The following is a 44,638-nucleotide window of genomic DNA, read 5'->3' as shown; positions in this document are numbered from 1 at the left end:
TATCTGCTGGCTGCCGAGGAACTCCCTGCGGGAGAGAGTCGCATCTTCGAAATCGGCTGCCCGGATGTCGTAACTTACAGCGATCTCATCCGAGTGTATGCCAAGCTCAAGCATCTACGGCGTTGGCTGATCTTCGTACCGGTGCTTACGCCGTATCTCTCCGGCCTGTGGCTGGCTCTCGTAACTCCCGCAAGCTTCGAAGTCGGTCGTCACTTGATCGAGGGCTTGAAGAACCCGACCGTCGTTCGAGACGATGCCGCTCTTAAAGTTTTCAAAGTACGGCCGATGAGCGTCAGTGAGGCGATCCGAAGGGCTGTCGATCTCGATAGAGGCGGAACGACGGCAGCGATACGCTGAGGCAACCTCGATGAGATCGCCTTGAAGGGTGGGATACTCAAACGAGCATCATGGCGATTGCTATCGATGGGCAATCCGTCAGATGAAGCCGATCGGTTAGCCCTTTCGTTCCCCCGGCTTGATCGGCTCGATCGAGATCGGCACCTCTTTTCCGAGCAGGTGCTTATCGAAGAACGCTTTCATGCGAACGGGAACTTCGGGCGTGCCGAAATTGCCATGACCGCCGACACGATCCGACTCACTTTTTATGAGTAAGGCAAAAAAGGTTAACGCCAACCTCGTCCCTTGGCGGAAATAAGAGCCCAGCCAAGTTCGGTGGGAACCGTATCGTGTTTGCAAGTCGACACGACTAGGCTTGTGAAACGATCGGCGATGAAAACCGTCACTCCGAGTCGATGCAGAGCCGGAGACCGATCTTGTTCTTCCGGTTGCTCGGCTCCCGCCGAAAACGAAAAGCCGAGCGGCAGCCTTCGGGAAAGAAGATCAAGCAACCACCACGCATGATACGGTGTTCGCCCTTACTCGCCCCTTGCGGATCGGTCACTTCGGTTGGCGGATAGTCGTCGTACCAGTCCTGGCACCACTGAAAAACATTGCCGTGCATGTCGTACAAGCCGAACGCATTCGCCGAAAAGCTGCCGACAGGAGTGGTCTTCTTTCGATGGACTCCTGGCTTGCCGGTGCCGTAGACACGTTTGCCGTTGTAATTGGCTTGATCGGTGGAAATGGTTTCGCCGAAGTGAAACGGCGTCGTCGTACCGGCACGGCAGGCATATTCCCATTCGGCCTCGGTCGGGAGACGATACGGCCGCTTCTCTTTCTCACGCAACTTCTCGATGAACTTCTGGCAATCGTCCCAACTGACGCTTTCAACGGGCAAGTTCTTTTCCCCCACGTACTCGCTGGGGTTGTTCCCCATGACGGCTTGCCACTGTTCCTGCGTTACGGTGTACGCCCCCATGTAGAAGCCCTTGGTCAGCGTGACCTTGTGCTGGGACTCGTTATTTCCCCGTTCTTCTTCCGCTACCGGACTTCCCATCAGAAAACTTCCCGGCGGAATCCAGACGAACTTCATCCCGAGGTCGTTCGTGAAGTTCTTAGGCGAGTCTTTCGTCTGAGCGTGGACTGGAAGTGCAGTTGCGAGAGCCGCAACCAGACTAAGGCAAAAGAGACGGGCCATGAGGCAACTCTTTCGGAAAAAGATGGAACCGGATTCAAGGCAACCTTCCTAGGAATCTATCCCGACGACAAGACGATTGCCACAGGTTTCAATCGGTCGAAGGCGGACTGCAATCATCCGCTCGCTGTAATTCAACAAGCGCACGGAAATGGTCGAATCCACCCGGTCCGACCACTGTTCGATCCGGCCAACCGGACGGATCGGCTAGAATCGACATCGTCCCAGGTTTCGTTTCCTTGCGATGTTCCAATTACGACTTGATGGGACGCTATGCGCTTTCATCCCAGAATCGTCTTTCTCTTGATGGTCGCATGGATCGGCACGACTTCGTCCGTCATCGCCGCCGATGGCAAGCCGCCGCCTCTTAAAGTCACGACAAATCGGCCAGGGCCAGCATCTATCCTTGTCGATTGCTTCCCTGCTTGCCCGCCCAGAACGGACAGAACGGGCAATCTTCGCCTTGAGGAAAGTCTTGGCCTTCCTCGTGCGGACATCCCAAGTTGCCGTCCGAAGTGACGACGTTCTTGACGTGACGTTTATCCAAGAAGTCCTTGATCTGCCGTTTGACTTTCGGATTGTTCGTGACGTTCGTGCCGACCCAGCGTTCGAGAATCGCCTCGGCACCGACTCGGGGAAAGACGCCGACCACGATCTTCGTCGTGACCCTGTCGTCAGGACCGTAGTAGGCGACGGTGGCGAGAGGATAGCTGACGGCTGAAGCGTTTGGGCGAGCTTCGCTCATGCCTGTCGAATCGGCGAGATCGGACTCCTCGAACCCATCCTTCCCGTAGCAGCACTTCTTGTACTTCTTCCCGGAGCCGCACGGACACGGGTCGTTGCGGCCTACAGACGGACTTCGACGAACGACGGTGGTCGACTCTTCATCATCTTCATAGTCGTCGAAAATGTCCTCGCCGTCTTGAATGTCGTTCTCATCGTGATCGGCGAGTTCGACCAGCGGATGGTCCTTGTACCATTCCTGACGGAAGGCGATATCGTTCTTCCGGTCCTCCTGCCAAGCGTCGAATTCGGGAAACGTGGTCTCCATCACTTTGCAGACGACGAGCAAGGCATCTCGAACCTCCAACACGTCAGGCGTCTTCGGCGTATGGAGCACGTATTGCCGGGCTGGTTCGACGGCGGCGGGTGCGAAGTTCATCAGAGCCGCTTGCAGCAACCGCCCCCGGATCTCTTCGTCCTGCTCCTCCTGAAACAGCTTCAGGCAAGTCTCGACGCTGAGGTCGGTGCGAATTTCTTCCAACGTCGAGGCGTACGCAGAACGAAGCCCGGCATCGACTTCGTGATAGCGGGCGGCGATCTCCTTGACCACGGCATCACTGCCGATTGTCGCCAACGCCCAGTAGATCTCTTCGTTCAGCCAATCGTCGTCTCCTTCAACCAGATCCAGCAACTCCGGCACGGCGGCATCGAGACGCATTCGTCCTGCCAGTCGAACGGCCAGCACGGTTCGGACTTCCTCCGAATCTTCGGCGAGGATCGTCAGCGTCTGTTCACGGAAGTGATCCGGAAAACGGCTCATCACTTCGACGATCGAGCAACCTCGCTCGTAATCTTCGTTCGAGGTTTCTTCCTTCGCCTCTTGCTCGTCGCAGAAGTCGTTGAACGCTCGCCAAAGAGCGACGGGATCGAGAGTGCTGAGATTGATGCGAAACTTGACGGCCTCCCGAACGGCGTCGTCGATTTCTTTCGTCACTTGGATCTCGGACTTGTGCTCCTTCAGCAGTGTCGGATCAGCATGGGCAAGGCCCTGAAGAAGGGACTGAAGATATGATGCTTCTCGACCTTCGTCCGCTCGGCCGATTCGCTCGATCTCCTGAAGCATCCACTTGAGAGACTGTTCGGTCTGCACGAGGTGGTCGAGGAAGGAATATGAGATGAAGGCTTCGAGGCCGAACCGAGCGATGGCCTCGATCACCAACGGCATGATCGTCGGATCGGGCGAGCGGGAGCGGGCGAAATAATAGACGGTGTCGTTACGAACCTCTCGCTCCGGATGCAGTATCGCCGCTCGGATTTTCTCAACCGGTACTCGCATCGAAATTCCCTCGCAGATCTTTCGGACGGTCCGCTCAGTTTATTCGATCGAGCATGGTTGGAAAGCATGCCGAAGCCCGGCCGATTGAACACGGTCGATGCAGTGGTCCTGATCCTGATGGAACAGAAGGTTGAATACGTCAAAGTGGCGCAGGAACGGACCAATCGGAAGGCTTAGAACCGGCTGGTTTTTCCGTTGGTGGTTGTGTGTTAAAATGTGGCTAACCACCATAGAGCAGGCGCAAAATGGACGATCCAAATAAGAAATCGATCCGGCGAAAGTCGTTTCTTCCGCATCCGACCTCCGTCATCGAAATGACGGTGGATCTGGACATCGCAGGCTTGAACGAGTTTATTCGCAGCACCGGCACCGGCGTCAACAGGCCGGGTGCTCCGATCGTCGCAGCCGTTAAGGGCTACGAGCAAGATCCCCGTTCTTTTGACGCCATTCCCGAAGTCGTCGCCCTCTGCGAGCGTGTCATCGAAAGTGGGCTGCTGTCGGTGTTCCTGGTCAACGTCCTGCCGGAGCATGAAGTTCCCGGTTCTCTTTGTGCCATCAAGATCTGGGCCATTGCTAAGGGCTGGATGAAGAACGGCGAAGTTCTGATACCTGAGAGTCGCTTCGAAGACTTCGTCAACGATTTGAAGATCGCCAATCGAACCTACGACCGTGTCTTGGCGGGAGGTCGGTGACGATCGATGCGGCATCGGGGTTGAGTTGTGCCAGTTGAGTCTATTCGACCGCCTCAAACCATGGATCTAGTTTGGCTTCGACCTCTTTTTGAGCCATGAACAGTCGTCCCCACGGATGATTCGAATAGACCGAAAGCAAGTCATCGCTCGCCAACGGGGTCTTATGCATCGTCATCGTCTTGGCGACTTCTCCGGCTCCGTTAATCTTCGCTTGGCGAATGAGATCGGTGGCGACATCTCGAAGGCCGCCGTAGGGAATTCTCGGCAAAGATCGCTTCGTCTTCGCCGCAACTCGATCAAGCAGTTCGGTCCACTTCTTGGCGAAAATCTGCGAATTGTTCTTGTTGCCGGTGGTTCGGCGGAAAAGCAACTCGCCATCTTTGGTGAGAAGTACCTCCGGGTGCTTGACGCCGGTTTTTCTGACTATGCGGGTGCGTTCTTCCAGCCACCATTGCAGATACTTTTGAGTCCGTTTCCAAACGTAGAACTCTCCTAGATGACCGTTCTTTCCCCGGCAGTAGATCACCCATTTGTCCTCGGGATCGACCTCAAACTCGCAGTATTGGGAAAGGTACTTGGCGTGAGGATGGCGATCGAGGAGATGCTGAAGTTGTAGGGTTCCGGCTTCCGCACCTCGAAATGCGAAGTTGATCCCGAGGAGCAGAAGCAAGCGGTCGAACTTCGAGGCGTGCTTGTAGAGAAGTTGCAGGTCTTCGAATTCGAACGTCTTCACGACGAGTGCGGAGATGTCCGTCCTTTCCGAAGCGATATCCAAGATGTTCGTCTTCAGCATGTCGAAGTCCTCGGGCTTCCGCCATGCGAACTGCTTCGAGGAATGCAACCACCGAAAGAACGCAATCAACTCGTCCTTATGATGCTTTGCATACGATTTCGAGATCTGCTTGTTCTCTTTGGACTTCTTCGAGATCGGCCGATTTCGCCAGTAGTTGAGTAGTTGCTGACATCCTTCCTGGTCGAGGTCGGTGAGAGGCATGTCCGGATGATGCTCTAGCAAGTGATCGACGTACTCGCAGCGAACGACGCCATTTGCGGTCAGCTTCTTGGTGGTCGGATCGACGTAGGTCTCTTCGTGCGATTTTCGATACTGGCTGAGGGCCTGATGCAAAAAGCCCGTCTGATGCGGAAGAATTTTTCCTGCGGCCATCCCGATACTTTGAAGCTGCGAAACGGCAGCTTTTTCCCAAAATATCTGCCCCGAGGCATAAGTGGCCGCATCGGCCGGTGCGAAGTACGCTTGCGGGTAGGTTTGTGCCAGGAGATTCAGGCGGATGGAATAAGAATGGCCGTCTTGTCCAGCCGACCGTTCGACCACAATTTGATATCGGCCCTTCGCCAAGTTGTCGGCGACCCACAGGTCGTCCGGTCGCCAGACGGGCTTAGAGGGCTCTAATAAGCCGTAGAGATCTTGAGCGTCATGGCGGGCTTCAACCCCGGCCCATACGTCTTTGATGCGCTGGAGGCGATTCTGGTATTGCTTGGTATCGATCTCGTTATCGATCCGACCAAAATAGAAGGGGTGCTGCGTTCGCTTCCCAGATGCAGAGATGTGGTAGCCGACATAGCAGCGAATTCGACCACGATCATCTGTCGGAATGTCGACGGTTGAAGTTGCCATGGAGGCTCGCTGGGGTTCAAGGACATGGGTGCTAAAAAGACCCAATATACCCGACCCGAGAGCGGTGCCTAGCACCCATTTATAGCACCCAAGCACCCGCCTTATTGAGACTCAACAACATGGAAATGCCGTAAATTCAACAAAAAAGACCACTTAGGAATGCCCTAAGTGGTCTCATTAGTGGAGGATAACGGACTTGAACCGATGACCTCTTGCATGCCATGCAAGCGCTCTCCCAACTGAGCTAATCCCCCGGCGAATTCTTCTGCCGTCGGCGTGGCTGGGTGCCGGCGGAACGTCGGCAAACCATTTCCTTCAGCGACCTTACGGTCGTTTTGGGGTTGCCCTGCGTAGATCGAAACTTTATCACTAGCCCGCGAGGCTGTCAAGCCGACGCTCGGTGTTACCCGGCAACGACTTACGCTCGCAGTCGGTCGCTGGCGGAAGCCGGCCGACCGCTCGCCGCAGTCCCTCAGCCATTCGGTTTCGGATTTCAATCGCTGCCGTTTCGACATCTGCATCGACGAGCGCTTTGGGTCGCCCGCGAACATACATCCGCTTATCGTACCGTCGAGGTCATAAGATCGCGTGAAAAACGTCTTTAAGAATAAGATTTTTACCGGCCTGCTGAAGTTCGGACTCGCCGCCGGCATTCTCGGCTACCTGATTTACGACGCTTCGCGCAAGGAAGAGTTCTTGCAGATGCTCGATCAGCCGAAGAACTTCGGGCTGATCGCCGCCGGCTTTGCGCTCTTCTTTTGTTCGGTCATCGTGTCGATCATGCGCTGGCGATTGCTCGTGCGAGCGCTCGAGTTTCCGTTTACCGTGAAGGAAGCGTTGCGGCTCGGGTTTCTCGGCTACTTGTTGAACTTCGTCGCTCCGGGCGGCGTCGGCGGCGACTTGTTCAAAGCGGTCGCCATCGCACGCAACTTCCCAGGCCGGCGCGCTCAGGCTGCGGCGACCGTCGTGCTCGATCGCATCATCGGGCTCTATGCCTTGTTCCTCGTCGCTTCGACGGCAGTGGTCGTCGATGGGCTTTGGTTTTCCGATTCGTATCCGGTACGCGTGGCGGCGAAGTCGACACTTATCAGCACCATCGTCGGCGCGATCGGGATCGTCATGCTCCTCATTCCCGGCTTTACGAGCGGCAAGGTCTCGCAATTCCTCGCGCGGTTGCCGAAGGTCGGTCCCGTGTTTCATCAACTGCTCGAGGCGGTGCGCATGTACCGCGAGCGCCTCGGCACGATCTTCGCCACGCTCTGCCTCAGCATTTCGTTGCATATCCTCACTGTGTTCGGCTACTTTTTGCTCGGCAAAGCGATCGTCGGCGAAAGCCCGACCCTGAGCGAGCAGTTCGTCATCGTGCCGTTGGCGGCGTTCGCCGGCGCGTTGCCGATCACCCCGAACGGGCTCGGCACCTTCGAAGCGGCGATCGAATATCTCTATCCGACGATTTCCAAGGCGCATATTCCGGCGGCCCGCGGGCTGCTGGTCTCGCTGATGTATCGCTTGGTGACGATCGGAATCGCGCTGATCGGTGTGGTGATTTATTTCTTTTCTCGTCGCGAAGTGGGTGATACGTTGCATGTGGCCGAAGAACCGGGGGGCGATCTGCTGTCGTCCGATGCCCCCTCGAACAACCTGCTCGCCACCGAAGCCTCGCTCCGCTCATGACCAGCACCGACTCTCGCTTCGTGCTCGCGCTCGATCAAGGGACGACCTCGAGTCGCGCGATCGTGTTCGATCGAACGGGCCGAGCCGTCGCCCAAGCGCAGCAAGAGTTCGAGCAAGTCTTGCCGCAGCCCGGTTGGGTCGAGCATGATCCGGAAGCGATTTGGAATTCACAGCTCGCGACCGCCCGCGAGGCGCTGCGCAAGGCACAGCTCGAAGCACGCGACATCGCCGCGATCGGAATCGCGAACCAACGCGAGACGACGATTCTTTGGGATCGCTCCAGCGGCAAGCCGGTAGCGAACGCGATCGTGTGGCAGAGTCGTGTGAGCGCGCCGATTTGCGAACGATTGAAGGCCGAGGGCCTGGAGCCGCTGATCCGCGAGCGAACGGGGCTCGTCGTCGATGCGTATTTTTCCGGAACCAAGATCAAGCACCTTTTGGATACGCTGCCGGGCTTGCGAGCCCGAGCCGAGCGCGGCGAGATTCTGTTCGGCACCGTCGACACGTTCCTCGCGTGGCGGCTTACCGGCGGCCGGCGGCATGTGACCGACGTCGGCAACGCAAGCCGCACGATGCTGTTGAACATTCACACGCTTGCTTGGGACGACGAGCTCTTGCGCATCCTCGATATCCCGCGTGCGATGCTGCCCGAGGTGCGGTCGTCGAGCGAGGTCTATGGCGCGACCGTGCCCGAGTGGTTCGGCGAGTCGATTCCGATTGCGGGCATGGCCGGCGATCAGCAGGCTGCGACGTTCGGCCAAGCCTGTTTTCAAGTCGGCGATGCGAAGAACACCTACGGCACAGGTTGCTTCCTGCTGATGAACATCGGCGAGCGGCCGGTCGCTTCGAAGCACAACCTGCTGACGACCGTCGGCTGGACCGTCGCCGGGCGGACGACATATTGCCTAGAAGGTTCCGTGTTCATCGGCGGTGCGGTGGTGCAATGGTTGCGCGATGGGCTCGGCATCATCGAGCGGTCGGCCGATGTCGAGCGGCTGGCTGCTTCGGTCGACGATAACGGCGGCGTTTATTTCGTCCCCGCTTTCACGGGCCTCGGCGCTCCTTATTGGGATCCGGATGCGCGTGGCGCGATCTACGGGCTGACCCGCGGCACCACGGCCGGACATCTGGCGCGAGCGGCGCTGGAATCGATGGCGTATCAGTCGCTCGACCTGGCGACGGCGATGCAGCAAGATGCCGGCGCGGCGCTAAAGCAATTGAAAGTCGACGGCGGGGCTTCGGTCAACGACGGCCTCATGCAGTTTCAAGCCGATGTGCTGAACGTGCCGCTGGTTCGGCCGGCGACGACTGAAACGACGGCCCTCGGGGCTGCCTATCTAGCGGGGCTCGCCGTCGGCTATTGGCAAGGGCTCGACGACGTCGCCGCACATTGGCGCGCCGCCCGGCACTTCACGCCGGAAATAGACGCTCGCCGGCGCCAAGCGATCGTCGAGGGGTGGCAGCAGGCCGTGGTTCGAACTCGGACACGGTAGCAAGAATCACTCGAGAGGAAGAGCCGCGATGCGTTTGTTCGCCGGAACTCCGTGGGACCGACCGCCGACTTGCGAACGCTGCGGGAAGGTCCTCGCTGAATGTCGCTGCCCTCCCGCGCCGAGCCCACCGCGCGAGTATCTTGCACCGCAAAAACAAACGGCCCGACTGGCGCTGGAAAAGCGCGGCGGGGGCCGCTTCGTCACCGTGATTCACGGACTCTCGGCTGCCGACAACGACCTTGCCGCGTTGCTGGCGAAGCTCAAGGCGGAGCAGGGAGCCGGCGGCACCGTGAAAGACGACACGATCGAGATCCAAGGCAAGCACCTCGAACGGGTGCGCGAAGCCCTGCTGGCGATCGGCTACAAGGTGAAAGGGTAGTGCCTCGCGCGGCGTCCGGCCTTAGTGAGAGCCGCTAAAAAACAATCGGGCCGAGGAAGCGAGTTGCTGCCTCGGCCCGTGATTGTTGAGTTCGTGATGCGGACGAAACTACTTGGCCTTCTTCCATTCGGCCTTCTTTTCAGCGCGGGCAAATTCTTTTTCCGTCGCGCACGACAACAGAACTTCGTGGAGCATTTGGCGGTCGTCGGCCGTGAGGTGGTCGCAGTCGACGGTGAGGTCGTGCTTCGACTTCTGGCTGCGGAAGCGGAACGCGAAGCCGTCCATGTTCCAACCGCGAAGCTCGGACCACGGGATGAAGTAGCCGAGGTAGCCGGGAGATAAGCGAATCCCTTGCGCATCGACGCGGAGTCGTCCGAAGAGATTGCGAACGGCGAGATGGGCGAGGGCCGCGCCGATCGCGATGCAGACGAGCGAGACCGTGATGATCGGCGTTCGCAACAGCGGCGTATTCGCCATTTCGACTAAGAGAAACGCCGCGGCTGCGATAAAGAGTACCGAGAAGATCAGGAACTTGATTCCGGAAGCCGAGCTTTGTTTCGCAAAGCGAAAGGTCGTCGGCTGCGAGGGAATGCGCATCGTGTAGGCACTGCTGTGGGTCGCGCCGGCCGTTTCCTGAGCGGAGGCCGGGCGAAACGTCAGCGGTTTGCGAATCTCAGGCCGGACTACCGTCAGCGTGATCGAACGGCCCTTCTGCGGAGGATCGAGTTCGGAAATCGACATGGTAGGGAATTCCTGTTGGAGTCGTGAGAAGAGATCGGTATCGGCAGTGCTCGCGCCCCTTCGGCTCGCGCTGCGTGCGAGCCGAAGGGAGCCGAAGGGAGCCGAGAGCGGAATGTCGGCCTAAGCCGGCACGTGCGAATAGTTGTTGTCGGCTACGCGAACGCTGGAATCGTGGTGCGAAAGGGCCGTCATCCGTTCGAGTCCGATGACTTGAACCGGCACGCGCGAATGCTTCGATTCCCGCACGGCATGCATCAAAGTGTCGCACGACGAATGATCGATGAGCGTTACCCGTTCGTCGATATGGATGTGCACCTTGGTCGCTTCTTCGGGAATCTCTTCCAACTCTTTGCTGAGCTGCATCGTGTTGAAGCAGACGAGCGGCTTCGTCACATGCATGTGGTACTCACCGTCGATGAGCACCTTGTGGCTGATCGGATTTTGGAAGAAGCCGATCAAGCTTTCCGACATCGAAACCGACTCGCTCATGTGCAAGACGACATCGTGTGCGTTCGGAGGAAGGTTGTTCATTTCGTTCTGAAGCTTACCGGCATTGAACCAAGCGACCGGCTTATCGAGATACAAGTGATAGGTATTGCCGACCCATTCCTTGCGACCGACCGGGTTGGCGAACAGATCCATGAACACCGAGGTGCGAGCATCTTTCGGGAACGTCAGGACCGCTTTGCGACAGAGGTAGGCGTTGAGGACGAGCTTCGCCACGACGCCGGCGACGATGCCGATCAGCAAGTCGGTCGCAAGGGTCGCGACGATCGTGAACATGAAGATGCCGAGTTGTTCCTTGCCGATGTGTGCGACATGGCGCCACACGAGCGGTTCGCACATCTTCCAACCGGTGTAGATCAGTACCGCGGCCAAGACGCAGAGCGGAATCAAGTTGATCAACTGATAGCCGACGAGGAGATACAAGATCAAGCAGATGGAGTTCGTGAAGTTGGCCCACAGCGTGCGACCGCCGGCCGCGATGTTGGCTTTGCTCTTCACGCCGCCGGGAATGATCGTGAGACCGCCGACCAAGCTGGAAGCGATGTTCGAGATCGCCATGGCGAGCAACACGCGGTTGGGAGATGAACGCCGATGGAACGGATCGATCCGGTCGATCGCCATCGCCGTGGCGAGCGATTCGACGCCGTCGATAAGCGTGAGCATGATCACGCCCATGATTGCGGCATACCAGAGGTCTTGCCGTGCGAAGAGCTCCGCGAAGTGGGGCGTATGGATGCCGTGGAACGGGTTTTCCGGGATCTTGATCAAGAACTTGCCGTCGTTCAAAGCACCGAGGCCGAGCGCTTGCGCGAGAAGCACCCCGACGACGACCGCGATGAGTTGCGGCGGGAGGATTTGGAAGAACCGCACCTTCTTTTGCAGCGCACCCATGACGAAGAGTGCGACGAGCGTCGTGGCGGCGACGGCGAACACCAGCGGCGTCATGCCTGAAACAAGCTGAGGGAAGGCCAGCACGTATTCGTAGAACTCCTTGGCGTGGAGCTTCGTCGTGTAGCCGAAGAACGGAGCGAATTGTTTCACGATGATGATCAACCCGATCGAGGCCAGCATTCCTTCGACCACGGCGACCGGAATCATCGCGGCGTAGCGAGCGAGGCCGAATAAGGCCATGACCAGCTGACAGCAGCCGACCATGAAGATCACGACGAGCAAGAACGGATAACCTTCGCCGACATGCGTGGCGTCGCCGGCGCCGCCGAGCGAGATCATCACGGCGAGGATCGCCGGAGCGAGCCCTGCGGCCGGCCCGGAGATGGTCATGTAGGCTCCGCCGATAAACGGGAACAGCAAGCCGGCGATGATCGCCGAGATGAGTCCGTAAACGGGAGGCACTCCCGAGGCGATGGCGATGCCCGAGGAAAGTGGGAGAGAAACGAGCGAGACCACGATACCGGAAAGGATGTCGTGCCGAATGTGTTTCAACCCGGCGATGCCGTTTTGCGGCTTCTCAACTTGAGCGAGACTCTCGTCGGACATAGGTTCGCCTCTCGTATTTAGGGAGTGAGGTGGGCGAAGCCCCCTCAAGCGAACTGCGTGCCATTGACGCGTCAATATGTCGTAGCGCTTTCGCGAGCCGTCGCGGCCGGCTCCTCTTGCAAGGGCCGAAAATACGATGCTTTAAGAAAATGAATCGAAGTTGAAGCTCGCGGAAAAAATTGTTCAACGACTGAATCGATTCTAAGGATTCCGCAAGGAACTCCTTGACTTGGAAAACTTGTTGCCACGCAAACGTGGTAAGAAATTTTTCTTTTGCCGGCTGTTTCTTTCAAATCGGAAAGGCTCCGGGAGCAAAGCCGCGTGAGCAAAGAAACTTGCCTGGCTAGGTTTTCTCCTGATGCAAAAGCCAAGGGTTTTGATTCGGATTTTATTGACGCCGAACGTGCCAACCGGTAACGTATCGGAATGCTCCTATGATTGTCCCCGCGCGGTTCTATCCCACCGACAACCGCCCAAATCCCGCCTGGTTGCTTGCTTCGCCTCCCCGCCGTTCGATCGTCATCCGTTCGGTAGTCACTTGTGGAAGGACGCTCCCGTGTCCCACACGATCGTTTGCTGCGCTCGGCGCTGCCGACTATATCGCGCGTTCTTATCGAGCGTCGTTTCGTTTTGCGCGCCGTGGTTGTTCGTATCCGCCGCCTCGGCCGCTGCTCCCGACGTCAAGCCGGATGCGCCTAGCAAGGTCTCGTTGCACGAGCGTATCGACCGCTTGATCGAAGCGGAACGTCTTGCGCCCGCAGGTCTTTCGGCCGACGATGCCGAGTTTCTGCGCCGCGTGTCGCTCGATCTCCACGGCATCATTCCGACGGCGGAAGAGGCCCAAGCATTTCTGGACGACAAAGCCGCGGATAAGCGGACGCAACTCATCGACCGGCTGCTGGCGAGCCCGCGCTTCGTGCGCCACATGGCGACCACGTTCGACGTGATGTGGGCCGAGCGGCTCAGCGATAAGGTGACCAAGTCGAGCGACTGGTACGACTATCTCTACCGTTCGTTCGCCGATCGGAAGCCGTACGATGCGATGGTGCGCGAAATTCTTACGGCCGACGAACTCGACCCACTGCACAAGCCGGCGGCGAAGTTCTTTCACGATCGGGACTGCGAGCCGAATACGATGACGCGCGACATCGGCCGGATCTTCTTCGGCATGGATATGCAATGCAACCAATGTCACGACCATCCGGTCGTCGACGACTATAAAATCGGCGACTACTACGGCCTCTACGCGTTCGTGAGTCGGACATATGTCGCCGGTGGTCGCAAAGGGCAACCGCCGGCGAAGTCGATCGCCGAGAAGGCTGAAGGAGAAGCGAGCTTCAAATCGGTTTTCACGGGCGAAGCGGCCGATCGGGTTGCGCCGCGCATCCCGCGCGGGGCGACGATCGTCGAGCCGACGTTTGCCAAGGGCGAAGAATACGTCGGGAAGCCGGTTAAGGACGTCACGCCGGTTCCGAAATTCAGCCGACGTCGCAAGCTGGCCGAAGCGGCGACCGACGGCACGAACGAACTGTTCGATCGCAATGCCGTGAATCGGCTCTGGGCTCATCTCTTCGGGCGGGGCCTCGTGCATCCGGTCGACTTCATCCATCCCGACAATCCGCCGACGCATCCCGCCGTGCTCGATTTACTGGCCCAAGAGTTTCGGGCCGGCAAATACGACGTTCGCCAATTACTTCGCGAACTCGTGCAAACCCGGGCCTATCAGCGTTCGTTTTTACTGCCGCAGCCGAGCGAGTTGCCGACGGGCTTAGCCGCGAAGTATGCGGCGCGTTGGCAGGCTGAACGACAAAAACTCGCCCCGGATTTGAAACAGGCTGAAGAAGCAGCGGCCCGTGCGAACGAGATCCTGGGCACAGCAAGAGGGAAGGGGACGAAGAAGCCGCCCGCGGCCGTAGCAACTGCAGCAAAGGCATCTCCGCCGAAAGAGACATCGCCGAAGGCGACGCCCGTGAAAGACGCACCCGCCAAAGAAACGGCAGCTAAGGACAAGAAGGACAAAGATAAGACGCCGACGAAAGATGTGGCACCGATCGCTGCTCCTGCGGCACCGAAGGTCGATTTCGCAGCTCTGGAAAACAACTTCGAGACGGCAAGCGTGCGGTTGCGCAAGCTCCGCACCCTTTCGCAATCTCTCAAGGCCAAGATCGCGGAAGCGGAAAAGATCGCGGCTTACGAGAAGCTCGCGAAGTCGGACTCCCGCGAAGCGAAGCGTGCTTGGGAATCGGTCGTGCAAACGTGGACCGAGCGCGGTGAGGTGACGTTGCTTAAGCCGCTCCCGCCCGAGGTGTTTGCCGCGAGCTTGATGCAAGCGACGGGGGTCGTCAGCTCGGCGGAAACGAGAGCGAAAGCATCGCTGAAAAAGACCGTGCCGAAGGAGTTGGCCGCGGTCGCCGTGGCCGAACGTCCGCGCATGGAAGCGATGTGGATCGATAAGCAAACTTTCGATCCGTTGCGCGGCAACTACAATCGCTTCATCGAGCTCTACGGCGAATCGCCCGGCGGCGGCTTCGCGGCGACGTTGAACCAAGCGTTGTTCTTCGGCAACGGCGGCGTCATCGACGGTTGGGTTCGGCCGAGCGGCGATAACCTTGCCGGACGACTCGAAAAACTAAGCGACCCGAGCGCGCTCGCCGAGGCGATGTACATGGCCGTATATACGCGCCCGCCGACCGACCTCGAACGGCGCGACACAGCAGCTTTCCTTAAAGGACGCGATAAAGATCGCGGCCTCGCGATTCAAGAAATGCTTTGGGCTTTGCTTTCGAGCAACGAATTTCGCTTCAATCACTAACCGTTCGTACCACACACCGGTTGAACGACGCTTACTTTCGGAGTCTGGCTATGCGATGCGACTATGCTTGCGGAACCGCCGAACATGCCGTCTCGCGCCGCGCCTTCATGGGCTCCGTCGCTGCGGTCGGCGTGGGAGCGGCGGCCGTCGGCGGAGGCTCTCCTTGGCTGCTACCGGCCGTGGCCGAGCAATTGAAGTCGAAGCAGAAACGCGTGCTCACGATCTTCTTGCATGGCGGCGTGAGTCAACTTGAGACATGGGACCCGAAACCGAATACCGACACGGGAGGCCCTTTTCGGCCGATCTCGACGAGCGTGCCCGGCTTGCAGATCAGCGAGTTGCTCCCTTATACGGCGAAGCAGATGCACCGGCTCAGCGTGGTGCGGAGCATCAACACGAAGAACGGCAACCACAATGTCGGCGAATACCAAATGACACGGGGGCACAACCAGCAAGGCTCTGCGCAGTTGCCGCATCTCGGTGCGGTCGTGTCGAAGGCACTCACGCCGAACACATTCTCTCTCCCCGGTCATATCTTGATTCGCGGAGGGGGCTCCGGGCAATCGCCGGCCGCGTATCTCGGGCCGCGCTACGGAAGCGTCGTGCTGGAAGATGCGAAGGCGCCGGCGTTTTCGGCCCTTCCGGCGGCGTTGACCCCTTCGATCGACGAACGCCGCCAAGCATTTCGGCGTCAGGCCGATGAACGCTTCTCCGATAAACGCCGCACGGCCGATACGGATGCCTACACCTACAGTTACGATCAAGCGGTGCGGCTCATGGCGCAGCGCGACGTGTTCGACGTGACCAAAGAGCCCGCGAAAGAGCTCGAACGCTACGGTTCGCACGAATTCGGCCGCCACTGTTTGTTGGCTCGTCGATTGCTCGAGCAAGACGTTCCGTTCGTGCAAGTGAACCACTCGAACTACGACACGCACTTCGAAAACTTCGACTATCACATCGAGCAACTCGGCGAATTCGATAAGCCGTTCTCGACGTTGATCGGCGATCTCGCCGACCGGGGCTTGCTGGAAGATACGTTGGTCGTCGTGATGTCGGAGTTCGGACGGACGCCGAAGATCAACAGCCGCTACGGCCGCGACCACTGGGGAACCGCGTGGAGCGTCTGCCTCGGTGGGGCGGGAATTCAGCCCGGCGCGGTCATCGGCAAGACCAACGCCAACGGCACGCTCGTCACCGATCGCGAAGTCGATCACGGCCATTTGTTCCACACTTATTTGCAGGCCGTCGGCGTCGATAGCGCCTCCGACTTCGTGATCGCCGGCCGGAGCTTTCCCGTCGCCGATCCGGCCAAGGGGCCGATCTCGGAGCTCTTGGCATGAGCGACTCCGGAAAAGCGCCAGAGAAAGAGAAGGCGAAACCGCTAGCGAAGCCCGACGCGGAAAAGAAGGTTGAAACGAAAGCGGAGAAAAAGGTCGAGGCCTCTCCTGCGCCCGCGATCGACCCACCGCAGACGAACATGACTTCGGCCTGGAAGTACACGCGTCCGCTCACGGCTTGCCGCTACGATCCCTCCGGCAAATACATTTTCGCCGGCACCGAAGATTACACGATCCAGCGTTTCCGCACGGCCGACGGCGTCGCGACGCCGCTCCTCGGGCACGAAAGTTGGTGCCGTGCTTTTGCGTTTCCGCTCGCCGGCAAGGTTATGGTCTCCGGTGGTTACGACGGCAAGCTCCTTTGGTGGACGACCGACGAAGAGAAGCCGGTTCCGCTCCGCTCCGTGGCGGCGCATGAAGGTTGGGTGCGCGCCGTCGCCGCGAGCAACGACGGAAAGTTCGTTGCCTCTTGCGGCAACGACGGGCTCGTCAAGCTCTGGAACGCGGCCGACGGCAAGCTCGTGCGCACGTTCGCCAAGCACGACTCGCATGCCTATCACCTCGCTTTTCATCCCGACGGCGAGCGGCTCGTCTCCTGCGATTTGAAATGCATCTGCAAGGTGTGGAATCTGAAAGACGGCAAGTCGGAGCGTGAGTTCGTCGCCGCGCCGATTCATAAATACGACACCACGTTTCGCGCCGACATGGGAGGAGCCCGCAGCATCTCCTTCGGCGCCGGGGGCAAACTACTCGCGATCGGCGGCACGTCGAACATCTCGAATGCGTTCGCAGGCATCGGCAACGCGACCTGGTTCGCCATTGATTGGGAAACCGGCAAGCCCAAGACGACGCACGTAGGAAAGGAAAAACTCAACGGCACCGGTTGGGGCCTCGCGTGGCATCCGGAAGGTTTCTGGATCGGCGCCGCCGGCGGCCAAACGGGCTTCCTCTACTTCTTCAAGCCGGACCAAGAAAACGAGTTCTTCCGCTTCAAACTCCCCGACACGGCCCGCGACATGACGCTGTCGCCGGATGCCAAGAGCGTAGCGGTGGCACATGCGGACGGGAATCTGCGCGTGTATCGGTTGGGGAAGGGATGATTGTGAGCGACTAGTTCGTTCCCGTGTCGAAGCGGTAATCAATCTACGATGGCCGCGAAGAGAGTGCCTTTTCCATAAATCTCACGACTCTCGCGCGTTGCGAGTTTCGCTTCCGCGATTTTCCAAGCCTCGAATGAGGCCCGAAAGCATGCGTGCGATTTCTTCGAGTTGCGACTTCAAATCGTCGTGCGCGCCGTCGGTGAGCAATCCTCGGCGACGGGCCAATTCCAACAGCGGCACGCATTCCTGAATCGACCCGCGCCAATGAAGAAGAAGTTGCCGCGGTCGGGCTCCGTGTATCGCCCGTTACCTTCGGCGATGTTGGCGGCAATGGAAAGCGCCGCGCGATTCAGTTGATCGCTGAGAAAACCGTAGCCGCGAGGCCATGTCTGCGCCGAGCTACAAGCGTTGTCGGCGAATGTAATCGCCTTTTGATACACTTCGAGTTTCTCGAAGGCGAATGCCATCATCGGCGCATAAAAAAAGAGGAGCGGAGAAAGTAGTGAGTAGACCGAGGAGTTCCTATTCCGACTAGCGTCGCCGCTCGAAGAAATAAGACCTGCTCTTTCTACTCTCTACTTTCTCCTAACTCCTCTCTTTTTCGCCCGAAGGCGAAAAAAGTGGCGGGGACAGGATTTGAACCTGCGACCTCGAGGTTATGAGCCTCGCGAGCTACCGGGCTGCTCCACCCCGCGTCACTAGAGATCCGAATTATGCCCGATCGAGCGAGGATCGTCGAGCCCTAACGAAAAGTATTTGTCGGCCGGAGGCGTTTCGGTCGATGACTCCGTTTGTCCCGTTCGTGATTCGGAGCGAGGTTCGAGCGGCTTTCGAACGGGGTGGCCGCTACGATCGGGACGATCGGCGCAACCTTCATCGTCGTCGCTACTTTTGCTTGCTACTATTAGCAACAGCGGCTACATTGAAAAATCGGTACAGAGCGTGATTTGGGGGACGGTGATCGTGCGTTGTGACGGCCCTGCCGGGTTCGTCGTGCGCGGTTGCGCCCATCATGGAGAAGTTTCGTCGCATGGCGGTTCCCCCACAGCGGCCCGGTCCTGGCACACCGGGTCAACCACCGTTCGGCCCACCGCCGCAACAACCGCCATCCCCTGGGATGCCGGGTGCGCCGCAACAGGGGCCTTATGCGCAGCCGCCGGGCGGTCCCTTTCCCGGCGGAGCTTATCCGCAGCAACCGTACCCACAGCAACAGCATCCGCAACAAGGCCAGCAACCTCCATCGCCGTACGGTCAACAGCCGTATGCGCAAGGCCCGGGCCAACAGATGCCCGGCGCGCCGCAACAATATGGCGCGCCAGGATACCCAGGCGGTTATCCTCAGCAGCCGTATCAAGGTCAGCCTCCTGCGGGCGCGTTTCCGCAAGCGCCGCATCAAGGTAATCAGTATCCCGCTGCGCCTTACGGCGCACCGCAACAGCAGCAGCCTCCATATCCGGGAGCGCCGCAGTTTCCGAACCCCGCGGCATATCAAGGTGGCTACGGCGCACCGCAACCTCCTTATCCGCAGCAGCAATATCCTCAACAAGGCATGCCCGGCGCGGGAATGCCTGGCTACGGGCAACAACCGTTTGCGCCTGCTCCGCCGCAATACGGCCAACCCCCATACGGCCAGCCGGCGTATCCGCAACAACCACCGCCGCAGCCGCCGCCGATGCGCGGCCCGCCGCAGCAAGTGCCTGGGCAACAGATGCCGGGCCAACAACTACCAGGACAGCAGTTCCCCACTGCGCCGCAATACCCCGGTGCTCCCGGTGGTGCGATGCCGCAGATGCCTCGTGCGCCGCAAGGCCCGCCGCCGCAGAGCCCACCTTCGCAACCGCCGCCGGGATCGCGAGCCCCTCAAGCTCCTTGGGCCGGTGGGCCGTCCGCCGCTCCCGGCTTGCCGTCGACGCCCGCAGCGCGCAGCGCACCGCAACCCGCCGCACCGAAGCCGACGCCGGCTCCCGCTCCGACGCCGAACCAGACACAGGCCCGAAAGCCGGACGCGAGCGCACCAGCGGCCGGAGCGCCTGCCGCACCAACACGCCCGGCACCGGCTGCGCCATCTGCAACAGCGTCATCTACATCTGCCGCCCCAGCCGCACCGACCACGGCTTCGCCCGCTCGCCCCAAGCCTATTCCAGCTCCCGCGGCACGTTCTGCGGAATCGCCCGCGATCGGTCCTCCCGCTCCCAAAATATCGGGCATCGAGAGCGCGGCCAGTATCGCAGCGGCGGCTCGCGCGGCCGAAGCCACGGCCGGCGTCGGCATTCGCCAAGCACCACCGAACCCCGACGACGAGATTGTCGATCCGGTCGAGATGCTGAAGAAGAACGCGATACCGCTGCTCGTCAGCTTCGTCGTTCACTTGGCGTTGATCATCCTGCTCGGCCTGATGGTGAATGTGACGGTAACGTCGAAGCAGTTCGTGCTGGAGGCGTCGATCGATTCTCAGGGCGATGCCAGCCTCGCGGAAATTCGTTCGTTGGCGGATGCCACCGAGGCGTTGGATATGCCGGATCAGCGTCCCTTGGCCGCGCTGCCGCAGTTGCCGAACGCGATTAAGATCCCGATCACGCCGCTCGGCATGGGGGCGGCCGCACCGCTCGTCATCCCTTCGACGCTGCTACCCTCGGCGCTTGCCGGCCGCGGTGTGACCGGCGTGAAAGGGCGCTTGCTCGGCGAAAAGGGAGGGACGAAGCAAACCGAACAAGCGGTCGACCTCGGGCTCGCCTGGCTCGCGAACCATCAACTGCCGAGCGGATTCTGGAGCCTCACCGGCGACGCCGTGCAAGGCAAAGGGAAGTACACGAAGGGCTCGAAGTTCGAGAACAACGAAGCCGCGACCGCCATGGCCCTGCTCGCCTTCTTCGGCGCAGGACACACGCCGAGTTCCGGCGGGCCGCATAGCCAAGTGATCGACAAAGCGGTCAAGGCGCTGCTGCGAAGCCAAGACGCTAAAGGGAACTTCTTTCAAGGGAAGAAGGCCGACGATTGGATGTATTCCCACGCCCTTTGCACGATGGCGATCTGCGAATATCTGGCCCTCGAGCCGACGAATACCTCGCTCCGAGCGCCGTGCGAAAAAGCGGTCCGCTTCTGCATCGAATCGCAGCACGATCTCGGCGGCTGGCGCTATACGCCGCGCGGCGATAGCGATACCTCGGTGACCGGTTGGATGCTCATGGCGTTGCAAAGCGCCAAGAACGCGAAGGTAAAAGTCCCGCCAGAAGTGTTCGATCGGATTTCCGGCTACCTCGATAAGGCCTCGAAGGGGCTCGACTCGATGAATATGCGTTCGACCAACGCTGTGGCGGCGACCAAGACGACCGATAAAACGATGTCGGACGAAGGCAGCCGGTATTCGTATCAGCCCGGCATGGATTTCGATCACGTCATGACGGCCGAAGGGTTGTTGTGTCGCATGTATCTAGGCTGGGCTCATACGGACCCGCGTCTTAAGAACGGTTGCGACTTCCTCCTCGCGCAACATCTGCCGACCTGGGAACAGCGCGACGTTTACTATTGGTACTACGGCACGCAAGCGATGTTCCACATGGAGGGGGACTATTGGAACAAGTGGAACGGCACGCTTCGCGACATGCTCGTCGCCAATCAAGAGCAGACAGGTCCGGAACGCGGAAGTTGGAACCCGCTCGGCGGCGGCCCTCGGCAAGAAGAAGGAGCCGACCTCTGGTCGATGAACAACGCCGGCGGTCGACTCTACGTCACCTGCTTCTCGCTCTACATGCTGGAAGTCTACTACCGCCATTTGCCGCTCTATTCCGAACTGAAGAAGCAAATGGAGTCCGCGAATAAGACGCAGTAAGCGGATCGGTAAGAAAGCGAACGGAGAGCGGAAGCTACCCGTTTCACTATCGGCACGTAGGACTGCTTAAAACTCGCGGCGCGGCCGCGGGAGTTCTTCGACCGACTTCGGTCGCGGGCCGGGAGCGAGAGTCGGGACGTTCCGCTGCGACAGCCCGTTTGCTTGCGGCACTTCCTTCGCTTGCGGAACCTCGGTCGCGTAGTTCGTTTGCAGACCGTAGTTCGCGTCGTCGTAGCCTGGGCCGAGGTATTGCCGGCTACCGGCTCCGTAGTTCGGCGTTACGTCGATCACCGCGGCGCGATGCGGCCAGTACTTCGGCGTCGAATAACGCGATTCATACGGCGTGCCCGGGTTGTCGATCACGAGCGCGCTGCCGGGGCTGCCGCGGTTCACATAGCCGTTCGAGCCGTAGTATTGCGGCATTGCCGACATCGAGCCGGCGTAGATCGGCCGATAGACATAGCCGTTGCCGCCGTGAGTTTCGATGATCTCGTTTCCGATCGGCTGCGGCACGCCGGTATAAATCGGCCGGTAGCCCCCGCTCAACGAATAGCCGACGGCGAACGGCTGCGTCTGAAACATCGGCACGGTCGAGACGTACGGCACGGTTCCGGCTGCCGGAACGAAGTCGTATGGATCGATCGTTCCGTAAACGCCGGATTGTGCCTGCGCCGCGGCCTGAAAGCCCAAGACCGCAATTACGGCTACAGCCGACGTGAAAACGAGGCGCGAAAGAGAAAGTCCTCGGCACGACATGGAACTACCTCACGGTATCGGTTCGGGCTTCAGCGCCGCTCGAATTGCGGAGAACGCACGCGGAGTCGTCTGTGCCGGAACGAACGCGATACCCGAATGGTAGGGGCGCCGCGCTACGTCGGTCAAGCGAATACCGTGGCCGTAGCGAATACCGCGGCCGTGCGGTAGGAAGCGGAGCTTGCTCGACCGGGCGGTTAATTCGATCCGAGGCCGAAGCGCGTCTTCAAGGCTTGCAGCGCTGCGATCGATTCCAAGCCTTGCAGGCCGAAGCATTCCCAGAGCACGAGCAGCGCGCCGTTGACCGAACCGGATGCGAGCTCCAGACGGAGCCCCATCGCTTTTTGCAGGAATTGAGGCCGTTCGGCGAGTTGCTCTTGAAATCGCTTCGCACATTCCCGCCCGCGCGGGCCGGAAACATCGAACAAGCCCGCCAATACGGTTCCCGCCCCTTCGACGTCGTTCGCCGAGACCCGCTCGGCGAACGCCTGGAGCGAGATCACGGTCGGCTGAACGGCAGGCTGCGGCGAAGCGACGACGACGGCCGACTCCTTCACATCGTGAAACGTCGAGTCGGCGTAGAACGTGTTGCCGGGCAGCTCGATGACGGCGCTCGGCGGCATTTCCGGCTCGTATCCCATCGCGATCGGCGACGACGAGGTCGACTCTTCGTCTTCCTCGGCGCCGGAGGAAGAATCGTCCATCGGGGGTAAATTGTTCAACAACATATGCACGTTGTTGAGACGCATCCCGAGTTGCTCTTGAACGGCGTCGATCTCGCTCGAGTAGGAGAGCCCCAGCGCGTCTTCGAGAATCGAGTCGCGGCTTTCGAGAATCCGTTCCGTCAAACGCTCGGCGAGAATGTCGCGAGCCTGTTGAAGAACCGAAATCGCTCGTGCCCGATCGTTCATCGTTTCGCTCTCCCCATTGTCCGATTGAATTCTTGTCCGCTTGAATTCGCCCGACCCCGCCGAAATCACCCGGCCGAAACCGCAGGCGCAAGACAGCCGTGCGTCGCTGCGAAGCGGCGCGAGTTCCCAGCTTTAAGAATAGGCGGACGCGAACTTTCCGGCAACTAACTTTTCGCGAGCAGCGTCGCCGAGGCCGTATGATCGACGGTTTCGATGGCCGCGGCGGGCACGGCCGGCACTTTCGGCTTGTGGGGGATGTTCTTCAAAAAGCTCGATAAAAACAGTAAGACGAGGATCAGACCCACTAAGACGGTGAGCCATTTTCCGGCCTCTTCACGCAGCTTTTGCGCCAGGCTGCTCCGCCCGACGAGGATACTCGCCAGCGCGAAGATCCCCAACGCCAGCAAGAACTTAACGCCGAAGATCGCTTGGTACGGCGTCCCTTTGAAGTCGTACGCTTTCACGATCATGATGAAGTTGTAGATACCGGTGGCAAGCAATACCGTGATCGCCCCCATCACGACTTTCGACCACCTGCTGCGAACCGCTTCCCGAAGTTGCTTGCGTTGTTCCGGCGGCAGCGTTTCCGAGGCCGGGTGGAGCGCGAGCTTCATGAAGATCGCTCCCCCGGCGGCCGTCGCGGCGGCCGTGATATGGAGCCAGCGAGAAATCAATTGGACGTAGTCGATGTCGTTCATGGAAGAACCTCGCTTCGAATCATGGTCGATTTACGGGGGCGGTGAGCGTCCTGATGGTAGGTCGCCGCGAGCCCAGCGTCTAGGTGCCTGCGGCATCTCAATCGCCGCTTAGTTGTCGGGCCAGCGCCAGGGCATCCTCCGGGCTATGCACTTGGCCATCGAGCTGCGCGGCGCGCAGGAGATCCAACAACCGCGAAAACTCTCGCCCCGGCTTCAGCCCTGCCGCGATCAAATCATTCCCGGTGACGAGCGGCGGCGGATCGAGTTCGTCGCGCGGCAGCGCCAGCTTCGCCCGGCAAAACGCGACGTCGTCGAGCGGCCGGCCGGCAACGCGTTGCAATGCCTCGACCAGCGCCACAAGGTCCGGCGCTTCCGGCCTTGCGAGCACCGGCTGAATCGTCGACCAGGGTTTGGTCTGCGCGCCCGCGAGCCGCTGCTGGTTGCCGACGAGCCAAGCCGCATGTTCGCGCTCGGCGTTCGACAGCCGCCACCGCCGCGCGACTTCGCCGACCGTCCACGCTTCCCCCACCGTGTGCAACAGCGCGGCAAGCCCGAGACCGAACGAGGTCGGGCCGCCGCGCTCGAGTTCGGCCAGCACCGCGAGCGTTTGTTCCCACGCCGCTTGATTCGCCCCGTTTTGCAGCGGCTGCAACTCCGGCAAGATCGCGTCGATCAGGCAGGTCTCCTTGAGCAAGCGTGCCGCTTCGGTTTGGCCCGGCAGGCCGCACATCGCGCGCATCTCCTGCGCGATCCGCTCAGGACTCACCAGCGTGATCTCGTGCGCCGCGGCGCGCAAGGCCTCGGCCGTTTCGGAATCGAGCGCGAAGCCGAACCGCGAAGCCATCCGCACGGCGCGCAGCATCCGCAACTTGTCTTCATGAAATCGTGCCCGTGCATCGCCGACCGCTCGCACCACGCGTCGCGTAATGTCCGCTTGTCCGCCGACGTAGTCGATCACCCGATTTTCGATCGGGTCGAAGAAGAGCGCGTTCATCGTGAAGTCGCGCCGACGGGCATCTTCTTCGGCATCGGTGAACTCTACCGCGTCGGGACGCCGACCATCCGAGTATCCGGCATCTCGGCGAAAGGTCGTCGCTTCGACCATGCCCGCCGACTTCGGGCCGAGCACCGCGATGACGCCGAATGCTTCGCCGATCGCGAGCGTCCGTCGATGCCCGAACAGCGTCCGAATCTCTTCCGGCCGGGCACTCGTCGCGACGTCGTAGTCTTTCGGTTTTCGTTGCAGAAGTTCGTCGCGCACGCAGCCGCCGGCCCAATAAGCGACGTGGCCCGCGGCGCGGAGTTGCGACAGGACCTCGAGAGCGAAACGGCGTTGTTCGGCTTGGTCTAACGTGGTCATCGGCTCGATTTCTGCGCCCGCGGTTTCTTTAGCCGATCACTCGGCCCGGTATTAGGCTTCTCGTGAGGCTCGTCCGGAAGGAGCGTTTTCCGCAGTGCTTGGTTCACGCTTGCCGTGGCCGCGGCGCGTGCCGCTTCGCTCCAGGCGACGGCATGTTCGCCGCCGGTCCGCATGAAGTGCAACGCCAGTTCGTCGGGCACTCGGCCGAGAATCCGTTCGACGGCGATCGCGTAGATCGACAACTGCGCCACGTACGGAGCCGCCGCCGCGACCGGATCGGTCGTCGCTAGTTGATGGGTTTTATAATCGACCAAATGCCACGCGCCGGCCGCATCTTCATAGAGCAAGTCGATAAAACCCTGTAGATAGATTTCATCATCGGTCGTGGTTTGCGTGGCGGTAGAGTCGGTCGGCCAGCGCATCATGAACTCGATTTCGCGATGCACTTGCTTCGCTGCCGCGATCGCTTGCCCGCGCGGCGTCCGAAGAAAATCGCCGACCATACCGATCGCGGTCGCGATCTCTTGGTCGTCCTCGACGTCGAGCAGCCTCGCTTGTCGACGGACGTGGCGCTCCAACTCGCCGCGCGCCGGCGTTTGGCCGAGGCGGCGGAAATCGATCGTCGCCAAGACCCCGTGAACCAGCTTGCCGAGCGAAGCCCCCGCTGCGCCATCGAGCGCTACGGCAGACTCGACGAGCTCGTGGCCGACTTCGGAACTTCCGACCGGCAGCAGTTCGCCGTTCAAGCGTGTGAACGAAAATCGTCGACGCGAGGCCAGTCGCGGAGCGACCGCCTCGGTCCCCGGCCGGAGCGTCGCGCTCTTGCCGGCCGCTTGCTTCGCGGCGTTTGCCAATACCTTCGGCCAGTCGGCACGCGCAGCACGCTCTTTCGGTTTGCCGGGCAACTCGGGCCGCGTCGTCGTCACACGCACTTCCGCTCGCCGCGCGCCGGGCCCGAGCGTGCCGAGAAACTTACCGGTCGCGAGATCGTAGCGCTCGCCGATGAACTTCCGCCACTCTTCCCGTCCGACCGCAGCATCTTGCACGCCCGAGGAAAGCATTAAGTAGTCGGCTGCCCGCGTCACGGCGACGTACAACAGTCGCTTGCTTTCGGCTTCGCTCTGTTCCTGTTCGATGAAGCGATAGAGATCCAGACCGGAAGGCAAATCGTCGCCGTAGGGTGGTTTCACCATCGGCCCGAGGTCGGGATGAAAAGCGATGCCGGCCCGATCGGGTTGCTTTCGCCGTTCCAAGTCCGGCACGACGACGATCGGAAACTCCAAGCCTTTGGATTGATGGATCGTCATCAATCGCACGACGTTCGCTCCTTCGGCATACGTGGCGGCGAGCGCTTCGTCGGGCCGGTTCGATACCGACTCCGACAACTGCGCGATGAACTCCGTGAGCGTGAAGATGCCCGAGCGATCGAACGAGCGGGCCAATGCTAGCAGCTTCCGCAAATTCGCGAGCTTTCGCTCGCCGAGAAACTCCGAGGTGAGCACGGCGTCGTAAGCGGTTCGGGCGAGAATCTCGTTCAGAAGTTCCGCGATCGGCAGCCGGTTCTTCAAACCGCGCAGCTCCGTGAGCGTGCGCCGTGCAAACTCCACGCGGCGACTCCGCTCTTCGCCGAGCGAAGCGGCCAGATCGTCGGCGAGAGCCGGAGCGAAGAAGCCGGCGGCGAGCCCTTCGCTGCTACTACTCATGCGCGCGCCGCGATCGGCGAGGAGAAACAGCGCTTCGTCATCGAGCGAGAAAAACGGACTCCGCAACACTCCGGCGAGCGCCACGTCGTCGCAGACGGAATCGAGCACGCGCAGAAAGTTCAGCAAGTCGTAGACTTCTTGCTGCGAGTAGAAGGCCTTTCCGCCGACGACGTAATAAGGAATGCCGTATTGCTCGAGGGCCGCTTCGTAGAGAGCCACGTTCGATAAGGCCCGAAACAAAATCGCGGCATCGCCGTACTCCGGTCGGCGCAGAGGAACACTTCCCCCCTTCGACTTCGCCGGCAAGATCGCTTCCGGCGCATCGAACATCGCCCGTAGCCGGCGCGCGATCCAATCGGCTTCGAGCTTGCGGAGCGCATCGGCACCTCGCTCACCGCCGGCATCCTCGGCCGGCGGCGCGGCGGGTTCGGCGTTCGCGTCAGCATTCTCCTGTTCGACGGTCGGCGGTGCGGCGGCGTGCGTCGAGGCCCAGAGGAACTCGATCGCCGGCACGGGCGAAGTCTGTTCGCGGCGCGGGTCGAGCGGCTCGTAGCGGTCGCCGAAGTAGTCGCAGAACAGCGTGTTGACGAAGTCGAGAATCGCCGGCTGGCTCCGGAAGTTCAGCGACAACGGCAAACGCCCCGCGGCGGGAACGTCGTTCTGCATGGCGCTGAACACTTTCGGCTCGGCCCCGCGAAAACGATAGATCGATTGCTTGAAGTCGCCGACGAAGAACAGCTTCCCCTTGGCGAGTTCGCCGTCGACCAAGGCCTGTATCAGTTCAACTTGCAGCGCATCGGTGTCTTGGCATTCATCGACGAGCAGCAGCTCGATGCCGCGTGAATAGTTCTTGCGAAGCCGCGCATGCTCCGGCTTACACAACAGATCGCGTGCGCGGAGCAACAGGTCGTCGAAGTCGAGTACGTTGAGCTGCTTCTTTTCCTCTTCGTAGGCCATGCGCACCGGCGCCGCGATCGCCGTGAGCCGCAAGGCTGCTTCCGCCGTCGGGAGAGCGGCCGCGGTGTCGAACGACCAATGATCGCGGAGGTCGTCGATCAGCTCGCGCAGCTCTTTGAAGTCGTCGCGGTATTGCTCGTAGACGCCTTCTTGCCCGACCCAGACCTTGTTCTTGACGCTACACCCTTTCACGACGGCGACCTCGCGGAGGCGATCGAGAATCGCCGCTTCGGAATTGCCGCCGGCCGCAGGCGCGCCATCGGCCACCTCGAGCGCACGATCGAGAGCTTGCAAGAGCTCTTCGACTTCGGTCGCACGCTCGAGCAAAACCTGCTGAGGAGCGGGAGACTCGGCGATCAGCTTCCGCAGCCTGCCCGTGACCGGTGCGGCACGAAACTTCGCGAGCATCCGGGGGCGGACCTGCTCCGCATGGTACTTGCCCCACAGCTCTGCCAGCTCGATCGGTGTGTGGTCGAGCCACTCCTCGAAGCGGAGCGTGAATCGCTCGCCGACGAGCGTGGCGACCTTTTCGCGCACGCCGCGCAAGTCGTAGGCCGCCGTGAGCTCGATCATCGCTTCGTCGTGGTCGGCGAGGAGTTGTCGCAAGCGATCGTCGATCAGCTCGCCGAGCAGCGTGTCGGCCTGCACCGGTTCGAGCAAGCCGAACTGCGGATCCAGCCCGGCCTCGACGGCATGCGACCGCAGCAGCGAACCGCAAAACGAATGGATCGTGCTGATCTTCGCCGAGTCGAGCCGACGTAGGATTTGCAGCCAATGATCGGCCGCGGCCCCTGCCGGCGCGTTGCGCAATCGCTCGCGCACGCTGCCGCGAATACGGTCGCGCATTTCGCGTGCTGCGCGATCGGTGAACGTGATCGCGATCAGCTTGCCGAGCTGCGCCGAAGCGTCGGTTCCTTCGTGCGGCTCCAAGTGCGAGAGAAAACGCTCGGTGAGCACGAACGTTTTGCCGCAACCTGCGCCGGCCGAGAGCGCAACGCTGACGTTGCGCGTCGAAACCGCGTCTTGTTGTTCCGGCGTCAGCGGGCGACGTTCGACGGCAGTTGCCATTGCTTCCCCAAGTTGCGGATCTGCCCGACACGACAGACGGTGCGGAAATCGCAATACGACGTGCATTGCTCGTCGGTGTTGTACATCGGAAACTCGCCACGCCGAATGCCGCGCGCGATCGCCAAAACTTGCTCGACGATCTTCACCTTGAGCGCGGCCCAATCGTCGGTCGGCGTTAAGTCGCTCCCTTCGACGGCATGCAGTGCGAGCGTTTTTTTGAAGCCTTTTTCGGAGATGAACCAATAGCCGAACTGCCAAGGGACCGCCGCTTCGTTCGCGAACAGCAGCTTCTCCGCCGCGATGGCATAGAGCGTGAGTTGCATCGCGCGCCCTTCGACGACGTCGGCCTTAGTGTAGCCTCCTGCGCCGCCGGTCTTGTAGTCGACGATGCTGAACACCGCCCGCCCGCCGACCGAGCCGACATCGATTCGGTCGATCTGGCCCGTGATCAAAACCTGCTCGTCTTTCAGTTCGAGCTTGAGCGATTCCTTCGTCGAAATCCGATCGTCGCGAACTTTCGGGAGTCCGAACGAAGCCTCGAAGTGCCGCGGCCGGAGCGATTCGCCGACTTTGTCGTACGTCGCCTCGTAGCTTGCATGCTGCGCCAGGTAAGCGTCGAGCCAGCGGCGCAACAGCTTTTCGTCGATCGAGCGAAACGCCCGACCGAGCGGCTCGTCGTCGGCATCTTGCTCGGCTTGGAGGATCAGCCGGTCGACCAACTCGGCATACTCGGCCGGCGCCGCTTCGCGCGGCAAGGCGTGGTTTTGCAGCCGGTCGTTGAGCCCTTGATGCAGGTCGGCCATCACGCGATGCAGCCGGCTGCCCCGCTCGCGATAATTGATTTCCAAACCGACGTCTTCGAGCGATTGCACACGCAACACGCGCGCCATGAAAAACTGGAACGGGCAAGTGCCGTACTGTTCGAGCTGGCTGGCGCTCCAAGGGAATTCCTCGTCGAAACGCTTGGCGAGTTTTTCGCGCGTCTCTTGCCCGACGAGCATTCCTTCGTACACGCCGAAGCCTGAGCCGTGGCTCCGATCGTGAACGATGTGGAGCCCGCGCACCAGATTGTCGCCGATCTCGCCCGAAGTGCGCAACACACCGGCAAGCTCCACGATATCGCCGCGCGCAGCCGCCGCGGTCGCACGAATCCGCACATCGAAGGGGTTCAAGATCGCGTCGTCCGGAGCGACGGGGCTAAGGTCGGAAATCGCGTCCGCGGCCGAATCCGGCAACACAAATAGTTGCCTTAGCTCGGCCAAATATGGGCTCGGCAGCAGCGGCTCGGCTTTTTCGTTGAGCGCGGCATACGAAAGATAGAGCCGGCGCGTGGCGCGCGTCACGGCTTCGTAAAACAGCAACATTTCGTCGCGCTGCCGATCGATCGCCGACTTCAGCGGCAGCCCGAGCTTGGCAAGTTGCTGATATTCGACGTCGCTATACAACCGGCCGGAGCTCTCCGGCGTCGGGAACGATTTCTCCGTCAGGTCCGCGAGAAACACGTGCGGCACCGAAAGCGAGCGGGCAGTCGCGACATTCAGCACGCGCACCCGGCCCGTCTCGTCGTAGTCGCCCGGCAGCCGCTCGCTTTGGATCAGCGACTCAACGCGCGTGCGCATCGCGGCCCGATCGAGTTGCGGCGCGTCTTCGTCGATGAGTGCGGCCAGCTCGTCGGCCGAGGCCAGGGCTTCGGCGAAGACATTCCAGGCCGCGCGGTTCTCCGCCACGGTCCGTCCGGCTTGCGAGACCAGAGGATGTTCTTCGACGGCGTGCATGCTTTGCCAAAGCCCGGTGTCGCGCGCGAGCGCTTCCAAGGCTTCGGCCCAACCGGTCGGAGTTGCTTTTCGGGGCAGGGTATCGAAGGCCTGGGCCAAGCGCGCGAGCACCGGGAGCGCGAGCAGCGCGTCGGCACGAAGCCGATTGCGGCGCTGCTTCCCGTCGACGAACGGATCGTCGGCCTCGATCGCGAGCGGGCTCGAAACTGCGAGCTTTTGCACCGCTTCCAGTAGCGCCGTGCGACCGTGCGGGATCTGCAAATGCCGGATCGTCCGCTCGGTCGCCGCTTCGACTCCCGGCCGATGCACCTCGGGCCAAGCCGGCGCGAAGTAGTTGCTGCCGACGATGCCGAGCAGCGCCCCGAACGGCCAGTCTTCGGCATCCAACGCGACCAGGGCCACGAGCGCCGTCAGGCTTGGCGAGCGGCTCAGGCTGCGCCCGGCTTCGATCGCGCTGGGAATGCCGTAGCGCGTGAAGACTTCGCGCACCAGCGGCGCCACATCGTCGAGCGTGCGAAACAGCACGGCGATATCGTCGGGCCGGACCGGAACCGGGGCGCTCTCGGAACCCTCGCCGACGACCAACAATCGCTTGACGCGCCGCGCCAGTTGTTCCATTTCGCCGACTGCTCCGACGGCGGCGATGAATTCGATTCCCGCCGAGTCGGCGATCGCGGTCGTCTCGCGCGGGCTCATAAAGAGCTCGCGCTCCAGGTGGTCGAGCGCCGGCCAAGCATGAGGATCGTGCCGGGCAATGCGACGCACCACGGCCGAGGGGTAGCGGTGTATAAGTTGCGCGAGAGTAGCGCGAGGCTTCGTGAAGAGGTCCGGGCGCTGGCTTTCGGCTTCGTCGGGGAGGGAGAAGATAACTTCTTTTGACCGCTTGGCGAGTTCTTCGAGGATCTCGTGTTGCGTACGGGTCAGGTCGGTGAAGCCGTCGACGACGACGAGTTTCAACTGCGCGTACGGCTCTCCTTGCCCTTGCTGCAAGAGGCGGCGCGCGCTCCAGAAGCGCCCTTCGAGATCGTAGAGCTGCGCGCGGTTGAGCAGCGCTTGATAGTCGCGATAAAGCGCGAACAGTTCTTGATCGCGGGGCGAGAGCTTCCCCTGCGGAGCGCCGAGTGCGGCGCTCTCGCGGCAAGCTTCCGCAAACTCCTCGGGCCAGATCTCGACCCGCTTGAGCTCGCTAATGAAGGCCGACGCCAGATCGACGAGGCCCGGCGTATCGGCGATCGAGGCGAAGTACCGGAGCTTGCCGCGGGCCGAGGCTTCGGCCAGCAGGCGCTCGATGAGCAGCCGCTTCATCCGGTCGTCGATCGGCCGAACTTCTTCGCCCGCGTATGCTAAAACTTGTTCGGCGAATTGATCGAAGGTTTGAATGCCGGGGTTGAAGCAAGCCGGCAGCTCGTCGGTAAGCAAGCGATCGCGGACGTGCTCCACGGCGCGGCGGTTGGGCGCCAGCCAGAGCGACCGCTCGGCTAAGCCGTTCGCGGTGCGCTGAGCCGCGAGCGTGCTGCGGTACGTCGCCAAGAGCGACTCCGTCTTACCGCTGCGCGCCGGGCCGACGACGATCGAGATGCGAGCCGACAATGAGAAGCCTTCCGTGTTTCGGCGACGAGAGAGCTGCGAAACCGCAAACGAATGAGCGGTCTTCTGCGGCGCCTCGATTTTTCGATTCCCTGATTCTACCCCATGCGGTGCCATACTCTAGGGCCGGCGACCGCCTGCAGGCTCGTTTACAATGGTTTACGAAGCGTTCCGAGTCTTGTCCGTCGTCGAGAGTGTGTGCCATGCCAGCCGAAGCCAGTTTGCCGTGGGAAATCGATTGTAAGAGCGTGAAGAAAAAACTCGACGCCGGCGAACCGTTTCTCTTTCTCGATTGTCGGGAAAAGGAGGAGCATACGTTGGTGAATATCGAGGGGACCACGCTGCTGCCGATGAGCGAGCTCACTACGCGCGGCGGCGAATTGGAGCCCCATCGCGGCAAGCCGATCGTCGTCCATTGCCACCACGGCGGTCGCAGCATGCGGGTCGCGCAGTGGCTTCGGCAGAATGGTTACACGCAGGCCCAAAGCATGGCTGGCGGAATCCACACCTGGGCCGAAGAAATCGCACCGGGAATGGCGAAGTACTAAGCGCGCTTTTATCGTCGCTGCGAGCAGAACGACTCCGATGGCATCTAGCGCGCGAACCACGGAGTTCTTCGTCGGCACGAGCGGCTATAGCTACCCGAAGTGGAAGCCTTCGTTCTATCCGCAAGAGCTGCCGCAGAAAGAGATGCTCGGTTACTATGCCGAGCGGTTCGGCACGGTCGAGATCAACAACACGTTCTATCGCTTGCCGAGCGCGAGCGTCGTCGCAGCGTGGGGGAAGCAAGTGCCCGGCACGTTTCGCTTCGTGCTCAAGGCTTCGCAGACGATCACACATCGCAAGCGGTTAAGCGATGTCTCTGCTGAAACTGTGCAATTCCTCCGGATCGCCGGAGCGCTCAAGCGGCGGCTCGGGCCGCTCTTGTTTCAGTTGCCGCCGAACTGCAAGCTAGACCTGCCGCGCCTCGAAACGTTCTTGAAGTTGTTGCCGCGCCGCACTCGGGCCGCGATCGAGTTTCGGCACGAAAGCTGGCTCACGGAAGAAACCTTCGCCCTGCTGCGCAAGCATGCGTGCGCGTTGTGCGTGGCCGACGCCGATGAGTTGCCGTCGACGCCGCTGGTCGAGACGGCAAGTTGGGGCCTCGTTCGCTTGCGGCGCGAGAAGTATACCGACGCGCAGTTGCGCACTTGGATCAAGCGCATCAGGGCGCAGGCCTGGAACCAGGCCTATGTCTTTTTCAAACACGAAGACACCGGCACCGGGCCGAAGTTCGCCAGCCGGTTTCTCAAGCTCGCCGCGACTTGATCGCGCGGGCCGACTTCGATTGAAAAAACGGCGCAATCCTGTTCTATTGGCCGTTTTCCGGCCTGTCGGTGAGCTGTCTAGCAAGCTCGCCGCGCACCGTCGGCGACGTCGCCGTTGTCTCTGTATTTGCCGTCCGCCGAGTCCGACCCCTGATCCCCGACCCCTGACCCCTTCCTAGCCCCATGTTCCGCAACGTCGCCGCCAACGCTCAGTTTCCCGCTCTCGAACAAGCCGTGCTCGACTTCTGGCGCGAGCGCGGCATCTACGCCAAGTCGCTTGAGCGGCCGTCGCCCGAGGGGGCGTTCGTCTTTTATGAAGGGCCGCCGACGGCCAACGGAATGCCGCATCCGGGCCACTGCCTGACCCGGGCCATCAAAGACGTCTTCCCCCGTTACCGCACGATGCGCGGCTACCAATGCCTTCGCAAAGCCGGTTGGGACACGCATGGGCTGCCGGTCGAAGTCGAAGTCTGCAAAGAGCTCGGCATCCACTCGAAAGACGAGATCGAAGAATACGGCATCGAGCCGTTCATCAAGAAGTGCCGCGAGAGCGTCTGGCGCTACATGCAGCAATGGGAACGCCTCACCGAACGGCTCGGCTTCTGGGTCGATCTGAAGCAGGCCTACGTCACCTACCACAAATCGTATGTGGAAAGCGTGTGGTGGTCGCTTAAGACCCTGTTCGACGAAGGCTTGCTCTACCAAGGACATAAGATCGTCTGGTGGTGGGCCCAAGGAGGAACCGCACTCAGCGCCGGCGAAGTCGGGCAGGGGTATCGGCAGGTGGCCGACCCGAGCGTGTATGTGCGGTTCCCGATCGTCGTGGATGACAAGGCAAAGGCGCTCGGCTTGGATGAGAGCACGAGCTTGCTCGTGTGGACGACGACTCCGTGGACGTTGCCGAGCAACCAGTTCGCGGCGGTACATCCGGAGCTCGAATACGTCGTCGTCAGTGACGAACACGAAGGGGTTACGCAGAAACTCGTCGTCGCCGCGGCATTGCGCGAGGTGCTGGCTGCGAAGATCGGGCGCGAGTTGAAAGTCGTCGCTTCGTTGAAGGGGAGCGAGCTTGTCGGGCTGAGGTATGTGCCGCCATTCGACTATTACTACAAATCGTTTGGCGATGTAGTTGGCTATTTAAAAGGGTCGTTGGTTGGCGATGATGATCCGGAGAGCGATCCGGAATCACAGCATATTGCTTGGCGAATCGTCCCTGCGAGTTTTGTGACGATCGATAGCGGAACTGGCATCGTCCATATCGCTCCAGCGTTTGGTGAGGTCGATTTCGACGTTCTGCAAGAAGAACGAGATCGTTTTCGAATACTCGCCGCTTCCGGTTCGACTATGGCGGGGGCGAAGTTTGTATCATTGAAACTTCCAGAATTGATCTGCGCGGTCGGGCCCGATGGCAAGTTCACTAGAGATGCTCCGGAGTACGAAGGGCGTTGGGTGAAGGAGGCCGATAAGGACATCGCGCGTGCCATTCGCGAGAAGGGCCTGATGTGGCATCGCGAAGAGTATTTGCACGACTATCCGTTCTGTTGGCGGGCCGAGCAGGATCCGCTTATCCAGTATCCGCGCAAGAGTTGGTTCATCCGGACGAGCAAGTTTAAAGACGACATGCTCGCGAACAACGCGAAGATCCATTGGCAGCCCGAGCATATTCGCGACGGACGGTTCGGCAACTTCCTGGAGTCGAACGTCGATTGGGCCCTCTCGCGCGAGCGCTATTGGGGGACTCCGTTGCCGATCTGGGTTTGCCAACAGACCGGCGAAAAGGAAGCGATCGCGTCGTACGACGAACTGCTTGCGAAGCCGGGGATCGATGGCGTGCAAGTCTGGGAAGCGGCGAAGAAGGCCGTGCCCGACCTGCCGGAAGACCTGCGCGTGCATAAGCCGTATATCGACGAAGTAACGTACGACTCGCCTTTCGCTGCAGGAGCGCGGATGCGCCGTGTGAGCGAGGTGATCGACTGCTGGTACGACTCGGGGGCGATGCCGTTTGCGCAGTGGGGCTATCCGCACACCGCCGGCAGCAAAGAGCGATTTCAAAGCCAGTTCCCCGCCGACTTCATCAGTGAAGCGATCGACCAAACGCGCGGCTGGTTCTATAGCCAGCTGGCGATCAGCACGCTGCTGTTCGGCGAAAATGGGGCGGCCGAGCAGGAGAAGGAAGGGCAGGGGAAAGAGTATCCGCATCCGTTCAAGAACTGCATCGTCCTCGGCTTCATGCTCGGCGAAGACGGGCAGAAGATGTCGAAGAGCAAACGCAACTATCGCGAACCGAACGAAATCTTCGATAAGTACGGTGCCGACGCGCTCCGGTGGTACTTCTACGCGAGCTCACCGCCCTGGACCTCGACGCGCTACAGCGAACAAGCGATCAAGGAGAGCATTCCGGAGTTCTTGCTGCGGCTTTGGAATTGCTACAGCTTCTTCGTAATCTACGCCGGAATCGACGGCTTCGACCCCGCCTCGCAGTTCGCAGTCGGCAAGGACGCCACGAAACCTCTCGGCGATCTCGGGCCGGAGGTCTTGGCCCGAGCGAAGACGTATCGCCCGGTGGCCGAGCGGAGCGAGCTCGATCGTTGGGTGATCAGCGAGTTGCAGCGGACGACGCAAACCGTCGTCGAGCGAATGGACGCCTACGACAACTTCAATGCCTGCACCGCACTCACGACCTTCGTCGACGCGCTGAGCAATTGGTATGTCCGCCGGAGCCGCGATCGCTTCTGGAGCGAAGACAAGCAAGATCGCAAAAAGCTCGACGCCTATTGGACCCTCTATGAATGCTTGCTCACGACGACGAAATTGATCGCGCCGTTCACGCCGTTCATGGCCGAAACGATCTGGCAGAATTTGGCGGTGGCCGGAGCTGGCAACGGTGCCGATACGGTTACCGAAAGCGTGCATCTGTGCGACTATCCTAAAGTCGACGCCGCGGCGATCAACGAAACTCTTTCGAGCCAGATGAACTTGGTGCGCGAGGTCGTTTCGCTCGGCCGAAGCGCGCGGATGGGGGCCAAGCTCAAGGTGCGTCAGCCGCTCGCAAAAGTCGAGATCTGCCTTGCCGACACGACGCACCAAGCCTGGCTCGAGCAACATGCCGCGCTGATTCGTGAAGAGCTCAACGTGAAGCAGGTCGAGTTCTCGGTGCGGGCCGATGAATACGTCGCCTATACCGTGCTTCCCGATTTGAAAAAGCTCGGCCCGAAGCTCGGGAAGCGGCTACCGCTGGTGAAGCCGGCGCTCGCGAAAGTCGACGCCGCGGCACTGCTGCAACAACTGGAAACGGCCGGGAAAGCGACGCTGGAACTGAGCGACGGCCCGCTCGAACTCACGACCGAGGAAGTGCAAGTTCGCCTGCAAGCGAAGCCGGGCTGGGCCGCCTCGCATAGCGGGGCAGGGGTGGTCGTCGTCTCGACGGAAGTGTCGCCGGAGTTGATTGCCGAAGGCCTAGCGCGAGATTTCGTTCACAGCCTGCAAACGATCCGCAAAGACCTGGATTGCAAATACACCGACCGGATCGCGATCGGCGTCGTCGGCGAAGAGGCTGCGGCGTTCGCCGCCGGGCCGTTCGCGGAATACGTGCGCTCGGAAACCTTGGCGACATCGCTTACCGTCGGCGAACTCCAAGGAGCCGAGCCGGTCGATGTGCCGTTCGGTGCGGGAACGCTCCAGGTCTTCGTGCAGGTGCGGCCATCGTGACCGACCTAAGCAAGAAAACGCTTCGGGTCGCAGTCCTGATCTCGGGCGGCGGCACCACGCTGCGCAACATCCTCGCACAGGTTGAAACGGCGGCGCTGCCGGTCGAGGTCGTCGCCGTGATCTCGAGCGCGCCGCGGGCCCGCGGGCTGGAATACGCGCGAGCCGCCGGCATCGCGACGGCTGTCATCGAGCGGCGCGAGTTCGCGACGGATGAAGACTTCGGTGCCGCGGTCTTCAACGAATGTCGTCGCTCGGGGTGCGACTATGTCGTGATGGCCGGCTATTTGAAGTTCGTGCCGATCCCGGACGACTTCGCCTTACGCGTATTGAACATCCACCCGGGCCTGATCCCCGCCTTTTGCGGGCATGGAATGTACGGGCATCACGTCCACGAAGCGGTGCTCGCCTACGGCGCGAAGCTAAGCGGCTGCACCGTCCATTTCGTCGACAACCAATTCGACCACGGCCCGATCATCCTGCAGCGGGCCGTGCCGGTGCTCGATGACGACACGCCGGACACGCTGGCGGCGCGCGTGTTCGAAGCGGAGTGCATCGCCTATCCGGAAGCGTTGCGATTGCTCGCGGCCGGGAAGGTCCGGCCCGAGGGGCGCCGTATTCGGATCTCTTAACGGATCACGTCGTATAACCCGCGGCGCGATAAAGCCGCACGGCTGCTTGCCATTCGACGTGCGTTTCCAGTGTGAGGATCGACTCCTCCTGAGCAAGCGCAAGGCCTTCGATGGTCGAGAGCAGCGCTTGACCGATCCCCCGGTCGCGCCATTCCGGCCGAACCATGAGCCACATCACGGAAGCCGAATCGTGCGGCGGTCGACCGGTGCGGCCGAGCGTGATTGAGCCGACGATCGGGCCGACGATCGAATCCGGCTCGCCGTCTGAGATGCATGCTAAGAGAGTTCGCTCGGGCGACCACCACGGCTTGGCCGTGAGCTCGCGGTCGAAGTCGTCGATCGTCCAACTCCGGCCGGCGGCGAGCATCCCCGCGAAGGCCGCTTCGCGCAGCGCGAGCCATGCGCGAGCGTCGGCGTTGGTCGTTGCCGAGGTCGCCCCGTTAAACGGCCGAATCGTTACGCCCGGAACCGTTAGGGGGTCGGGACCGGCTGTGAGCGACTTTTGGAGGTGGAGAATTCTCGACATTTCCCGATACGTCGACTTTTATGGAGTGAATTCTTGGACGCGTGGCGAATTAGCGGCAAGAATTGTCACGCTTGGAAAGCCGCAAACTCAACGCTAGATACCTAAGCTATGTATCGGCAATAGATTACGGCGATTTTGAGCCATTACGAGACAGTGCAAGCAGATTTATGACGGATGATGATTGAATTCCGTCACTAAATAACAGATAATTGCCATGACTGTGACACGAGGTTATCAGTTCATGCCGATCGTCGACGAACGCCGGACACGACTTCTCGAGCTGGTGCGCGAGCGCGGATTTGCCGCTCTCCCGGATCTTGCCGAGTTGCTCACGGTCAGCGAGTCGACCGTGAGGCGCGATCTAGAGGCTTTGGAAGAGACTGGGCAAGCGAAGCGGACGCACGGCGGGGTGTTTTACACCGGTGCTTCCCCCAAGCTTCCTCATTTCGACCAGCTTCAACCTGCGAATTGGGACCGGAAGCGAGCGATCGCCCGGCGTGCGGCGGAATTGATTGCCGACGGCGACACGGTATTGCTCGACGGAGGAACGACGACCTACGAAGTGGCGCGGCTCTTGGTGGGCCGGCCGTTGCAGATCGTGACGAATTCGTTGCCGACGGCGAACTTGTTCGCTTCGAACGCCACGACCGATCTCGTGCTGCTCGGCGGTTACGTTTATCCGCGCACCGGCGTGTCGCTCGGACCTTATGCGAATGAGATGTTGTCGCGCCTCAGCGTGCGACGGACGGTGTTGAGCGTGGCGGGCATCAACGAACGGGGCTTCTTCAACAGCAATCTGCTGCTGGTAGAAACCGAGCTCGCGATGATGCAAGCCGCCGAAGAAGTGATCGTCGTGGCCGACAGTACGAAGTTCGGACATCAGAGCTTGGCGCATCTCGCGCCGCTCGAAGTGGCGAAGCATCTCGTGGTCGACGACGGGATCTCGCCCGATTGGAAACGCAGAGTCGAAGCGGCCGGAGTGCGGTTGACGATCGCGAAGCTCGAACCGACCCCAGCCACCGTTGCCGCGCCGCCGAAAACAGATTGACCGAATACGCAGCCTCTCGAAAACACGAACGCCTCGCAGCGCCGACAAGAACATCCGACCCGAACACATTATGAGCATCGCCCCCACGTTAGACCGCGCCGCGATCGAGCGGATCGTCCGTGAGATCGTCTATAAGCAGCCTGCCGCCGCGCAGAACGGAAGTTCCGCGCAGCGCGAATTGGCCGTCAGCGTTTCCGCGCGCCATGTGCATCTCACCGATGCCGACGTCGAAATCTTGTTCGGCCGCGGAGCCGTGCTCACGCCCGACAAGCCCCTCTATCAAGACGGCTTCTTCGCCGCCGCCGAGACCGTGATGGTCGTCGGTCCGCGCCGCCGGATGTTGCCGACCGTGCGCGTGCTCGGGCCGACGCGCCCGTTCAGCCAAGTCGAGCTCGCCTTTACCGACGGCATTTCGCTTGGGATCGACCTGCCCGTCCGTGCTAGCGGCAAGATCGAGGGAACTCCCGGTTGCGTGCTCGTCGGGCCGAAGGGGGTCGTCGAATTGAAGGAAGGGGTGATTCGCGCCGAGCGGCACGTACACATGAACTTCGACGATGCCGCCCGCTACGGCGTGAAGAACGGCGACCGCATGAACCTGCGGATTCATTCGAGTTGCGGAATCGTGTTCGAGAACTTGCTGGTTCGCGCCGATGCGACGAGCAAGCTCGAAGTGCATATCGATACCGATGAAGGGAACGCGGCCGATCTCGACCACGCGACCAAGGTCGAGCTTTTGAAACAGTAATCGTTCGTTAAGCGACGCCGGCCGGGAACGAAGAGTGTCCGGCCGCGAGTCGCATGCGTAAGTCAGTAGTGAGTCATTTACCCGTTCAGTTTTCGTTTCTCGCTTTGGGAGATTTTTCGATGGCGAAGTTGAGTGAAGCGCTGGGCATGATCGAAACCAAGGGCTTCGTCGCCCTGGTCGAAGCCAGCGATGCGATGATGAAGGCGGCCAACGTGCGCTTTCTCGGTTGGGACAAAGTCGGCAGCGGGCTCGTCACGGCGTTCGTGACCGGCGACGTGGCGGCCGTCAAGGCTGCGACCGATGCCGGTGCCGCGGCTGCCGGACGCATCGGCGAAGTCGTCAGCGTGCAGGTGATCCCGCGTCCGCACGACGACATCGGCATCGTCTTGCCGCAAGGTCTGACGAGCGTCGAGTAGTTCCGAGTCATATTTGGTTTTTCGCTCGTCGATCCTGCTCGTCAAAACGAGATGAATTATGGCAGTCAGTAAACGCAAGCCACCGGTCCGACCGCGCAAGACTGCCGCGCCGAGACCATTGAAGAAGCCCGAAACGAAAGCGCCGGTCGAACCGGCGATTCAACAGCCCGTACAAGCTCCTATTAAGGAACAGCGCCCCATGAACGAAGCAATCGGTTTGGTGGAAACGAAGGGTCTCGTGACGTTGGTCGAAGTGACCGACGCGATGGCGAAGGCCGCGAACGTAGAAATCGTGAAGCGAATCTCGATCGGCGGCGGTCTCGTGACGGCGATCGTCCGCGGCGACGTCGGTAGCGTGCGTGCTGCGGTCGAAGCAGGCGTTCAAGCCGGCCAGCAAGTCGGCGAAGTAGCCGCGAGCCATGTCATTCCGCGTCCGTCGGAAGGTTTGGTCAAGGCCTACTTCTCGTAAGCTGCGAATCAGGATCAGGAGATCTCAAGGATGAAAATTCTCGTCGCCAACCTCGGCTCGACCAGTTTTAAGTTTCGTTTGTTCGACATGACCGACGAGCGCCAGTTGGCGCGCGGCGGAACCGAGCGCATCGGTTCTCCCGAGAGCAAGTGCTTCGTCGAGATCGCCGGCAAGCGGAGCGAGCTCACGGCCTCGGTGCCCGACCATGCGGTCGCGGTGCGCCGTTGCTTGGAGCAGCTGACCGATCCGGTCGATGGTTGTTTGAAGGACGGCAGCGAGGTGGCGGCGATCGGCTTCAAAGCGGTGCATGGGGGAACTTTCAGCGGCGTGCAGCGCGTCACTCCCGACGTGCTCGCGGCGATGGAAGAGATGAGTCGGGTCGCTCCGGCGCATAACCCTCCGTATATCGCGGCGATGCGGTTGCTGAGCGAGAAGCTGCCTGAGATTCCCTTGGTCGCGGCCTTCGAAACCGGCTTTCATCAGACGATCCCGGCGCGGAACTACTACTACGCCGTGCCGTATCAATGGGCGGAAGAGTACTCGATCCGACGTTGGGGTTTTCACGGCGCGAGCCACCGCTACATCGGCGGCCGGTGCGCCGAGTTGCTCGGACGAAAAGATCTGCGCGTGATCTCCTGCCATCTCGGCGGCTCGAACTCGCTTTGTGCGATTCGCAGCGGCGAGAGCGTGGCGAACAGCATGGGCATGAGCCCGCAGACCGGCTTGTTACACAACAACCGCGTCAGTGATTTCGATCCGTTTGCGCTGCCTGTAGTGATGAAGCGGACGGGCAAATCGCTCGAAGAAACGCTCGAAGTCTTAGCAAACCAAAGCGGGTTGCTCGGCTTAAGCGGCGTCTCGGAAGACATCCGCGATGTGAACAAAGCGGCTGCCGCAGGGAATGCCCGAGCGCGACTGGCACTCGACGTATTTATCGGCGGCATTCGTCAGTTTCTCGGAGCGTATCTCGTCGAGCTCGGCGGTTGCGATGTGATCGCCTTCGCCGGCGGCATCGGCGAGAACGGTGTCGAGCTGCGGGCAAACGTTTGTGCGGGGCTGGAAGAACTCGGCATCAAGCTCGACGCCGGCCGCAACGCCGCGGCGAAGGGCGAAGGGCGGATCAGCGCCGACGAGAGTCGGACGCAGGTCTGGATCATCCCGACGAACGAAGAGATCGTGGTCGCGAGGCAATCGAAACAACTGCTCGAAGCCGGCAAATAATCGAATCGAGTTTTTTATGTTCGTGGCAAAAGTAACCGGCAGCGTCGTGGCGTCGCACAAGGTCGACTCGATGCGCGGCCAAAAGCTGCTCATCGTCGAGCCGTATCGAATCGATCCGGCGAACCGGCAAAAGCTGATTACGACCGGTCGAACGTTCATCGCCTGCGACACGATCGGAGCGGGCGAAGGAGAGTTCGTGCTGATCGTGCAAGGCTCCAGCGCTCGCCTCACGCCGGAAACGAAAAGCCTCCCGATCGACGCCGTGATCATCGGCATCGTCGACACGGTGCAGGTGGACAATCAAAACGTGTTCGATCGACAGACACAATAGGCAATGACGAATGTCGAAATCCGAATGTCGAAAGAATGACGAAGCACGAATGTCGAAGAGCTGCTTGAAGTATCACAATCCGATCGAGATTCATTCGTCATTCTGATTTCGTGCTTCTTTCGTCATTTGAACTTCGGCATTCGTCATTAACCCAAATACTCAATAAGACACCCGTAACTCCAACTAACTCGGCGCTCCATCCATGCAGACCGAAGACCTGATTCGTAACGTCGTTCAAGAAGTCTTGAAGAATCTCGGCACGTCGGGCCTCGGCGCTCGGGCGCATGCCGGCGCGAAGTCGTTTACCGGACGTTACGGCATCTTCACCGATGTCGATGAAGCGGTCGCGGCGGCGACGGAGGCGTTCGAGCAACTCTCGAAGCGGACGATCGAAGACCGGAAGCGGATCATCGACCACATCCGCCGGATCTCGATCGATCAATGCGTCGAGCTCGGCACCGCCGAAATGAACGAAACCAAAGTCGGCCGCTTGGTCCACAAGATCGAGAAGCTGAAGACCCTCGGGCAGCGCACTCCGGGCGTCGAGTTCATGCGCAGCGAAGTCTTCAGCGGAGACCACGGCCTCGCCGTGATCGAGCACGCCCCGTTCGGCGTCATCGGCTGCATCACGCCGGTCACGCATTCCTTGCCGACCATCACGGGCAACGCCGTAAGTATGATCGCCGGCGGCAATACGCTGGTCGTCAATCCGCATCCGAGCGGCAAGAAGATCGCCGCCGAAGGGGTTCGCCGCTTCAACGAAGCGATTTATCGCGACGTCGGCATCGACAACCTAATCTGCGTGATCGCCGAGCCGACGCTCGACACCGCCAACGGCATCTTCAAGCATCGCGGCGTGAAGCTGATCTGCGTTACCGGGGGCCCGGCTGTCGCTCGGGCTGCTTTGAATAGCGGCAAACGGGCCGTTGTGGCGGGGCCGGGCAATCCGCCGGTCGTCGTCGACGAAACGGCCGATCTCGATCGGGCCGCGGCCGCGATGATCCTCGGCGCGTCGTACGACAACAACCTGCTTTGCATCGCCGAGAAAGAAGTCTTCGTCGTCGAGAGCGTCTTCGATCAGATGATGGCGGCGATGGATCGTGCCGGTGCCGCACGCTTGAACGCCCGCGAAGTCGATGCGCTCACGAAGGTCGCGATCATCAAAGTCGGCGAAGGGGAACACAAGCACGACGCACCGGCCAAGGAATTTCTCGGCCAAGATGCGGCGGTGCTCGCACGCGGCATCGGCAAGTCGGTTTCGGATAAAACGGAATTGCTCTTCGGCGAGACCGATGAGACGAACCCGTTCGTGCCCGTCGAACAGATGATGCCGTTCTTGCCGTTCATCCGCTGCCGCAACGTCGACGAAGCGATCGCGAAGGCGAAGTTCTACGAGCACGGCTTCCGCCACACCGCGATCATCCACTCGAACAACGTCCGCAACATGACGAAGATGGGCCGCGAGATGGACACGACCCTGTTCGTAAAAAACGGCCCTTGCATGGCTTCGCTCGGTCTCGGGGGAGAAGGTTATCTCTCGTTCTCGATCGCGACGCCGACCGGAGAAGGAGTGACGACGCCGCTGACGTTCACCCGCGAACGCCGCTGCTCGCTCATCGACGACCTGCGGATTTTGGGCAAGGCCTAAAATGAAAAACCCAATGACTAAATCCTAATGACTAATGAATCACAAGAAGCTGGATGCAAGCTCCGAACCTTACGTCATTAGTCATTAGTCATTCAAACAAACAGTCGCGAACTCAATAGTAAATACAACCACCCATGCAATTGGCTCGCGTCGTCGGCACCACCACCAGTACGATCAAGCATCCGACTCTCCAGGGTTGGAAGATGCTCGTCGTGCAGATGTTGCAGGCCGATGGTCGTTCGCCGGACGGCGATCCCGTCGTCTCGATCGATAGCCTCGGGGCAGGGCCGGGAGAGTTGGTGATGATTACGAGCGACGGCAGCGGCACTCGCGACTTAATGAAGAGCAAGAACTCGCCGGTTCGTTGGAGCGTGTTGGGGATCGTCGACGAGTGAGTGCAGCGTCGTCCCATCGACGACGAACGAAGAACGACGAACCAAGAACTAAAGCATGAACGTAACGGCCGACGAAATCGAACGCATTGTCCG

34 protein-coding genes, 2 tRNA genes and 1 pseudogene (1 of these 37 running past the window's edge) are annotated in these 44,638 nt (G+C 60.8%); 22 read left to right on the top strand and 15 right to left on the bottom strand.

The window, feature by feature from the left end:
* Positions 1–357: DUF2867 domain-containing protein (locus K8U03_17905; GenBank protein MCE9606766.1), on the top strand; the 357-nt coding region annotated here is incomplete at its 5' end.
* Between the two features lie 382 nt (positions 358–739).
* On the opposite strand, the gene K8U03_17900 is transcribed toward K8U03_17905, so the two are convergent.
* Together K8U03_17900 and K8U03_17895 are read right to left on the bottom strand one after the other, a co-directional pair.
* Positions 740–1,537 carry a formylglycine-generating enzyme family protein gene (locus K8U03_17900; GenBank protein MCE9606765.1) on the bottom strand — a complete coding sequence of 266 codons (798 nt, stop codon included), beginning with the start codon at positions 1,535–1,537 and terminating at the stop codon, positions 740–742.
* 397 nt (positions 1,538–1,934) lie between these two features.
* The gene (locus K8U03_17895) at positions 1,935–3,593 is read right to left on the bottom strand and encodes an SEC-C domain-containing protein (GenBank protein ID MCE9606764.1); all 1,659 of its coding nucleotides are present in this window, start codon (positions 3,591–3,593) and stop codon (positions 1,935–1,937) included.
* A gap of 245 nt (positions 3,594–3,838) precedes the next feature.
* Between K8U03_17895 and K8U03_17890 the strand changes: the two genes are divergently transcribed.
* Positions 3,839–4,285: a hypothetical protein gene (locus tag K8U03_17890; protein MCE9606763.1), complete on the top strand. Its 447-nt coding sequence runs from the start codon at positions 3,839–3,841 to the stop codon at positions 4,283–4,285.
* Positions 4,286–4,325: 40 nt separating this feature from the next.
* Here the strand turns inward: K8U03_17890 and K8U03_17885 are convergent, their stop codons facing one another.
* Both K8U03_17885 and K8U03_17880 read right to left on the bottom strand, forming a co-directional pair.
* Positions 4,326–5,921, bottom strand: coding sequence for a hypothetical protein (locus K8U03_17885; GenBank protein ID MCE9606762.1), 1,596 nt, complete (start codon positions 5,919–5,921; stop codon positions 4,326–4,328).
* Positions 5,922–6,102: 181 nt separating this feature from the next.
* Positions 6,103–6,175: transfer RNA gene (locus tag K8U03_17880), tRNA-Ala, on the bottom strand.
* A 334-nt stretch (positions 6,176–6,509) separates the two neighbouring features.
* Between K8U03_17880 and K8U03_17875 the strand changes: the two genes are divergently transcribed.
* The 3 genes from K8U03_17875 to K8U03_17865 are packed head-to-tail and all read left to right on the top strand — an operon-like array spanning position 6,510 to position 9,467.
* Positions 6,510–7,595 carry a flippase-like domain-containing protein gene (locus K8U03_17875; GenBank protein ID MCE9606761.1) on the top strand — a complete coding sequence of 362 codons (1,086 nt, stop codon included), beginning with the start codon at positions 6,510–6,512 and terminating at the stop codon, positions 7,593–7,595.
* Entirely contained in the window at positions 7,592–9,088 is a 1,497-nt protein-coding gene (glpK, locus tag K8U03_17870) for a glycerol kinase GlpK (protein MCE9606760.1), read from the top strand. Before K8U03_17875 ends, glpK begins: the two co-directional genes overlap by 4 nt.
* 28 nt (positions 9,089–9,116) lie before the next feature.
* The gene (locus K8U03_17865; protein MCE9606759.1) at positions 9,117–9,467 is read left to right on the top strand and encodes a translation initiation factor; all 351 of its coding nucleotides are present in this window, start codon (positions 9,117–9,119) and stop codon (positions 9,465–9,467) included.
* A gap of 108 nt (positions 9,468–9,575) precedes the next feature.
* Here the strand turns inward: K8U03_17865 and K8U03_17860 are convergent, their stop codons facing one another.
* Complete coding sequence (locus K8U03_17860) at positions 9,576–10,208, bottom strand: hypothetical protein (GenBank protein MCE9606758.1); 633 nt, start codon at positions 10,206–10,208, stop codon at positions 9,576–9,578.
* Between the two features lie 120 nt (positions 10,209–10,328).
* Positions 10,329–12,212, bottom strand: a complete 1,884-nt coding sequence (locus K8U03_17855) for a SulP family inorganic anion transporter (GenBank protein MCE9606757.1) — start codon at positions 12,210–12,212, stop codon at positions 10,329–10,331.
* Positions 12,213–12,768: 556 nt separating this feature from the next.
* On the opposite strand from K8U03_17855, the gene K8U03_17850 reads away from it, so the two are divergent.
* The 3 genes from K8U03_17850 to K8U03_17840 are packed head-to-tail and all read left to right on the top strand — an operon-like array spanning position 12,769 to position 17,461.
* The gene (locus K8U03_17850) at positions 12,769–15,024 is read left to right on the top strand and encodes a DUF1549 and DUF1553 domain-containing protein (GenBank protein MCE9606756.1); all 2,256 of its coding nucleotides are present in this window, start codon (positions 12,769–12,771) and stop codon (positions 15,022–15,024) included.
* A 50-nt stretch (positions 15,025–15,074) separates the two neighbouring features.
* Positions 15,075–16,364: a DUF1501 domain-containing protein gene (locus tag K8U03_17845; protein ID MCE9606755.1), complete on the top strand. Its 1,290-nt coding sequence runs from the start codon at positions 15,075–15,077 to the stop codon at positions 16,362–16,364.
* The gene (locus tag K8U03_17840) at positions 16,361–17,461 is read left to right on the top strand and encodes a hypothetical protein (protein MCE9606754.1); all 1,101 of its coding nucleotides are present in this window, start codon (positions 16,361–16,363) and stop codon (positions 17,459–17,461) included. The genes K8U03_17845 and K8U03_17840 overlap by 4 nt, the downstream gene beginning before the upstream one ends.
* Positions 17,462–17,542: 81 nt before the next feature.
* On the opposite strand, the pseudogene K8U03_17835 reads toward K8U03_17840, so the two are convergent.
* Both K8U03_17835 and K8U03_17830 read right to left on the bottom strand, forming a co-directional pair.
* Positions 17,543–17,928, bottom strand: a pseudogene (locus tag K8U03_17835) (four helix bundle protein).
* Positions 17,929–18,082: 154 nt separating this feature from the next.
* Positions 18,083–18,156 (bottom strand) — tRNA-Met (locus K8U03_17830).
* Positions 18,157–18,491: 335 nt separating this feature from the next.
* On the opposite strand from K8U03_17830, the gene K8U03_17825 reads away from it, so the two are divergent.
* Entirely contained in the window at positions 18,492–21,290 is a 2,799-nt protein-coding gene (locus tag K8U03_17825; protein MCE9606753.1) for a terpene cyclase/mutase family protein, read from the top strand.
* Positions 21,291–21,356: 66 nt separating this feature from the next.
* Here the strand turns inward: K8U03_17825 and K8U03_17820 are convergent, their stop codons facing one another.
* From K8U03_17820 to K8U03_17795, 6 genes are all read right to left on the bottom strand, one after another.
* A complete protein-coding gene (locus K8U03_17820; GenBank protein MCE9606752.1) occupies positions 21,357–22,046 on the bottom strand; it encodes a hypothetical protein in 690 nt (229 codons plus the stop codon).
* 194 nt (positions 22,047–22,240) lie between these two features.
* Entirely contained in the window at positions 22,241–22,954 is a 714-nt protein-coding gene (locus K8U03_17815; GenBank protein MCE9606751.1) for a hypothetical protein, read from the bottom strand.
* Between the two features lie 164 nt (positions 22,955–23,118).
* A complete protein-coding gene (locus K8U03_17810) occupies positions 23,119–23,652 on the bottom strand; it encodes a CopD family protein (protein ID MCE9606750.1) in 534 nt (177 codons plus the stop codon).
* Between the two features lie 97 nt (positions 23,653–23,749).
* A complete protein-coding gene (locus K8U03_17805) occupies positions 23,750–25,012 on the bottom strand; it encodes a CCA tRNA nucleotidyltransferase (protein MCE9606749.1) in 1,263 nt (420 codons plus the stop codon).
* Positions 25,009–28,740 (bottom strand): UvrD-helicase domain-containing protein, encoded by a 3,732-nt coding sequence (locus K8U03_17800; GenBank protein ID MCE9606748.1) that lies wholly within the window; start codon positions 28,738–28,740, stop codon positions 25,009–25,011. Before K8U03_17800 ends, K8U03_17805 begins: the two co-directional genes overlap by 4 nt.
* Positions 28,710–32,105, bottom strand: coding sequence for an exodeoxyribonuclease V subunit gamma (locus K8U03_17795; protein MCE9606747.1), 3,396 nt, complete (start codon positions 32,103–32,105; stop codon positions 28,710–28,712). The genes K8U03_17800 and K8U03_17795 overlap by 31 nt, the downstream gene beginning before the upstream one ends.
* A 200-nt stretch (positions 32,106–32,305) precedes the next feature.
* Between K8U03_17795 and K8U03_17790 the strand changes: the two genes are divergently transcribed.
* The 4 genes from K8U03_17790 to purN all read left to right on the top strand — a co-directional run bounded on the left by K8U03_17790 (position 32,306) and on the right by purN (position 37,746).
* Positions 32,306–32,650: a rhodanese-like domain-containing protein gene (locus tag K8U03_17790; protein ID MCE9606746.1), complete on the top strand. Its 345-nt coding sequence runs from the start codon at positions 32,306–32,308 to the stop codon at positions 32,648–32,650.
* 37 nt (positions 32,651–32,687) lie between these two features.
* Positions 32,688–33,410: a DUF72 domain-containing protein gene (locus K8U03_17785; protein MCE9606745.1), complete on the top strand. Its 723-nt coding sequence runs from the start codon at positions 32,688–32,690 to the stop codon at positions 33,408–33,410.
* Between the two features lie 182 nt (positions 33,411–33,592).
* Positions 33,593–37,117, top strand: coding sequence for an isoleucine--tRNA ligase (ileS, locus tag K8U03_17780; GenBank protein MCE9606744.1), 3,525 nt, complete (start codon positions 33,593–33,595; stop codon positions 37,115–37,117).
* Entirely contained in the window at positions 37,114–37,746 is a 633-nt protein-coding gene (gene purN, locus K8U03_17775; protein MCE9606743.1) for a phosphoribosylglycinamide formyltransferase, read from the top strand. Before ileS ends, purN begins: the two co-directional genes overlap by 4 nt.
* A gap of 4 nt (positions 37,747–37,750) precedes the next feature.
* On the opposite strand, the gene K8U03_17770 is transcribed toward purN, so the two are convergent.
* Positions 37,751–38,272 carry a GNAT family N-acetyltransferase gene (locus K8U03_17770; protein ID MCE9606742.1) on the bottom strand — a complete coding sequence of 174 codons (522 nt, stop codon included), beginning with the start codon at positions 38,270–38,272 and terminating at the stop codon, positions 37,751–37,753.
* A gap of 241 nt (positions 38,273–38,513) precedes the next feature.
* On the opposite strand from K8U03_17770, the gene K8U03_17765 reads away from it, so the two are divergent.
* The 9 genes from K8U03_17765 to K8U03_17725 all read left to right on the top strand — a co-directional run.
* Positions 38,514–39,320 (top strand): DeoR/GlpR family DNA-binding transcription regulator, encoded by an 807-nt coding sequence (locus tag K8U03_17765; protein MCE9606741.1) that lies wholly within the window; start codon positions 38,514–38,516, stop codon positions 39,318–39,320.
* A 70-nt stretch (positions 39,321–39,390) separates the two neighbouring features.
* The gene (locus K8U03_17760; GenBank protein ID MCE9606740.1) at positions 39,391–40,065 is read left to right on the top strand and encodes a phosphate propanoyltransferase; all 675 of its coding nucleotides are present in this window, start codon (positions 39,391–39,393) and stop codon (positions 40,063–40,065) included.
* Between the two features lie 119 nt (positions 40,066–40,184).
* Entirely contained in the window at positions 40,185–40,481 is a 297-nt protein-coding gene (locus K8U03_17755) for a BMC domain-containing protein (protein ID MCE9606739.1), read from the top strand.
* 199 nt (positions 40,482–40,680) lie between these two features.
* Positions 40,681–40,950 carry a BMC domain-containing protein gene (locus K8U03_17750; protein ID MCE9606738.1) on the top strand — a complete coding sequence of 90 codons (270 nt, stop codon included), beginning with the start codon at positions 40,681–40,683 and terminating at the stop codon, positions 40,948–40,950.
* A gap of 30 nt (positions 40,951–40,980) precedes the next feature.
* Positions 40,981–42,171 carry an acetate/propionate family kinase gene (locus K8U03_17745; GenBank protein MCE9606737.1) on the top strand — a complete coding sequence of 397 codons (1,191 nt, stop codon included), beginning with the start codon at positions 40,981–40,983 and terminating at the stop codon, positions 42,169–42,171.
* 16 nt (positions 42,172–42,187) lie between these two features.
* Positions 42,188–42,502: a EutN/CcmL family microcompartment protein gene (locus K8U03_17740; GenBank protein ID MCE9606736.1), complete on the top strand. Its 315-nt coding sequence runs from the start codon at positions 42,188–42,190 to the stop codon at positions 42,500–42,502.
* 202 nt (positions 42,503–42,704) lie between these two features.
* A complete protein-coding gene (locus K8U03_17735) occupies positions 42,705–44,150 on the top strand; it encodes an aldehyde dehydrogenase EutE (GenBank protein MCE9606735.1) in 1,446 nt (481 codons plus the stop codon).
* A gap of 134 nt (positions 44,151–44,284) precedes the next feature.
* Complete coding sequence (locus K8U03_17730) at positions 44,285–44,545, top strand: EutN/CcmL family microcompartment protein (GenBank protein MCE9606734.1); 261 nt, start codon at positions 44,285–44,287, stop codon at positions 44,543–44,545.
* Positions 44,546–44,600: 55 nt separating this feature from the next.
* On the top strand, positions 44,601–44,638 hold the start of the coding sequence (locus K8U03_17725; GenBank protein MCE9606733.1) for a hypothetical protein. Its footprint extends 664 nt past the window's final position; the window shows 38 of its 702 coding nt (coding positions 1–38); the start codon lies at positions 44,601–44,603; its stop codon lies beyond the right edge, outside the window.

Source organism: Planctomycetia bacterium (genome assembly GCA_021413845.1).
Lineage (GTDB): Bacteria > Planctomycetota > Planctomycetia > Pirellulales > PNKZ01 > PNKZ01.
The sequence above is the reverse complement of the archived record's forward strand: the minus strand, read 5'-3'. Positions and strand labels throughout refer to the sequence as shown.

What these genes read in the sequence shown, in the direction of transcription:
- K8U03_17900 (MCE9606765.1), bottom strand. Translation starts at nt 1,537, where the DNA reads ATGGCCCGTCTCTTTTGCCTTAGTCTGGTTGCGGCTCTCGCAACTGCA.
- K8U03_17895 (MCE9606764.1), bottom strand. Translation starts at nt 3,593, where the DNA reads ATGCGAGTACCGGTTGAGAAAATCCGAGCGGCGATACTGCATCCGGAG.
- K8U03_17890 (MCE9606763.1), top strand. Translation starts at nt 3,839, where the DNA reads ATGGACGATCCAAATAAGAAATCGATCCGGCGAAAGTCGTTTCTTCCG.
- K8U03_17885 (MCE9606762.1), bottom strand. Translation starts at nt 5,921, where the DNA reads ATGGCAACTTCAACCGTCGACATTCCGACAGATGATCGTGGTCGAATT.
- glpK (MCE9606760.1), top strand. Translation starts at nt 7,592, where the DNA reads ATGACCAGCACCGACTCTCGCTTCGTGCTCGCGCTCGATCAAGGGACG.
- K8U03_17865 (MCE9606759.1), top strand. Translation starts at nt 9,117, where the DNA reads ATGCGTTTGTTCGCCGGAACTCCGTGGGACCGACCGCCGACTTGCGAA.
- K8U03_17860 (MCE9606758.1), bottom strand. Translation starts at nt 10,208, where the DNA reads ATGTCGATTTCCGAACTCGATCCTCCGCAGAAGGGCCGTTCGATCACG.
- K8U03_17855 (MCE9606757.1), bottom strand. Translation starts at nt 12,212, where the DNA reads ATGTCCGACGAGAGTCTCGCTCAAGTTGAGAAGCCGCAAAACGGCATC.
- K8U03_17845 (MCE9606755.1), top strand. Translation starts at nt 15,075, where the DNA reads ATGCGATGCGACTATGCTTGCGGAACCGCCGAACATGCCGTCTCGCGC.
- K8U03_17840 (MCE9606754.1), top strand. Translation starts at nt 16,361, where the DNA reads ATGAGCGACTCCGGAAAAGCGCCAGAGAAAGAGAAGGCGAAACCGCTA.
- K8U03_17825 (MCE9606753.1), top strand. Translation starts at nt 18,492, where the DNA reads ATGGCGGTTCCCCCACAGCGGCCCGGTCCTGGCACACCGGGTCAACCA.
- K8U03_17820 (MCE9606752.1), bottom strand. Translation starts at nt 22,046, where the DNA reads ATGTCGTGCCGAGGACTTTCTCTTTCGCGCCTCGTTTTCACGTCGGCT.
- K8U03_17815 (MCE9606751.1), bottom strand. Translation starts at nt 22,954, where the DNA reads ATGAACGATCGGGCACGAGCGATTTCGGTTCTTCAACAGGCTCGCGAC.
- K8U03_17810 (MCE9606750.1), bottom strand. Translation starts at nt 23,652, where the DNA reads ATGAACGACATCGACTACGTCCAATTGATTTCTCGCTGGCTCCATATC.
- K8U03_17805 (MCE9606749.1), bottom strand. Translation starts at nt 25,012, where the DNA reads ATGACCACGTTAGACCAAGCCGAACAACGCCGTTTCGCTCTCGAGGTC.
- K8U03_17800 (MCE9606748.1), bottom strand. Translation starts at nt 28,740, where the DNA reads ATGGCAACTGCCGTCGAACGTCGCCCGCTGACGCCGGAACAACAAGAC.
- K8U03_17790 (MCE9606746.1), top strand. Translation starts at nt 32,306, where the DNA reads ATGCCAGCCGAAGCCAGTTTGCCGTGGGAAATCGATTGTAAGAGCGTG.
- K8U03_17785 (MCE9606745.1), top strand. Translation starts at nt 32,688, where the DNA reads ATGGCATCTAGCGCGCGAACCACGGAGTTCTTCGTCGGCACGAGCGGC.
- ileS (MCE9606744.1), top strand. Translation starts at nt 33,593, where the DNA reads ATGTTCCGCAACGTCGCCGCCAACGCTCAGTTTCCCGCTCTCGAACAA.
- K8U03_17770 (MCE9606742.1), bottom strand. Translation starts at nt 38,272, where the DNA reads ATGTCGAGAATTCTCCACCTCCAAAAGTCGCTCACAGCCGGTCCCGAC.
- K8U03_17765 (MCE9606741.1), top strand. Translation starts at nt 38,514, where the DNA reads ATGCCGATCGTCGACGAACGCCGGACACGACTTCTCGAGCTGGTGCGC.
- K8U03_17760 (MCE9606740.1), top strand. Translation starts at nt 39,391, where the DNA reads ATGAGCATCGCCCCCACGTTAGACCGCGCCGCGATCGAGCGGATCGTC.
- K8U03_17755 (MCE9606739.1), top strand. Translation starts at nt 40,185, where the DNA reads ATGGCGAAGTTGAGTGAAGCGCTGGGCATGATCGAAACCAAGGGCTTC.
- K8U03_17750 (MCE9606738.1), top strand. Translation starts at nt 40,681, where the DNA reads ATGAACGAAGCAATCGGTTTGGTGGAAACGAAGGGTCTCGTGACGTTG.
- K8U03_17745 (MCE9606737.1), top strand. Translation starts at nt 40,981, where the DNA reads ATGAAAATTCTCGTCGCCAACCTCGGCTCGACCAGTTTTAAGTTTCGT.
- K8U03_17740 (MCE9606736.1), top strand. Translation starts at nt 42,188, where the DNA reads ATGTTCGTGGCAAAAGTAACCGGCAGCGTCGTGGCGTCGCACAAGGTC.
- K8U03_17735 (MCE9606735.1), top strand. Translation starts at nt 42,705, where the DNA reads ATGCAGACCGAAGACCTGATTCGTAACGTCGTTCAAGAAGTCTTGAAG.
- K8U03_17730 (MCE9606734.1), top strand. Translation starts at nt 44,285, where the DNA reads ATGCAATTGGCTCGCGTCGTCGGCACCACCACCAGTACGATCAAGCAT.